Annotated in this window: 53 protein-coding genes and 1 tRNA gene (2 of these 54 running past the window's edge); 28 read left to right on the forward strand and 26 right to left on the reverse strand. The window is 59.2% G+C overall.

Annotated elements, in window-relative coordinates:
• On the forward strand, window positions 1–478 hold the 3' end of the coding sequence (locus ACWKWM_RS00535) for an acetyl-CoA hydrolase/transferase C-terminal domain-containing protein (protein WP_483844251.1). 1,448 nt of this gene lie to the left of the window's left edge; 478 of the gene's 1,926 nt are visible here — the last part of the coding sequence; the start codon falls outside the window, past its left edge; the stop codon is at window positions 476–478.
• A 91-nt stretch (window positions 479–569) separates the two neighbouring features.
• Here ACWKWM_RS00535 and ACWKWM_RS00540 read toward each other — a convergent pair whose 3' ends face one another.
• From ACWKWM_RS00540 to rep, 4 genes are all read right to left on the reverse strand, one after another.
• A complete protein-coding gene (locus ACWKWM_RS00540) occupies window positions 570–1,385 on the reverse strand; it encodes a sulfite exporter TauE/SafE family protein (RefSeq protein ID WP_483844252.1) in 816 nt (271 codons plus the stop codon).
• 12 nt (window positions 1,386–1,397) lie between these two features.
• On the reverse strand, window positions 1,398–2,282 hold the full coding sequence (locus ACWKWM_RS00545) for an MBL fold metallo-hydrolase (protein ID WP_483844253.1): 885 nt from the start codon (window positions 2,280–2,282) through the stop codon (window positions 1,398–1,400).
• Between the two features lie 147 nt (window positions 2,283–2,429).
• Window positions 2,430–3,002, reverse strand: a complete 573-nt coding sequence (locus tag ACWKWM_RS00550) for a xanthine phosphoribosyltransferase (protein WP_483835140.1) — start codon at window positions 3,000–3,002, stop codon at window positions 2,430–2,432.
• Window positions 3,003–3,037: 35 nt separating this feature from the next.
• The gene (rep, locus tag ACWKWM_RS00555) at window positions 3,038–5,047 is read right to left on the reverse strand and encodes a DNA helicase Rep (RefSeq protein ID WP_483844591.1); all 2,010 of its coding nucleotides are present in this window, start codon (window positions 5,045–5,047) and stop codon (window positions 3,038–3,040) included.
• A 199-nt stretch (window positions 5,048–5,246) separates the two neighbouring features.
• Here rep and ACWKWM_RS00560 point away from each other — a divergent pair, with 199 nt between their 5' ends.
• On the forward strand, window positions 5,247–6,917 hold the full coding sequence (locus tag ACWKWM_RS00560) for a putative bifunctional diguanylate cyclase/phosphodiesterase (RefSeq protein ID WP_483844254.1): 1,671 nt from the start codon (window positions 5,247–5,249) through the stop codon (window positions 6,915–6,917).
• A 369-nt stretch (window positions 6,918–7,286) separates the two neighbouring features.
• Here the strand turns inward: ACWKWM_RS00560 and ACWKWM_RS00565 are convergent, their stop codons facing one another.
• Entirely contained in the window at window positions 7,287–8,669 is a 1,383-nt protein-coding gene (locus ACWKWM_RS00565; RefSeq protein ID WP_483844592.1) for a NorM family multidrug efflux MATE transporter, read from the reverse strand.
• A 164-nt stretch (window positions 8,670–8,833) separates the two neighbouring features.
• Between ACWKWM_RS00565 and ACWKWM_RS00570 the strand changes: the two genes are divergently transcribed.
• Complete coding sequence (locus tag ACWKWM_RS00570) at window positions 8,834–9,754, forward strand: LysR substrate-binding domain-containing protein (protein WP_483844255.1); 921 nt, start codon at window positions 8,834–8,836, stop codon at window positions 9,752–9,754.
• 186 nt (window positions 9,755–9,940) lie between these two features.
• Window positions 9,941–11,917 (forward strand): methyl-accepting chemotaxis protein, encoded by a 1,977-nt coding sequence (locus ACWKWM_RS00575; RefSeq protein ID WP_483844256.1) that lies wholly within the window; start codon window positions 9,941–9,943, stop codon window positions 11,915–11,917.
• Between the two features lie 221 nt (window positions 11,918–12,138).
• On the opposite strand, the gene ACWKWM_RS00580 is transcribed toward ACWKWM_RS00575, so the two are convergent.
• The 5 genes from ACWKWM_RS00580 to ACWKWM_RS00600 all read right to left on the reverse strand — a co-directional run bounded on the left by ACWKWM_RS00580 (window position 12,139) and on the right by ACWKWM_RS00600 (window position 15,348).
• Window positions 12,139–12,540 (reverse strand): NUDIX hydrolase, encoded by a 402-nt coding sequence (locus ACWKWM_RS00580; RefSeq protein ID WP_483844257.1) that lies wholly within the window; start codon window positions 12,538–12,540, stop codon window positions 12,139–12,141.
• Window positions 12,541–12,838: 298 nt separating this feature from the next.
• Window positions 12,839–13,027 carry a type II toxin-antitoxin system RelE/ParE family toxin gene (locus ACWKWM_RS00585; RefSeq protein WP_483844258.1) on the reverse strand — a complete coding sequence of 63 codons (189 nt, stop codon included), beginning with the start codon at window positions 13,025–13,027 and terminating at the stop codon, window positions 12,839–12,841.
• On the reverse strand, window positions 13,014–13,313 hold the full coding sequence (locus tag ACWKWM_RS00590) for a type II toxin-antitoxin system RelB/DinJ family antitoxin (protein WP_483844259.1): 300 nt from the start codon (window positions 13,311–13,313) through the stop codon (window positions 13,014–13,016). Before ACWKWM_RS00590 ends, ACWKWM_RS00585 begins: the two co-directional genes overlap by 14 nt.
• A gap of 61 nt (window positions 13,314–13,374) precedes the next feature.
• On the reverse strand, window positions 13,375–14,868 hold the full coding sequence (locus ACWKWM_RS00595) for a YifB family Mg chelatase-like AAA ATPase (RefSeq protein ID WP_483844260.1): 1,494 nt from the start codon (window positions 14,866–14,868) through the stop codon (window positions 13,375–13,377).
• Between the two features lie 219 nt (window positions 14,869–15,087).
• Window positions 15,088–15,348, reverse strand: a complete 261-nt coding sequence (locus tag ACWKWM_RS00600; protein ID WP_483844261.1) for an accessory factor UbiK family protein — start codon at window positions 15,346–15,348, stop codon at window positions 15,088–15,090.
• A gap of 418 nt (window positions 15,349–15,766) precedes the next feature.
• On the opposite strand from ACWKWM_RS00600, the gene glnK reads away from it, so the two are divergent.
• From glnK to ACWKWM_RS00620, 4 genes are all read left to right on the forward strand, one after another.
• Window positions 15,767–16,105 carry a P-II family nitrogen regulator gene (gene glnK / locus ACWKWM_RS00605; RefSeq protein ID WP_002555808.1) on the forward strand — a complete coding sequence of 113 codons (339 nt, stop codon included), beginning with the start codon at window positions 15,767–15,769 and terminating at the stop codon, window positions 16,103–16,105.
• Window positions 16,106–16,138: 33 nt separating this feature from the next.
• Window positions 16,139–17,476: an ammonium transporter gene (locus ACWKWM_RS00610; protein ID WP_483844262.1), complete on the forward strand. Its 1,338-nt coding sequence runs from the start codon at window positions 16,139–16,141 to the stop codon at window positions 17,474–17,476.
• A 240-nt stretch (window positions 17,477–17,716) separates the two neighbouring features.
• On the forward strand, window positions 17,717–18,142 hold the full coding sequence (locus ACWKWM_RS00615; RefSeq protein ID WP_483844263.1) for a secondary thiamine-phosphate synthase enzyme YjbQ: 426 nt from the start codon (window positions 17,717–17,719) through the stop codon (window positions 18,140–18,142).
• Window positions 18,143–18,242: 100 nt separating this feature from the next.
• Window positions 18,243–18,572 carry a transcriptional regulator SutA gene (locus ACWKWM_RS00620; protein WP_483844264.1) on the forward strand — a complete coding sequence of 110 codons (330 nt, stop codon included), beginning with the start codon at window positions 18,243–18,245 and terminating at the stop codon, window positions 18,570–18,572.
• Window positions 18,573–18,746: 174 nt separating this feature from the next.
• On the opposite strand, the gene ACWKWM_RS00625 is transcribed toward ACWKWM_RS00620, so the two are convergent.
• Genes ACWKWM_RS00625 through lptM form a run of 6 tightly spaced genes read right to left on the reverse strand, consistent with a single transcriptional unit; the run spans window position 18,747 to window position 23,348 of the window.
• A complete protein-coding gene (locus ACWKWM_RS00625) occupies window positions 18,747–19,442 on the reverse strand; it encodes an HAD family hydrolase (protein WP_483844265.1) in 696 nt (231 codons plus the stop codon).
• On the reverse strand, window positions 19,432–20,337 hold the full coding sequence (gene xerC, locus ACWKWM_RS00630; protein WP_483844266.1) for a tyrosine recombinase XerC: 906 nt from the start codon (window positions 20,335–20,337) through the stop codon (window positions 19,432–19,434). Before xerC ends, ACWKWM_RS00625 begins: the two co-directional genes overlap by 11 nt.
• A 2-nt stretch (window positions 20,338–20,339) precedes the next feature.
• Window positions 20,340–21,077: a DUF484 family protein gene (locus tag ACWKWM_RS00635; protein WP_483844267.1), complete on the reverse strand. Its 738-nt coding sequence runs from the start codon at window positions 21,075–21,077 to the stop codon at window positions 20,340–20,342.
• A 13-nt stretch (window positions 21,078–21,090) separates the two neighbouring features.
• Window positions 21,091–21,921, reverse strand: coding sequence for a diaminopimelate epimerase (dapF, locus tag ACWKWM_RS00640; protein WP_483844268.1), 831 nt, complete (start codon window positions 21,919–21,921; stop codon window positions 21,091–21,093).
• 5 nt (window positions 21,922–21,926) lie between these two features.
• Complete coding sequence (gene lysA / locus ACWKWM_RS00645) at window positions 21,927–23,174, reverse strand: diaminopimelate decarboxylase (protein WP_483844269.1); 1,248 nt, start codon at window positions 23,172–23,174, stop codon at window positions 21,927–21,929.
• Between the two features lie 9 nt (window positions 23,175–23,183).
• On the reverse strand, window positions 23,184–23,348 hold the full coding sequence (gene lptM / locus ACWKWM_RS00650) for an LPS translocon maturation chaperone LptM (protein ID WP_349797959.1): 165 nt from the start codon (window positions 23,346–23,348) through the stop codon (window positions 23,184–23,186).
• Between the two features lie 238 nt (window positions 23,349–23,586).
• On the opposite strand from lptM, the gene cyaY reads away from it, so the two are divergent.
• Window positions 23,587–23,928 carry an iron donor protein CyaY gene (gene cyaY / locus ACWKWM_RS00655; protein ID WP_483844270.1) on the forward strand — a complete coding sequence of 114 codons (342 nt, stop codon included), beginning with the start codon at window positions 23,587–23,589 and terminating at the stop codon, window positions 23,926–23,928.
• Window positions 23,929–23,930: 2 nt separating this feature from the next.
• Window positions 23,931–24,161, forward strand: coding sequence for a DUF1289 domain-containing protein (locus ACWKWM_RS00660; RefSeq protein WP_483844271.1), 231 nt, complete (start codon window positions 23,931–23,933; stop codon window positions 24,159–24,161).
• 147 nt (window positions 24,162–24,308) lie between these two features.
• On the opposite strand, the gene ACWKWM_RS00665 is transcribed toward ACWKWM_RS00660, so the two are convergent.
• The 4 genes from ACWKWM_RS00665 to argH all read right to left on the reverse strand — a co-directional run bounded on the left by ACWKWM_RS00665 (window position 24,309) and on the right by argH (window position 29,599).
• A complete protein-coding gene (locus tag ACWKWM_RS00665) occupies window positions 24,309–27,158 on the reverse strand; it encodes a class I adenylate cyclase (protein ID WP_483844272.1) in 2,850 nt (949 codons plus the stop codon).
• Between the two features lie 196 nt (window positions 27,159–27,354).
• Complete coding sequence (locus tag ACWKWM_RS00670) at window positions 27,355–27,603, reverse strand: TIGR02647 family protein (RefSeq protein WP_483844273.1); 249 nt, start codon at window positions 27,601–27,603, stop codon at window positions 27,355–27,357.
• A 238-nt stretch (window positions 27,604–27,841) separates the two neighbouring features.
• Window positions 27,842–28,141 (reverse strand): hypothetical protein, encoded by a 300-nt coding sequence (locus ACWKWM_RS00675; RefSeq protein ID WP_483844274.1) that lies wholly within the window; start codon window positions 28,139–28,141, stop codon window positions 27,842–27,844.
• 63 nt (window positions 28,142–28,204) lie between these two features.
• Window positions 28,205–29,599 (reverse strand): argininosuccinate lyase, encoded by a 1,395-nt coding sequence (argH, locus tag ACWKWM_RS00680; protein ID WP_483844275.1) that lies wholly within the window; start codon window positions 29,597–29,599, stop codon window positions 28,205–28,207.
• A 146-nt stretch (window positions 29,600–29,745) separates the two neighbouring features.
• Here argH and ACWKWM_RS00685 point away from each other — a divergent pair, with 146 nt between their 5' ends.
• The 8 genes from ACWKWM_RS00685 (at window position 29,746) to rsd (ending at window position 37,456) form a co-directional block, all read left to right on the forward strand.
• The gene (locus ACWKWM_RS00685; RefSeq protein ID WP_483844276.1) at window positions 29,746–30,828 is read left to right on the forward strand and encodes a sensor histidine kinase; all 1,083 of its coding nucleotides are present in this window, start codon (window positions 29,746–29,748) and stop codon (window positions 30,826–30,828) included.
• Window positions 30,825–31,571, forward strand: a complete 747-nt coding sequence (locus ACWKWM_RS00690) for a LytR/AlgR family response regulator transcription factor (protein ID WP_483844277.1) — start codon at window positions 30,825–30,827, stop codon at window positions 31,569–31,571. Before ACWKWM_RS00685 ends, ACWKWM_RS00690 begins: the two co-directional genes overlap by 4 nt.
• 273 nt (window positions 31,572–31,844) lie before the next feature.
• On the forward strand, window positions 31,845–32,786 hold the full coding sequence (hemC, locus tag ACWKWM_RS00695) for a hydroxymethylbilane synthase (RefSeq protein ID WP_483844278.1): 942 nt from the start codon (window positions 31,845–31,847) through the stop codon (window positions 32,784–32,786).
• On the forward strand, window positions 32,783–33,556 hold the full coding sequence (locus ACWKWM_RS00700; RefSeq protein WP_483844279.1) for a uroporphyrinogen-III synthase: 774 nt from the start codon (window positions 32,783–32,785) through the stop codon (window positions 33,554–33,556). Before hemC ends, ACWKWM_RS00700 begins: the two co-directional genes overlap by 4 nt.
• Before the next feature lie 51 nt (window positions 33,557–33,607).
• Complete coding sequence (locus ACWKWM_RS00705; protein ID WP_483844280.1) at window positions 33,608–34,771, forward strand: uroporphyrinogen-III C-methyltransferase; 1,164 nt, start codon at window positions 33,608–33,610, stop codon at window positions 34,769–34,771.
• Window positions 34,768–36,015, forward strand: a complete 1,248-nt coding sequence (locus ACWKWM_RS00710; RefSeq protein WP_483844281.1) for a heme biosynthesis HemY N-terminal domain-containing protein — start codon at window positions 34,768–34,770, stop codon at window positions 36,013–36,015. Before ACWKWM_RS00705 ends, ACWKWM_RS00710 begins: the two co-directional genes overlap by 4 nt.
• Before the next feature lie 248 nt (window positions 36,016–36,263).
• Window positions 36,264–36,791, forward strand: a complete 528-nt coding sequence (locus tag ACWKWM_RS00715) for a disulfide bond formation protein B (protein ID WP_483844282.1) — start codon at window positions 36,264–36,266, stop codon at window positions 36,789–36,791.
• Between the two features lie 185 nt (window positions 36,792–36,976).
• A complete protein-coding gene (gene rsd, locus ACWKWM_RS00720; RefSeq protein WP_483844283.1) occupies window positions 36,977–37,456 on the forward strand; it encodes a sigma D regulator in 480 nt (159 codons plus the stop codon).
• 90 nt (window positions 37,457–37,546) lie between these two features.
• Here rsd and ACWKWM_RS00725 read toward each other — a convergent pair whose 3' ends face one another.
• The gene (locus tag ACWKWM_RS00725; protein WP_483844284.1) at window positions 37,547–38,224 is read right to left on the reverse strand and encodes an FKBP-type peptidyl-prolyl cis-trans isomerase; all 678 of its coding nucleotides are present in this window, start codon (window positions 38,222–38,224) and stop codon (window positions 37,547–37,549) included.
• A 180-nt stretch (window positions 38,225–38,404) separates the two neighbouring features.
• Between ACWKWM_RS00725 and ACWKWM_RS00730 the strand changes: the two genes are divergently transcribed.
• Window positions 38,405–39,442: an AlgP family protein gene (locus ACWKWM_RS00730; protein ID WP_483844285.1), complete on the forward strand. Its 1,038-nt coding sequence runs from the start codon at window positions 38,405–38,407 to the stop codon at window positions 39,440–39,442.
• On the opposite strand, the gene ACWKWM_RS00735 is transcribed toward ACWKWM_RS00730, so the two are convergent.
• Window positions 39,439–39,903, reverse strand: coding sequence for a TIGR02444 family protein (locus ACWKWM_RS00735; RefSeq protein ID WP_483844286.1), 465 nt, complete (start codon window positions 39,901–39,903; stop codon window positions 39,439–39,441). The two genes, ACWKWM_RS00730 and ACWKWM_RS00735, sit on opposite strands and share 4 nt — an antisense overlap.
• Before the next feature lie 46 nt (window positions 39,904–39,949).
• On the opposite strand from ACWKWM_RS00735, the gene ACWKWM_RS00740 reads away from it, so the two are divergent.
• The 6 genes from ACWKWM_RS00740 (at window position 39,950) to ACWKWM_RS00765 (ending at window position 46,978) form a co-directional block, all read left to right on the forward strand.
• Window positions 39,950–41,860 (forward strand): ATP-binding cassette domain-containing protein, encoded by a 1,911-nt coding sequence (locus ACWKWM_RS00740; RefSeq protein ID WP_483844287.1) that lies wholly within the window; start codon window positions 39,950–39,952, stop codon window positions 41,858–41,860.
• Window positions 41,860–42,459: a mechanosensitive ion channel domain-containing protein gene (locus ACWKWM_RS00745; RefSeq protein ID WP_483844288.1), complete on the forward strand. Its 600-nt coding sequence runs from the start codon at window positions 41,860–41,862 to the stop codon at window positions 42,457–42,459. Before ACWKWM_RS00740 ends, ACWKWM_RS00745 begins: the two co-directional genes overlap by 1 nt.
• A gap of 116 nt (window positions 42,460–42,575) precedes the next feature.
• Window positions 42,576–43,202, forward strand: coding sequence for a LysE family transporter (locus ACWKWM_RS00750; RefSeq protein ID WP_483844289.1), 627 nt, complete (start codon window positions 42,576–42,578; stop codon window positions 43,200–43,202).
• Window positions 43,203–43,465: 263 nt separating this feature from the next.
• Complete coding sequence (locus ACWKWM_RS00755) at window positions 43,466–44,053, forward strand: cysteine hydrolase family protein (protein WP_483844593.1); 588 nt, start codon at window positions 43,466–43,468, stop codon at window positions 44,051–44,053.
• A 46-nt stretch (window positions 44,054–44,099) separates the two neighbouring features.
• Window positions 44,100–45,023, forward strand: a complete 924-nt coding sequence (locus tag ACWKWM_RS00760; RefSeq protein WP_483844290.1) for a LysR family transcriptional regulator — start codon at window positions 44,100–44,102, stop codon at window positions 45,021–45,023.
• 59 nt (window positions 45,024–45,082) lie between these two features.
• A complete protein-coding gene (locus ACWKWM_RS00765; protein ID WP_483844291.1) occupies window positions 45,083–46,978 on the forward strand; it encodes an FTR1 family protein in 1,896 nt (631 codons plus the stop codon).
• Between the two features lie 186 nt (window positions 46,979–47,164).
• On the opposite strand, the gene ACWKWM_RS00770 is transcribed toward ACWKWM_RS00765, so the two are convergent.
• On the reverse strand, window positions 47,165–48,523 hold the full coding sequence (locus ACWKWM_RS00770) for an MFS transporter (protein ID WP_483844292.1): 1,359 nt from the start codon (window positions 48,521–48,523) through the stop codon (window positions 47,165–47,167).
• Between the two features lie 794 nt (window positions 48,524–49,317).
• Window positions 49,318–49,394 (reverse strand) — tRNA-Arg (locus tag ACWKWM_RS00775).
• Between the two features lie 341 nt (window positions 49,395–49,735).
• Between ACWKWM_RS00775 and gabD the strand changes: the two genes are divergently transcribed.
• From gabD to ACWKWM_RS00790, 3 genes are all read left to right on the forward strand, one after another.
• Window positions 49,736–51,178, forward strand: a complete 1,443-nt coding sequence (gene gabD, locus ACWKWM_RS00780) for an NADP-dependent succinate-semialdehyde dehydrogenase (protein WP_483844293.1) — start codon at window positions 49,736–49,738, stop codon at window positions 51,176–51,178.
• A 175-nt stretch (window positions 51,179–51,353) separates the two neighbouring features.
• Window positions 51,354–52,634 (forward strand): 4-aminobutyrate--2-oxoglutarate transaminase, encoded by a 1,281-nt coding sequence (gene gabT, locus ACWKWM_RS00785; RefSeq protein WP_483844294.1) that lies wholly within the window; start codon window positions 51,354–51,356, stop codon window positions 52,632–52,634.
• A 150-nt stretch (window positions 52,635–52,784) separates the two neighbouring features.
• Window positions 52,785–54,011, forward strand: coding sequence for an HDOD domain-containing protein (locus ACWKWM_RS00790; protein WP_483844295.1), 1,227 nt, complete (start codon window positions 52,785–52,787; stop codon window positions 54,009–54,011).
• 167 nt (window positions 54,012–54,178) lie between these two features.
• Here ACWKWM_RS00790 and ACWKWM_RS00795 read toward each other — a convergent pair whose 3' ends face one another.
• The gene (locus ACWKWM_RS00795; protein ID WP_483835098.1) at window positions 54,179–55,156 is read right to left on the reverse strand and encodes a GGDEF domain-containing protein; all 978 of its coding nucleotides are present in this window, start codon (window positions 55,154–55,156) and stop codon (window positions 54,179–54,181) included.
• Between the two features lie 141 nt (window positions 55,157–55,297).
• Window positions 55,298–56,015, reverse strand: the 3' portion of a protein-coding gene (desA, locus tag ACWKWM_RS00800) for a delta-9 fatty acid desaturase DesA (RefSeq protein ID WP_483844296.1). It continues 467 nt past the right edge of the window; only the last 718 of its 1,185 coding nucleotides appear in the window; the start codon falls outside the window, past its right edge; it ends in the stop codon at window positions 55,298–55,300.

The following is a 56,015-nucleotide window of genomic DNA, read 5'->3' on the forward strand; positions in this document are numbered from 1 at the left end:
CCTGCGGGACATCGTTATCACCGAATACGGCATCGCCGATCTGCGCGGCAAGACCGACTCCGCCGTAATCGAGGCACTGCTCAATATCAGCGATTCGCGCTTTCAGCCGGGCTTGATCGATCAGGCGCAGAAGGCGGGCAAGTTGCCAAAGGGCTTCCGGCTCGACCCCTTGTTCACGCAGAACACGCCTGAGCGTTTGCAGACCATTCGGGCGCAATACGCCGCGCTGTTCACCGAATACCCGCTGGGCAGCGATTTCACTTCTGAAGAACGGGACCTGCTGCGTGCGCTGAACTGGCTGAAGAGCAAGTTCAAGCTGCGGGACATCATTGAGCTGGGCAAAGCGACGCTGGAGGCGCCGGAGCCTGAAGCGTATCCCGAGCACCTGGCGCGCATGAAGCTGGATCAGCCACAGGGGTTGCGGGAGGAGTTGTATCAACGGCTTCTGCTGGCCGGTTTACAGGCAACGGTGGGCTAAATCTGTAGGAGCCAACTTGTTGGCGAGGCGTTATAGCTGACGCACCGGATAAATGCCTCGCCAACAAGTTGGCTCCTACAGGCTCGGCGTTTCAGGCGATGGCTTTGTACGCCAACAAACCCGCCGCAATAAACCCGGCCACCGCAAATACCTGCTGCAACCTCGGACCTGCGATGAACCTGGCCGCCTGCAAGCCAGCGATCAACCCCACCACCGCACCCATCGCAAACGGCACCGCGACCGCCCAGTGCATCGCTCCGCTGAGCGTCGCAGTCACTACACTGCCGGTGGACACCAGCGCAATAACGGCCAGTGACGTGGCGACGATGCTCTTGATGTTCAGGTCGGTATAGCGTGTCAGCGCCGGGATGATGACAAAGCCGCCGCCCACCCCGAGCAATCCGGACAGCAATCCGGCCACCATTCCGGTGATCGCCAGTGAACGGGCGCAGGGCAGCGTCCAACGCAGTCGCCCGACGCGAGGGTTCAGCACGCAAGGCAGAAACGCCGCGCGATCGGCCGGCTTTCCGTGCTGCAAGTGGTGAGCGGCTTTGCGGTAAATGCGCGTGCAGACGTACACCAGCACTAGTGCGAAACCTAGCGACAGCGGCCGATTGGGCAATTGATGAGCGAGCCACAGACCCAGCGGCGTCATGGCGATGCCGATAACGGCGATGAACCCGGCGGCGCGATAACGGACGATGCCCTGCCGCAAGCCCAGTAACGCCCCGATCCACGCCGCCAAGCCGACAGCCAGCAAGCCCACGGGCGCAGCTTCCACCATCGTCAAGCCCAAGCCGAACACCAACAGTGGCACGGCAATAATGCCGCCGCCTGCGCCGGTCAACGCGAGAATCGCACCGACAATCGTGCCCAGGCCCGCGCCCAGCAAATCGTGTTCATTCAAGGGAAGAGCTGCTTACAGTGCATTGATCGGGATCTTCAGGTAGCGCACGCCGTTGTCTTCGGGTTCGGGCAAATGGCCGCCGCGCATGTTGATCTGCACCGACGGCAGGATCAGCAAGGGCATGTCCAGTGTGGCGTCGCGCTTTTCGCGCATCTCGACGAAAGCGTCTTCGTCGATCCCTTCATGGATATGGATGTTGTTGGCGCGTTGCTCGGCCACCGTGGTCATGACCATCAACTCCCGGCCGTTGGGCAGGTAGTCGTGGCACATGAACAGGCGGGTATGGGGCGGCAAACTGAGGATCTTGCCGATCGAGCGGAACAGCGTGCGGGCGCTGGCGCCGGGGAAGTCACAGCGTGCCGTGCCGTAGTCGGGCATGAACAAGGTGTCGCCCACGAAGGCGATGGTTTCGTCGCCCGCTTCGATCAGGTACGTCATGCAGGCCGGTGTATGCCCCGGTGTGTGCATGGCGCGGGCTTGCAGCGAGCCAATCTGAAAATGCGCATCGTCTTCGAGCAACTGGTCGAACTGACTGCCGTCACGGGCGAAGTCACCCTGGGCATTGAACAGCGTGCCGAAGACCTTTTGCACGCGGGTGATCTGATTACCGATGGCCACCGTGCCGCCCAGCTTCTCTTTCAGATAAGCCGCAGCTGAGACGTGATCGGCGTGAACGTGGGTTTCCAGAATCCACTCCACCGACACGCCCAGCTCATTCACCTTGGCAATAAGGCGGTCGGCGGACGTGGTGCTGGTATGGCCGGACTTGGGGTCGTAATCCAGCACGCTGTCGATCAACGCCGCTTTGAGGGTGGAGCGGTCGATGACCAGATAACTGATGGTCGATGTCTGCTCGTCGAAGAAGGCTTCGACGCTCATGGTTTCGCCAATGATCATTGCTGCTCTCCGAAAATTAAAACGCCTGGAGCGCTTGGGTCTGTAGGAGCGCGCTTGCCCGCGAAAGCGATATTCCAGTCGCCAGAGGTGCACCGAATGTTACGACGTCTTCGCGGGCAAGCGCGCTCCTACAGTTGTGCACATTGCTTACTCCACGAACGTTACAACGCCATCTTTCAGCGACTTGACCCGCGCCAGCGACTCCACGTGATAGCCCTGAGCATCCAGCTCGGCCCGCCCGCCCTGGAACGACTTTTCGATCACAATGCCCAGACCCGCCACAGTTGCGCCCGCCTGTTTGATGATCGATATCAATGCCTGGGACGCCTTGCCGTTGGCCAGGAAATCATCGATGACCAGCACCCGGTCACTGCTGGTCAGATGGCGGGGGGAAATTGCGACGGTGCTTTCGACCTGCTTGGTAAACGAATACACCGTAGCCGACAGCAGGTTTTCAGTCAGGGTCAGCGATTGATGCTTGCGCGCGAAAATCACTGGCACGCCCAGTTTCAGGCCGGTCATGACTGCCGGGGCGATCCCCGAGGCTTCAATGGTGACAATTTTGGTCACGCCTGAATCAGCAAACAGGCGAGCGAATTCGTCGCCGATCTGCTGCATCAGCACCGGGTCGATCTGATGGTTAAGGAACGCGTCGACCTTCAATACCTGGTCGGAGAGGACGATGCCTTCTTCGCGAATTTTCTTGTGCAGTGCTTCCACGGCGGGGCCTCAGGCGCGCAAATGCGCAGTTAAGATTATCTTTTGAGCATGGCGCGGATGTCCGCCAATGCCGTATTGCCGCGAACGGCTTTCACTTCTGTCGGTGTGTCGTCGTTGCCTTCCCAAGCCAGATCGTCCGGGGGCAGTTCATCGAGAAAACGGCTGGGCGAGCAATCGATGATCTCGCCGTACTGCTTGCGCTTGGCGGCGAAAGTGAAGGCCAGCGTCTGCCGCGCGCGGGTAATACCCACGTACGCCAGGCGGCGTTCTTCCTCAATCGTATCGGCCTCGATACTGGAGCGGTGCGGGAGGATTTCCTCCTCCATGCCCATGATGAACACGTAAGGGAATTCCAGGCCCTTGGACGCGTGCAACGTCATCATCTGCACGCCTTCAGCGCCGTCTTCTTCCTCCTGCTGACGCTCGAGCATGTCGCGCAGGACCAGTTTTCCGATGGCTTCCTCGATGGTCATGCCGCCTTCTTCGTCCTTTTCCAGCGTGTTCTTCAACGCCTCGATAAGGAACCAGACGTTGCCCATGCGGTAGTCCGCTGCCTTATCGCTAGAGCTGTTCTGACGAATCCAGTTTTCGTAATCGATGTCCATGACCATGCTGCGCAGGGCGGCAATCGGGTCATTTTGCGCGCATTGCTGACGCACGCCGTCCATCCAGTGCTTGAAGCGCTTCAGGCGGTCGGTAAAACGACCGTCCAGATGCTCGCCCAAACCGATTTCATCGGTGGCGGCGTACATCGAAACTTTGCGCTCAGTGGCGTAGTTGCCTAGCTTTTCCAGGGTCGTGGAGCCGATTTCCCGGCGCGGCACGTTGATCACGCGCAAGAATGCGTTGTCGTCGTCCGGATTGACCAGCAGGCGAAAGTAGGCCATCAGGTCTTTGACTTCCTGACGTCCGAAGAAGCTGTTACCACCGGACAGGCGATAGGGCACCTGATGGTGCTGCAGCTTGAGTTCGATCAGCTTGGCCTGATAGTTACCGCGATACAAAATCGCGAAATCGCTGTATGGCCGGTCGGTGCGCAGGTGCAGGCTGAGGATTTCGACGGCGACGCGCTCGGCTTCGGCGTCTTCGTTGCGACAACGGATCACGCGGATCTCGTCGCCGTGGCCCATCTCGCTCCACAGCTGCTTTTCGAACGCATGGGGGTTATTGGAAATCAGCACGTTGGCGCAGCGGAGAATCCGGCTGGTGGAGCGGTAGTTCTGCTCCAGCATGACCACTTTGAGCGACGGATAATCGTCCTTGAGTAACATCAGGTTTTCAGGGCGGGCGCCGCGCCAGGCGTAGATCGACTGATCGTCGTCCCCGACCACGGTGAACTGGCATCGGGTGCCGATCAGCAGCTTCACCATCAAATACTGGCTGGCGTTGGTGTCTTGATACTCGTCCACCAGCAGGTAGCGGACCTTGTTCTGCCACTTTTCCAGGATGTCCGGATTGTCTTCGAACAGCTTCACCGGCAGCAGGATCAGGTCGTCGAAATCCACTGCGTTGTACGCCTTGAGGGTACGCTGGTAGTGGGTGTAGACGATGGCAGCGGTCTGTTCTTTCGGATTGCGCGAGTTGGCCAGCGCTTCGGGCGGCAGGATCAGGTCGTTTTTCCAGGAGCCGATCATGTTCTTGATCTCGTCGACGCCGTCTTCGCCCGAATATTCCTTCTGCATGATGTCGGTCATCAGCGCTTTGACGTCAGTCTCGTCAAAGATCGAAAACCCCGGTTTGTAGCCAAGCCGTACATGTTCCCTGCGGATGATGTTCAGGCCTAGATTGTGGAACGTCGATACGGTCAAACCGCGACCTTCGCCGCCCTTGAGCAGCGTGCCGACCCGTTCTTTCATCTCCCGCGCGGCCTTATTGGTAAAGGTCATGGCGACGATGTATTGGGCACGAATTCCGCAGTTCTGCACCAGATGGGCGATTTTGCGCGTGATCACGCTGGTCTTGCCGGAACCCGCACCGGCGAGCACCAAAAGAGGGCCGCCGACGTAGTTCACGGCTTCTTGTTGCCGAGGATTGAGTCGGGACATGACGAAAAGGGAGTCGCTGGCGAAATGGGCGGGCATTTTAACAGGCTGGACGGTTTGTGCAGCGACCGTCTGACCTGTGATGCACCGCGCTATCTATATTTCGCCGTTTTGTTACATTTGCGCATCACGCGGAAAATTCCCGCGATTGACGACCCTCGTTTGAGGGGGGCAACGTATTTTGTTTGTGTGGGGAGCTAGCTTGTCTACGCCTGTCGAAACCTTGCGTGTGCTGCTACTGGCCGAGACGCCAGAATGGTCAGTGTTGGTGCGCGAGTGCCTGGCTCCGCTCGGAGAAACCACTGTCCTGGTGTGTGTATCGGGTTGGGACGCTGTCGGCGATCCTTCAGGCATTCCCCACAACACTGTCATCTTCACCACCCCCGCACTTCAACCACCGGCCGGCCAATGCAAATTCCCTGTGGTGCTGCTGCTCGATGCCGAGCCTGAACACGAGCCCAGCGGCGTTGCCGACTGGCTGGTGCGTGACTCCTTGGACGCTCACAGCCTGCGCCGCTGCCTGCGTCATGTGCGCGAACGTGGGTTGCTCGAAAGCACCCTGCAGCGTTTGGCCGAACAGGATCCCCTGACCGGCATCGCTAATCGTCAGGGCTTTCAGACCCTACTCGCTGCGCGTCTGGCTGAATACGACGGTCGCGGGCTGGCGCTTGGGCATCTGGATCTGGATAACTTTCGTCGCGCCAATGACGCATTGGGGCACCAGGCTGGCGATCGCCTGATTCTGCAAGTGGTTGCGCGCATGAAGGGCCAGCTCGAAGCCTGCGATCAGTTGGCCCGCTTGGGCAGCGACGAATTTGCGTTGTTGATCGATACTCGCCGCGCGCCCAATCGTGCGGAGTGGATGGCCGAGCGCATCACCGAAGCGTTGTCGGAGCCCTATTGGGTTGATGGCGAAAGTTTGTTGATCGGTTGCAGCCTCGGGATTGCTCACGCCCGCGCGCAGAACGGCGCCGATCCGCTGATGTGGCATGCCCACATCGCCATGCAGCAGGCTAAAGGGACGCAGGGCTGCACTTTTCATGTCTTCAATGAGCGTATCAATCGCAACGCACGTAGCCTGGCGGACCTTGAAAGCGAGCTGCGCCGGGCGTTGCGTCGCGACGAACTGGAGCTGCACTACCAGCCGCGTTTGTGTCTGAACAGCGGCAAGATTCTCGGTCTGGAGGCATTGGTGCGCTGGCGGCATGCCGAGCGTGGTTTGCTTCCCCCTAGCGAGTTCGTGCCGCTCGCCGAACAAAGCGGCCTGATCGTGCCGCTGGGTTACTGGGTGATCTCCCGTGCCCTGCGCGATATGCAGACCTTGCGCGAGCAAGGGATACCGCCGCTGCACATGGCGATCAATCTGTCGTTTCGCCAGTTTCAGGATAATCAGCTGCTGGCCACGCTCAGCCGTTTGATCGCTGAGCGAGGCATCGACGCGCAATGGCTGGAATTCGAGCTGACGGAAACCGCAGTAATGCGTCGCAGCGATCTGGTCAAGCAGACCATGGACGCGCTGGGCCGCCTGGGCATCAGGTTTTCGCTGGATGATTTCGGCACCGGCTTTTCGTCCTTCGTGCACCTCAACAGCCTGCCGATCACGTTGCTGAAGATCGATAAAAGCTTCGTCGGCGAAATGGAACAGCGCGAGGAAAACCGCAAGCTGGTCCACGCGATGATCAACCTGGCACATAACCTCAACCTGGAGGTCGTCGCCGAAGGCGTCGAAACCGCAGAACAGCTGGCGTTGCTGCGCAGTTTCAAATGCGATCAGGTGCAGGGCTTCCTAATCAGCCATCCGCTGGCGTTGCCGGAATTGATGGGGTATTTGATGTTCGGGCAAGGCAAGGCGCAAGCCGGCCAGACCCTCTAGGCGCGATCGCCAAGCCGAGCAAACCCTGTAGGAGCGAACTTGTTCGCGAGTGCTGTTGATTCTGGTCGCAGCCCGTAGGATCCCTGCTTGCAGGCGATCTGCCGGGCCCCGGCAGCAAAATCGGTGGATGCGGTTGTCAGGTTGAGCCGAATTTTGAATGGGGGCCGCTACGCAACCCATCGTCGGCAAGCCGGACTCCTACGCCCTCCGGCAGAAGCAAATCGCGACACCATCACACGATCAAACGCGCAAGCGACACAAATCCTGTAGGAGCGAACTTGTTCGCGAAGCGTCGTATCCATCAGCGACGATAAAACAGGGAGATCGCAATCGCGGGCAAGCGCGCTCCTACAAATGACCTCTCGGGGTCTAGCCCATCACCGGCACGCCCGACGCTTCCTTGCGAAGCAACTGCCCGGCTTTGCGCTCGAACGCGTAGGTCAGCGCAATCGCTGAACACAGCAGCCCCAGCGCCAGCCCCCACCAGACGCCGACCGCGCCTTGATTGGCGATGAAGCCAAAACCCCATGCGGCTGGCGCGCCGACGATCCAGTAGCTCGCGAACCCGATCAGGAACGTGGTCTTGGCATCCTTGAAGCCGCGAATCGCGCCCATTGCAATGGTCTGCGTGCCATCGAGCAATTCAAACCATGCCGCGATGGCCAGCAGTTTGACCGCCAGCTCGACAGTGTCCTGGTACTGCGGATTGTCGATGTCCAGAAACAGGCCAATCACCGCGTGTGGCGCGAGCCAGAACAGAAACGCAAAAGCCAGCATCACCAGACCGCCAAAAGCGATGCCCATGCGCCCGGCCGTCCGCGCCAGCAGCAAGTTGCCCGCACCGTAGTGCAAGCCGATGCGCATGGTCACCGCGTAGGAAATGCCTACCGGAATCATGAATGCCATCGACACCGACTGCAGCGAGATCTGATGCGCGGCCATCTGAGAGCTGCCCATGGCGCCCATGCAGAACGCTGCGAAGGTGAAAAGGCCCACTTCTACGGCGTACGTCCCACCAATTGGCAAACCCAGACGCCAGAGCTCTTTCAGACAAGTGCGCGACAGGTTCATCAAGCCGACGTGAATCGGATACGCCGCATACGCCCGGTGATAGCGAATGTGCAGCGCCAGGATGATCGCCATGGCGTTAGTGACGATGGCGGTCACCAGCCCGATGCCCATCAAACCCCAGTGCGGCAAACCGAACAGGCCATGAATGAACGCGTAGTTGAGGGCAAAGTTTGCGGCCGCGCCCCCCAGGCTGATGGCCATGACAGGACCTGCGCGACCCAGTGCGCTGGTGAAGCCGCGCAGCGCCATGAAGCTCAACAGGCCCGGGAGGGCGAGGGGGAGGGTGATGAGAAACTGACTGGCCATGTGCACGTTGGCTTCGACCTGGCCGAACTTGAGCAGCAGTGGCTCAAGATTCCAAAGGATCAACGCGGCGATCAGCGCCATGCCCCACGCCAGCCAGAGCCCCGCTTGAGCGAGTTTGGTGGCCCCAGCTGCGTCATTGGCGCCATGGCGAATGGCGACCAGCGTGCCGACTGCTGCCATCACGCCAACGCAAAAGAAAGAAATGAAGTTGTAACTGGCCGCGCCCAAACCGCCGCCGGCCAAGGCTTCCGGGCCCAGTTGGCCCATCATCACCGTGTCGGTGAAGACCATCAGCATGTGCGCCATCTGGGACGCAATCAGCGGTCCGGCAAGGCGCAGGATGATCCAGAGTTCTTTGAAGGCGTGCTGATGCATGGTCGTGGCGCTCGGATTTGCGGGCATCTAAGAGCCGCACATTCTGGTGGCTAAGGCGAATTCGCACAAAGGGATAAATCCGATCCTGAGCATGAGTAAAACTCATGCGAGCTTTGAGCTACAGTTGGCGCCCAGTGCTGTAGCGATGGAATGAGGAAGCCCTGATGTCCCGAAGTCTTGCGCCGTTGTATGCGCTCCGAGCATTTGAAGCCGCGGCCCGGCATGCTTCATTCACGCGCGCCGCCGAAGAACTGTCGATCACCCAAAGCGCTGTGAGTCGGCACATCCGCACCCTTGAGGATCACTTTGCCTGCCGCTTGTTTCAGCGCAACGGTCGCAATCTGCAATTGACCGAAGCGGCGCGCACCTTGCTGCCGGGCATACGTGAGGGGTTTTCTGCGCTGGAGCGGGCGTGCAGCACGCTCTTCGCCGAAGAGGGCATCCTGCGCATGAAGGCGCCGTCGACGCTGACCATGCGCTGGCTGCTGGCGCGCCTGAGCCGTTTTCGTCATCTGCAGGTGGGCAACGAAGTGCAACTGACCAGCGCCTGGATGGACATCGACAACGTAGATTTCACCCAGGAGCCTTTTGATTGCGCGGTACTGCTCAGCCGAGGCCATTTCCCGCCCGAATGGGAAGCGACCTACCTATTTCCCGAACTGCTGATTCCGGTTGGGGCGCCGACGTTGCTAGAGGACCGACCATGGGATGTCGAGCGGTTGGCCAGCGCCGAGCTGCTGCACCCCACGCCGGACCGTCGTGACTGGCGCAGTTGGCTTGAGCGGATGGGTTTGTCCGATCAGGTTTCGCTCAAGGGCGGCCAGGTGTTCGATACCCTGGAGCTCGGCATGATTGCCGCCGCGCGCGGGTATGGCGTCTCCATGGGCGATTTGCTGATGGTCGCTGAAGACGTTGCGCAGGGACGTTTGAGCCTGCCTTGGCGAACGGCGGTGGTCAGTGGCGAGAATTACTATCTGGTCTGGCCGAAGACGCGGGCGGGCGGTGATCGTCTGCGCCGGCTCAGTGACTTCCTGCAAGCGGAGGTGCAGGCCATGGAGATGCCGGAGGTCACTATTCTGAAATAACCCGTAACCTTGATCGCCGTGCCGGAGTTCGTTATCCGGGCGTGGGACTCAAGTATTTTTGCTGTCAGCCGAATCCGTAATACAAGAGCCTTTTGTTCAAAGCGGCTCACGAAAAAACCTTCATTAAATTAGTCCGAACGTGCAGTCGGGATCAGGATGATCCGGTCGTTCGGTCAGGGAGTCTCCATGTCTCAACCTCGTGCCCGAATTGCATCCCAGCTGGGAATTGCTCTGGCAGTGATTCTCGCGATAGTGATCAGTGGCAGTACGCTGTTTGCTTTGCGCTCACTGGACACCGCTAACCTTGCGATTCGTGAAGAACATATGGGCAGCGAGGCGAGATTGCTGGCTGATCAACTTAATACGTTCCACAGCACGTTGCGTGACAGCACCCAGCGCCTGAGCGGTCTGTTTGAAAAACGCTTCAGCAGCGGGCTCACGCTGCAGACTGATCAGCAGATCAGCGTTGCAGCAGTGCAAACGCCTGCGTTGATTCTGGATGGCAACCCGCTTAACAACAATTTCGACCAGGTCGATGACTTCCGCAAAATGACTGCCGGCGTGGCCACTGTTTTTGTGCGCAGCGGCGAAGATTTCGTGCGCATCAGCACGTCGCTGACCAAGCAGGACGGCTCGCGGGCAATCGGCACGCTGCTTGATCACAAACACCCTGCTTACGAGCGCCTGTTGGCGGGGCAGGAATATGTCGGCCGCGCGCTGTTGTTTGATCGCTCATACATGACTCAATACACCCCTGTACGTGATGCGGCGGGCAAGGTTATCGCCGTACTGTTCGTAGGATTCGATTACACCGATGCGCAGAAAGCGCAGTTCGAAAACCTGAAAAACTTCCGAATCGGTTCGACCGGGTCCTTGGCGCTGCTTGACGAGCAAGACCGTTGGTTGGTACCTCCCGCGGGTGTGGCCGACCTGGATCAGGCAAGCAAAACCTTGGCGAGCTTCGTCAAACAGCCGGGCAAAGGCCAGATCTGGCAGGACGGTAGTAACGAGATCTACACCGTAGCCGCACCGTTTTCCGGTGGCCCGTGGGCCGTGCTGGCCAACATGCCGGAAGAGGAAATCAGCGCAGTCACTTGGAGTGTCGGCACTCAACTCGCCATCGGCAGCCTGCTGTCGATGCTGATCGCGGTCGGTGCGGCGATCTGGTTGCTGCGCAGCAAGCTCAAGCCGTTGTCCGATCTGGTCAATCAGGCCGAGGCTCTGGGCGCAGGTGATCTGAGCGTGCGCTCGAACGTGACCAGCCACGATGAAATCGGTCAGTTGGCTGGCAGCTTCAACAAGATGGGCGAAGCGCTGTCGACCATGGTGTCGCACATCCGCATCGCCGCGCAGGAAGTCAGCAGTCGGGCGCACGCGTTGTCTGGCCTGTCGGGCGGCGCTTATGAAGGCATGGAGCAGCAATCGGGCGAGATCACCAGCATGGCGGGGGCGGTCGAGGAGTTCAGCGCCACGGCCTTGAACATTGCCGACAACATGGGTCATACCGAGCGCCTGGCTCAGGGCAACGCGCAACAAACCCGCATTGGCCGCGCTTCGATGCATGAGGCTTCGGCGTCGCTGGAGCAGATCGCTGGCTCGCTCAGCAGCACGGCTACCGTGATCGACACCCTCGGTCAGCGCTCGCAGGAAATCGGCGGCATTGTCAGCGTCATCACCTCGATCGCCGAGCAAACCAACCTGCTGGCGCTTAACGCTGCAATTGAAGCGGCGCGTGCCGGTGAGCAAGGGCGCGGCTTTGCTGTGGTAGCCGACGAGGTGCGAAATCTCGCATCGCGCACACGTCAGGCGACCGACGAGATTTCCGGCATGATCACCAGCATCCAGCAGGAAACCGGCAACGCCATCAGCACCATGGAGCAGGGCAACACGTTGATGCAGGAAGGGTTGTCGCGCAACGCCAAGGTCGCGGCGGCCCTGGCTCAGATTGACGAGCAAAGCCGCTCAGCAGGCGAGCAATTTGCCGCCATCACCACCGCCACCCAGGAACAAAGCAACACTGCGACCTTGCTCAGCAGCAACCTGCAAAGCATTGCGCTGGCTAACAGCGAGCAACGTGAAGTGGTGTCAAACCTGGCTGTTACCGCGCAAGAGCTGAACGCATTGGCGGCGGATTTGCGGCGCGAGGTTGATCGGTTTCGGTAAAACCTGCGGTTTAGATTCGTAGGGGCGCGCTTGCCCGCGATTGCGTTTTGGCGGCAAATACCTGTTCGCCAAACTGGCTTCTTCGCGGACAGGTCCGCTCCCACAATGGATATGCTGTCCTCGGACAGCTTAGTTCAACGCTCACCCCGTTGGGGCGAGGCTTGCCCGCGAAGCTGATCACTGCCCCGAACCTGCGCGCTGGGCCTGATTCCACCGGCTGCTTAACAGATGTCCAGATAGATAGGCATGACACTATTGAGGGTCAATGGCGCCAACTGCATCTGTTGGTAACTATGCCGATCGACCCACACCGCTTCTTCGATTTCAGCAGCGGCATGAACTGGAACGTTGATGACAACCTTGAAAAGCTCGCAATGCACATCAAAGCCCGGCTCGTTCGCTGCCTGAGCACTGTACGTACCTAAGAAATGCGCTTGAGCTGGATCCATCCGTATTCCTAGCTCCTCTTTTAGCTCGCGAGCCAAAGCATCCACTGGCTGCTCGCCGGGTTCGATCTTACCGCCCGGTTGCATAAACGAATGTGTACCGCGCTTGCGTACCAATAGGGTCTTTCCGTCAGAACCGATCAGTAGGGCGGCAGCAATGCGAATTGATTCAGTCACGATGAGCCCTTAATTCAAAAGGCCTAGTGTAAGAACTTTGACCAGGCTGCGCTTGCTGGTGAGCAAGAGCGAGGGTGTACGGAGCTGTGGGGGGAGTTATGCAATCTGGCATTGCGGCCCTTTGAGGCGACCGATTAGATGTCGTGCATGATCACCTGCGTCCAGCAGGGGACCGGCAACGCGAATCGCACCATGGATTAGTGACCATTGCTTGCAGGCCATTGGCGTGCGGCGTACAGAATTCGTAATATCAAGATCGCGGTAGGACTCTCGCAGTAGATCACCAGATAGTTTGGCTTCACGACCATTCGCGTGTGCCCTCCACCCGGCCAGATTTATACAGTCGCGGGTGTTGAAGTAATTGCGCTATCCGTGTCTGGATTTCATCTTTCAAGCATTGCGCAGCCTGGGGATTTACGTCCGAGATGTAATCGATGATTGCCAGAAAATCTTTTCTGGCAGGTCCGCTCCATTCAATTTTCGGCACGACGCTTCCTGTCTATCAACGCTTGAGCATCGGCCATCACCTGTTCGTGTGACATAGCCGGCGCAGCATCTTCCATGGCTTCACGCACTTTGGCGCGAAACCAGGTGTCGTAGGCATCTGAATCGCTGGTAAAGCCCGGCGGGAGGGCCCCCTCTTTCGCCACGCGGGTCAATAAAATTCTGACGGCATCAGATACCGTAAGTCCAAATTTTGCCAGGTTCGCCGCCGCCTGAACCTTGAGTTCGTCATCTATTCGCACGTGCAGCATTGAGGTGTGGGTCGCCATTTCCATCTCTCCTGAAAAGGCTGACTATGTATCTCATTCGAGATACAGGCAATGTCGTTCATCAGTTACTCGACGGCCGATACTGCAACGCCTCGGCGATATGGCGGCGGGCGATGGCATCGACGCGCTCAAGGTCGGCCAGGGTTCGGGCGACTTTGAGCAATCGGTGAGCGGCTCGCAGCGATAAGGTGAGCCGCTCGCAGGCGGTTTCAAGCCAGGCTTCGTCTTCGGCGGTCAGTGCGCAGTGTTGGCGCAACGCGGGGAGGTCGAGGAACGCGTTGGCGCATCCCTGGCGTTTTTGCTGGCGTTCCCGCGCTTCTGCGACGAGCAGCGATGCGCTGGCGCTATCGTCCCCTTTTTGGGGCGTCGGCGTGAGTGAAGTGGTTTCCCGGGCGACGGTCAGGTGCAGGTCAATGCGGTCCAGCAGCGGCCCGGACAGTTTGTTTCGATAGCGCTGGATTTGATCCGTCGAACAGCGGCAGCGTCCCGTTGGCTCACCCAGATAGCCACACGGGCAGGGGTTCATGGCGGCGACCAACTGAAAACGCGCCGGGAATCGCACCCGATCCCTAGCCCGGGAAATCACGATATGGCCGGACTCCAGAGGCTCCCTCAAGACCTCGAGCACGCGCCTGTCGAACTCGGGTAATTCGTCCAGAAACAGCACTCCGTGATGCGCCAATGTAATCTCGCCGGGTTGTGGACGACTACCGCCACCGACCAGCGCCGGACCGGAAGCCGAGTGATGGGGTTGGCGGAACGGGCGCTGTGGCCAACTGGTCAGCGGCGTATGGCTGGCCACCGATTGGATGGCCGCAACTTCCAGCGCTTCGTATTCATCGAGCGGCGGCAACAGCCCCGGCAAGCGACTGGCAAGCAAGGTTTTGCCGGTGCCGGGCGGGCCGCTGAACAGCAGGTTATGGGCGCCCGCCGCGGCCACCAGCAAGGCGCGCTTTGCAGCGGCCTGGCCTTGCACTTCGCTGAGATCAGGATAGGGCCGGGTTTGCAGGATCAACCCTTTGGACTGATAGGGCGCGATAGGGCTGCGGCCGTTCAGGTGCGCAACCAGTTCAAGCAAGTGATTGACTGCGATAACGCGCAGGCCCGATGCCAGACAGGCCTCTTCGGCGTTGACTGCCGGGACGATCAGCGTGTGCCCGGCCTCGCGCGCAGCCAGCGCGGCTGGCAACACTCCCTGCACCGGTCGAATCGCCCCCGACAGCGCCAACTCACCCAAGCATTCTACGGCTTGCAGCGCGAGTGCCGGGACTTGCGCGCTGGCTGCCAGCAGTCCCAATGCAATCGCCAGATCGAATCGTCCGCCGTCTTTGGGCAGATCCGCAGGTGCCAGATTGAGGGTGATGCGCCGTGCTGGAAACTCCAGTCCGCAATTGAGAATGGCGCTGCGCACCCGGTCCTTGCTCTCCTTCACCGCGCCTTCGGGTAACCCCACCAGCGTCAGTGTTGGCAGGCCGTTCGCCAGATGGCATTCAACAGTCACGGCGGGCGCTTCAACGCCGACCTGAGCGCGGCTGTGGACGATAGCGAGGGACATAGACATTCCTTGATGGAGACAGACCGCGTCCTGCGGTGTGGCAAAGGATAGTCATCAAGGAGGGGAACAGCTGGAGCGAAAAGGTTCAGGGTGTTTCGTGGCGACGGGCACCCGCCTTTAGGGGAGAATTCATTCGGAATGCATTTCAAGGCAATGCAGATGTATCGCCTGAACTGAAGTCTCGCGAAGGAATTCGCTCGTACAGAGTCAGCGCGTTAATCAATCCGCCGGCGGCGCGAGCTTAGCTTCCATCTCGGCCATTTTGGCTTCCAGCGCTTCGAGGCGGGCGCGGGTGCGGGCGAGGACGATCATCTGGCTGTCAAATTCTTCCCGGCTGACCAAATCCAGTTTGCTGAAGCCACTTTGCAGGAGGGCTTTGAACTGGGTCTCGAATTCATTGCGGGGTAGTTGAGTGTCGCTACTCAGCAGACGGGAAGCGTGGCCACTGACGGCATCGAGAAAGGCTTTTGGGGCGAGCATGATGGTTTTCCGTAAATCAGATGCGCAGCAGTGTAGCACGCAGCGTCTATAGTCATTTTGGGGTAGCGAGTGCACGTTTATCGAGCATGCGTCCGGGCACTGGCGCACTGTTGTTGTGCGTGTCCCTTGGATGATGGCTACCTGCACTGCTCAGATGACGATGGATTAGCTGTATTCAGTGGAATTCAATGAAATGGCAAGCTTTCTGCTTAGTGGCTTATGACCCATGCACTGATGCAGTCGCTGTGACGAATCCAGTGCGACAGGCGGAGCGGGGAAGTGTTTCGTCAGGAGCGGTTTTCTGGCGTTGATCTGGTCTGTTTCAGGCCATCGACGCGTTACAAAGCCAGACACTGCGCTTAGACTTGAGTCGGGTTTGTTTTCCTGGGGCAAGTCCACCAATTCGGGAGAAAGTTTCATGAAGCTAGTCACTGCCATCATCAAGCCGTTCAAGTTGGATGACGTACGCGAGTCGTTATCCGAAATCGGCGTGCAGGGCATCACGGTAACTGAAGTCAAAGGCTTCGGACGTCAGAAAGGCCACACCGAGCTGTATCGCGGTGCGGAATATGTAGTCGACTTCCTTCCCAAGGTGAAGATCGATGTTGCGATCGACGACAAGGATCTGGATCGGGTTATCGAAGCGATAACCAAAGCAGCCAACACTGGCAAGATCGGTGACGGCAAGATCTTCGTGGTTAATCTGGAACAGGCCATTCGCATCCGTACCGGCGAAACCGATACCGACGCAATCTAAGCCGCCAACCCCAACGCCCCAGGAGAAAACAATATGACTCTGCGTCAATTCGCAGGGCTAGGAGCCCTGTTGTCCCTCGTAACCCCTGGCTTGGCCATGGCGGCAGACGAAGTGGCAGCCCCAGTCCTCAACTCAGGCGACACCGCCTGGATGCTGACTTCGACCGCTTTGGTGCTGTTCATGACCATTCCCGGTCTGGCACTGTTCTACGGCGGCATGGTTCGCTCGAAAAACATTCTTTCCGTGATGATGCAGTGCTTTGCCATTACCGGCCTGATCAGCATCCTGTGGGTCATTTACGGCTACAGCATTGCGTTCGACACCACCGGTATGGAAGCAGGCGTCGTCAATTTCAACTCCTTCTTCGGCGGCATGGGCAAGGCGTTCCTGGCGGGTATTACCCCAGCCAGCATCACTGGCCCGGCTGCGCTGTTCCCTGAAGCGGTGTTCGTCACCTTCCAGATGACCTTCGCCATCATCACTCCCGCTTTGATCGTCGGTGCTTTCGCAGAACGTATGAAGTTCTCCGCGATGCTGATCTTCATGGCCATCTGGTTCACTCTGGTCTACGCGCCAATTGCGCACATGGTCTGGAGCGGCGTCGGTGGTCTGTTGTGGGACTGGGGCGTACTCGACTTCGCAGGCGGCACGGTTGTTCACATCAACGCCGGTGTTGCAGGTCTGGTGGCTTGCCTGGTGCTGGGCAAACGTAAAGGTTTCCCGACCACCCCGATGGCTCCACATAACCTGGGTTACACCCTGGTTGGCGCGGCAATGCTCTGGGTCGGCTGGTTCGGCTTCAACGCAGGCTCCGCTGCTGCAGCCAACGGCACTGCCGGTATGGCGATGCTGGTTACCCAAATCGCGACCGCCGCTGCAGCACTGGGCTGGATGTTCGCTGAATGGCTGACCCACGGTAAGCCAAGCGCACTGGGTATCGCATCGGGTGTGGTTGCAGGTCTGGTGGCAATCACCCCAGCGGCCGGTACTGTTGGCCCAATGGGCGGTCTGATTATTGGTCTGGCGGCAGGCATTGTGTGCTTCTTCTGCGCAACTACCCTCAAGCGCAAAATGGGCTACGACGACTCCCTGGATGCCTTCGGCGTTCACGGTATCGGCGGTATCCTCGGCGCGATCCTGACCGGTGTGTTCGCAGCCCCTTCGCTGGGCGGCTTCGGCACCGTGACTGACATCGCTGCACAAGTCTGGATTCAGTGCAAAGGCGTAGGCTTCACGGTTGTCTACACCGGCATCGTGACCTTCATCATCCTCAAGGTTCTGGACGCCGTCATGGGTCTGCGTGTAACCGAAGAAGAAGAAGCGGTCGGCCTCGATCTGGCGCAACACAACGAACGTGGCTACAACTTGTAATCACGCTTGAAAAAAATGCCCGGGCGACCGGGCATTTTTTTGTCTGGCGTTTGTCGATAGCGTGTTCGTCAACGCTTTCGCACACAGCCGCTGCGGTTTCAGCGGTAGTTTGCAGGCGGCGGCGAGGTTATCGCGAAGTCATATCAGCGTTGGCGAGAGGCTTACAAACAAGGTCGCTCATTAGGCGCTTTGTTTTTTTTTCCAGCGCGTTAGAATGCGCGCCGACAGGCGGAGAACTGTATGTGGCAACAGACCAGAATCACCCTGCGGGCAAGGCCCCGTGGATTTCATCTGGTGACCGACGAGCTCATCGCAGGGCTTCCCCAACTGCGTGAATGCCGTGTCGGACTGTTGCATCTGTGGCTGCAGCATACCTCGGCGTCGTTGACCATCAACGAAAACGCCGACCCGGCAGTGCGACGTGATTTCGAGCGTTTCTTCAACCGTCTGGTGCCTCAAAGCGTGGACGGATATGAGCATGACGACGAAGGTCCCGACGACCTGCCTGCGCACTTCAAAGCCAGTTTGCTAGGCTGCCAGCTTGTTCTGCCAATAACGGCTGGGCGGCTCGCGTTAGGGATCTGGCAGGGTGTTTATTTAGGTGAGCATCGCGATGCAGGCGGTGCGCGTAACGTCCTTGCCACCCTTCAGGGTGAAAGGGCATGACCGCTGGTTAACAGCGGGTGTTGAATTTTTTCCGCCTGTCTTAGAAATTATGCACAGCTGGGCTATAACTAATCTGCTTTCGCAAGTCATGAGGTAGAACATGAGCGACGACGACATCGATAACGAAGGTCTGGAAGACGATCTGGAAGGCGAAGATGGTGTGGAGCTTGCCGCTCCTCCCGAAGAGGATGGCTCGGAAGTTGATGATGGCGCCGAAGTCTCCGTAACTCCTGCCAAAGGCAAGGCTAAGGCCGCTGTATCGGTTGATGAACTGCCGAGCGTAGAGGCAAAAAACAAAGACCGTGATGCCCTGGCTCGCGCGATGGAAGAGTTCATCTCGCGTGGCGGCAAGGTGCAGGAAGTGGAGGCCAACGTGGTCGCCGATCCGCCCAAGAAGCCTGACAACAAGTACGGTAGCCGCCCTATCTAAAGGGTGTCAGATGCCGTGCTGGAAAAAGCCCGCTGTCGCTGCGGGCTTTTTTGTGTGTGGGATTTGCGGCCGACGCGACCCATTTGTAGGAGCTGCCGAAGGCTGCGATGCAATTTGTCTGACACTCCGCTATCGCAGCCTTCGGCGGCTCGGCAACTCCTACAGGTCAGACGTTTAACTCCAGCGGGCCAGGACGTCTGGCAACTGCGTCAGGCTGCTGATCTCGGCGTCAGGCGCTTTTTCTGCTTCCCACAGCTTACCGCTCGGGTTGTACCAGATCGCCCGCATGCCGGCCTGTTGAGCGCCAGCGATGTCGTCGCCTGGGTGGTCGCCGACATGCACAGCGTGCTGAGCGTCTGCGTTGCCACGCTTAAGGGCTTCGACGAAGGGAGCGGGATCGGGTTTGCCGATGCCCAGGTCTTCAGCGCACAGGGCGAAGGAAAAGTAATCCGCCAACCCCAACCGACGCACGTCGGCGTTGCCGTTGGTCACGACCCCCAGTGTGTAGGTCTTGGTCAGAATCTCCAGCGTTGGCACCACTTCCGGGAAGATATCCAGTTGATGGCGGCCGTGCAAAAACACTTCAAAACCCTGATCGGCCAGATCTTGCGCCTGCGCATGAGCGTAGCCGGCATCTTCGAGCGCATGAAACAACACGCGCCTTCGCAGCGCACTGATGCGGTGCTTGTAGCCTGGATCTGCCTCGACCAGCCGCGCACGGATTTCCCACAAGTGCTCGACCGGAACCGGGCCCAGTTTTGGGGCGTGCACCGCCAGCCAGTCTCGCAAAGAGGCTTCTGCACCGACAATCGCCGGTGCGGTTTCCCACAGCGTGTCGTCCAGATCAAACGTGATCAGCTTAATGCTCATGGTCGGAAGAACCCTTGCGTTTGGCCCTCGGGTGGGCGCTGTCGTACACCGTCGCCAGATGCTGGAAGTCTAGGTGGGTATAGATTTGAGTGGTGGAGATGTCTGAGTGACCGAGCAATTCCTGCACCGCGCGCAGATCCTGAGAGGACTCCAGCAAATGGCTGGCGAAGGAGTGACGCAGCATGTGCGGGTGCAAGTTCTGCCCCAGCTCGCGCTCACCCGCTGCTTTAACCCGCAGCTGAATGGCCCGTGGTCCCAAGCGTCGACCCTGCTGGCTGACGAACACGGCGTCGTCCTGAGGATTCGCTAGCAAGCGCAGCTTGAGCCACTCGGTCAGTGCCTCGCGGGCTTTGCTACCAACGGGAAGCACGCGGGTCTTGCTGCCCTTGCCCAGTACCTGAACCAGCCCGTCGGCGATATCCAACTGCTCGCAGTTCAGGCCGGTAAGCTCGGATAAACGCAGTCCCGAAGAATAAAAGAGCTCCAGAATCGCCTGATCGCGGCGGGCCAGGAAATCATCCTCGACGCCGCCTTCGAGCAATTGCAGTGTGCGGTCGGCATCCAGGGTTTTCGGCAGGCGCTTCTCACCCTTTGGGGGCGATAGACCGGTGGCCGGATCGTGTTCGCAAATACCTTCGCGATTGAGGTATTGGTAGAAACCGCGCACGGCGGACAGCAGCCTGGCGAGACTGCGGGACGACTGGCCTAGGTGATGCAGGCGTGCGACCAGACTGCGCAAGGATTGAACGTCCAGCGCGGTCCAGCTCGTGATTTGTTGTTTCTCGCAGTAGGCGAGCACTTTGTTCAGGTCGCGCCGATAAGCATCCAGCGTGTGCGGCGACACTTGGCGCTCACTGCGCAGGTGAGTGCAGTAAGCGTCCAGGTGCGTTTGCATGGCTAGCGAACCGAGCGCAAAGCGCTGGTGTGGCGAGGCAGCAAGCGCGCGAGCACGTCGGCGATGTACGTCAGAAATAACGTGCCAACCGAGCTTTTATAGTGCTGCGGATCACGGCTGCCAATGGCGAGCAGGCCGTGCAAGCCTTGATGGTTCAACGCAACGATGGCGGTTGAACCAACCTCCTTGCTCTGCTCGGCACCAAACAGAAACTCCAGCTCATGCTCGCGCAGTGCGCCGCAGATGGTCTTGTCGCCAGAAATCAGGCCGCCCACGGCTTTCTGCGCCTGTTCGCTGCTGACCCAGCGCCCGACCGGCATCGGGTTTTCGCTGAACAGAATCAGGCCGACAAAAGGCACCTGAAAATCCTGACGCAGGCTGTCTTCCACCGCGATGACGATTTCTTCCAGGCTGGTCGCATCCATCAGGTTTAGGATCAGGCGGCGAGTTTTATCGAACAGGCGGTCATTGTCGCGGGCCACGTCCATCAATTGCGAAAGCCTGTGACGCATCTCTATGTTGCGTTCGCGCAGCAGCTTGAGTTGGCGCTCCACCAGCGACACGGTGTCGCCGCGCTGATGCGGAATGCGCATCGCCGTCAGCAGCTCATCGTGTTCGGCGAAGAATTCCGGGTGTTGCTGCAAGTAGGCTGCGACCGCCTCGGCTTCAAGGGTTGGCGCTGCGCTATCGGCAGGCGATTCGCTGGGCGTGTCGGTTGAAGCCTGAGGCTGGTCGGTCATTGGATAATCTCGCTCATAGACGTACTTGGCCTTCGAAGACCCTAACCGCCGGGCCAGTCATCAGCACCGGATGGCCGGGGCCCGCCCATTCGAGGGACAGGCGTCCGCCGGGCAGGTCGATCAGCAACGGCGAGTCCATCCAGCCTTGGCTGATGGCGGCCACTGCTGCGGCGCAGGCGCCGGTACCGCAGGCTTGGGTTTCCCCGACGCCGCGTTCCCAGACGCGCAATTGTGCGCGCTGACGATCGACTACGTGCAAAAAGCCGACGTTTGCCCGGGCCGGGAAGCGCGGGTGATGTTCCAGTTTCGGACCCAGCGTGTGGACGGGCGCATTGTTTATGTCGTAGACACGCAGCACCGCATGGGGATTGCCCATTGACACTGCGGCAAGCTCAAAACTCTGGCCGTCGACTTCAACGCTGTAGCTTTCGGCCTGGGCGGGCGCATCGAACGGGATATCAGCGGGCACCAGACGAGGCGCGCCCATGTCGACGCTGATCTGTCCGTCGTTGCGAATATCCAGCTCGATGATGCCGCTCTTGGTCTCGACGCGGATCTGCTTCTTGGCGGTCAGACGCTTGTCCAGAACGAAGCGGGCAAAGCAGCGTGCACCGTTGCCGCACTGCTCGACTTCGGAACCGTCGGAATTAAAAATACGATAGCGAAAGTCCACATCCGGGTTGCTCGGCGCCTCGACCAGCAGCAGCTGATCGAAACCGATACCGGTGTGGCGGTCGCCCCATTGCTTGGCGTGCTTGGGCAAAATGTGCGCGTGCTGGCTGACGAGGTCCAGCACCATGAAGTCGTTGCCCAGGCCATGCATCTTGGTAAAACGCAGCAGCATGGGAATTACTCCGGCAACAGGCTTTCGCCGGCAAACAACTCGGCCACGGTTTCACGGCGACGGACTTCGAACGCATCGCCGCCATCTACCAGCACTTCGGCGGTACGGCCGCGGGTGTTGTAGTTGGAACTCATGACGAAGCCATAGGCGCCAGCGGAATGCACGGCCAGCAGGTCGCCTTCGGCCAGCGCCAATTCGCGCTCCTTGGCCAGGAAATCACCGGTTTCGCAGATCGGGCCGACGATGTCGTACGTGCGCGTTGCAGTGTCACGCGGCTGCACAGCGGTCACGTCCATCCAGGCCTGGTATAGCGCCGGGCGGATCAGGTCGTTCATCGCCGCATCGACGATGGCGAAATCCTTGTGCTCGGTGTGCTTGAGGTATTCGACGCGGGTCAGCAGTACACCGGCGTTGGCCACGATGAAGCGACCGGGCTCGAACATCAGCGCCAGATCACGGCCTTCAAGGCGCTCGCGCACGGCTTTAATGTATTCGCTGGCCAGCGGTGGCTCTTCGTCGCGATAACGCACGCCCAGACCGCCGCCCAAATCGATGTGGTTCAGCAGAACGCCGCAGTCGGCGAGGCGATCAACCAGCGCGAGCAGGCGATCAAGCGCATCGACGAAGGGTTCCAGGGTGGTCAGCTGTGAGCCGATGTGGCAATCCACGCCGATCACTTCAAGGTTCGGCAATTGCGCAGCGCGGATATACACGTCTTCGGCGTCAGCGATGGCGATGCCGAATTTGTTTTCTTTAAGACCGGTGGAGATGTACGGATGGGTGCCGGCGTCTACGTCCGGGTTGACCCGTAGCGAAACCGGGGCGCGAACGCCCAGCTCAGCGGCTACCGTTTGCAGGCGCTCCAGCTCGTCGGTGGATTCGACGTTAAAGCAATGGACGCCGACTTCAAGCGCTCGGCGCATGTCTTCGCGGGTCTTGCCGACGCCGGAGAACACAATCTTGTCGGCCTGGCCGCCAGCGACCAGTACACGCTCCAGTTCGCCCCGGGACACGATGTCGAAACCGGCGCCCATGCGCGCCAGGACATTGAGTACGCCCAGGTTGGAGTTGGCTTTTACAGCGAAGCACACCAGGTGCGGCATGCCGCTCAGGGCATCGGCATAAGCGCGATATTGGGCTTCGATGTGGGCGCGGGAGTAAACGTAGGTTGGCGTACCAAAGCGCTCGGCGATGGCTGACAACGCAACTCCCTCCGCGAATAGCTCACCGTCGCGGTAGTTGAAGGCGTCCATGAATATTCCCTAGTTGGTCGTGTGCTTGTGCGGGGCAGGGTGGGTCTTGGCTTCAGGGCTGCTGGCGTTGGACGCATCGTCATCCGGCAGATACAGCGGGCCTTTTTGACCGCAGGCAGTAACAAGACACGCAACCGCTAGGAGCGCAGCTAGGGAAGAGATCAGGCGCTTCATGGCGAAATCCTTTGTATAAGCATTAATTGCGCCCGAGTATACCGACCACCCGACAGATTGCCTATGCGCCGAACTTCCCGTCTGGCGGGGCTTTGACGCGATGGCGGCGAATCGTGCAGTGATCGTGCGGATTTTTGGCGCCCCGACCCGCAATTGGGCGGGTATGCTTTGCAATTGCTGCAGAGCGACCGTATCTTGCGTCGCTGCGCCATCAGTAGACACTTTCGAGGTTCCCGCAATGAGTTTGACCGAAGCCCGCTTTCACGACCTGATCGATGCCACCCAAGAGAAACTTGAGGATATCTTCGACGAGGCCGATCCGGACCTGGACCTTGAGAGTTCGGCCGGTGTGCTGACGGTTAAATTCGAAAACGGCACGCAGTTCATTTTCAGTCGTCAGGAGCCCCTGCGTCAGCTGTGGCTTGCTGCGCCGGCCGGTGGTTTTCACTTCGACTATGACGAAGAAGGAAAGCGCTGGGTGTGCGACAAGAGCGATGAATTGCTGGGCGAAATGCTTCAGCGCCTGGCCAAGAGCCAAGCTGGCGCCGAGATCGATTTTGAGCCCATCGACGGAAATTGATCGTGACCGCCACTGCTGCTGCCAACCCGCCCCGCGCTCCCAAGCCCCTGTTCAGCAACGTCAGCCCGGCGGTGAAATCGCCCTGCATCAGCGTATGCCGGCTCGATGAAGCCAAGGTTTGTACCGGCTGCTATCGCCACGTCGAAGACATCCGCGAATGGCGCGCCGCGACCGACGAGCGTCGACGGGTGATCGTGGCCGAGTCCGAGGTTCGGCGGGCAAACGCGGTCTGACAACCGTTTTGATTCTTGCGTCAAACGCTTGCTTTTGTAGGAGCTGACGAGCCGAGCGAGGCTGCGATGCGGTACTCCTGACACACCGGGATCGCAGCCTCGCGCTGCTCGGCAGCTCCTACAGGACGTGTGAACCCCAATCCGGGCTCAAGCCTGATCCATCGCCTCGTTCAACGACTTCTCCAGTTGCGCTTTGTAGCGCAGGAACAGGATCGTTTGCCCGCGTTGATCGCTCAGTACGCCTGACAGGTCCAGGTCCGTGATGTAGCAGCGATAGCGTTCAGGCTCGCTACGCCGGTCGAGAATCTCCCGCACCACCACGGCAAACAGTTGCTCACCAAATTCCAGCTCGGAAAATTCTTTGCTGTTGCAGTACAGCGTCACGCTCACCAAACCGGGCGAGGCTTGCTCAACAATCGCCTGAACGTCATAGAAAGCTCTGTCTGCGGTCACGGCGGGTGCCTGACGCTGTTCAATCCGCCGCCCACGCCCCGAGCCGTCCGGCAAAACCCGGTAATACAAGGTTTCCAGGGATGGCGGATCAAGCGGATTTTCCAGCGGCAACGTTGTCCCGCGCCGGTACATTAGCGAGCTCAGAAAGCGCTGCAAGGGCAGCAACAGGCTCGACTCGTCGTAAAATGGCAAGCGCTGATGCCACACAGCGTTGTATTCATCGAGCACGTACAGGTCGGCATGCGCCTCACTGGTGCGATAGAACACCTGCACGCATTCCGGCTGCCCGTGGGGAATGATCAGCGACAGATCGCTGTCATCCAGCGCATGAGGGTCAAGGTGCAGCGGACTGTACGCCGGCAGCTCTTCGCTCAGGTAATCCAGCAGGGCGGGCAGGCTGTTGAGCGCAACGTGACTGACCTGCCCCGGAATGATTTCCAGCACGTGATAGTGCTGCTCGACCTGAATCAGAAAGCGGTGATTGAGCCCTCGCTTGAGCAGCAGTTGCGCGGTGTTGATCAACTCCTCGACCCGTTGGGCGATCGCCGGCGCCCGGTTGTGGCAAAAGCAACGCACGCGCACCGAGGGCGCTGGCCGGTTGGACGGAAAACTGTTGAGCAGCTCGGCCATGCAATCGAGCAGCGCGTGCGGGCCGTCGAAGCGATTGACCAACACCTCATTCCAGCTGTTGAGCGTGACCTGATCGAACGTCAGTACCAGGTTCTCCTTGACCCCGGCATAGCTCAGCGAGTCCGTGCGCTCGGTGGTCATCAGGATGTTCAGGTCCTTGTGATGCTTGAGCGGATCGACGCCGACGTTCACCAGCAGCAGGATTTCGCTCGGTATGCCTGGGCTCAACAATGCCGCTTCGCTGGCGGGCTGCAGCGGAAGGACGATGCTCTGCTGCAATGCGCCCTGCAAATGGAACAGCTCGAATTCGGTCAGATCGCTGGTGCCGGGGTGCAGCGCCAGGCGCGTGGTGCTGTCGATCACATTGTTGCGATGGCACCAAGTGAGCAGTTCCACCAACGCACGGCTGCGCTTGATCGGTGTGAAATTCTCCCACTCGTGGACGCCGAGATTACCGTTGTACAAGCCCCATTGGTATTTGCCGGGTTCGCGCTTGTTGGGCGACTGCACCAAGGTCAGTGTGTCCTCTGCCAGATCCGGTGCGATGCCCGGATTGACGAATTCCACCTTGCCGGCCTTGCGCTCGAAGGTCGCATACAGGCGGCGACCGAGCACGTTCAGGTCGCGTTTGGTGATCGAGCTGATCGCGTTTTGTGTGCGCGCAAACTGAGTAAGAAAGCGGTAGCTGAAATTGAGCTCAGTGACCAACGCCCGGCGCTCGCTGGACACTTGCCTCACTTTCCACTGGCTGCGGCTGTCGAGCAGCGCCAATTGACGCTCGTCCCAATTCCACTCCTTCGTCAGTCGTTCGAGCAAGTCGCGCTGCCAACTGTGATTGCGTGTGCGGGAAGGTCCGGTGAGCTTCTTGTTGATCTTCAAATACAGGCTGCGGCGCACCAGTTCCAGGCGCTCGGTCTCGCCGCGTGCGCGCAGATATTCCTCGATCCGGCGATAAACCATCATGTAGGGATCAAGTTCGTCGAGATTGGCGTGATTGGCGAACACCGCTTGCTTGAAACGCATGCTCAGGCACTGCACCTGAGGGTGTTCGCTGGCATAAACCTCGGTCAGCAATAGCTTGAGCACCGACTTGTAGGGCGCCTCGATGCCTTTGAAAAGCTGCCAGAGCCCGGCCCCGATGAATTCGCCGGGCGGGATGTGCGCCATGTTCCCCAGGTCAAGGATTTCGTCGGCGCGGATGAATCGCTTGGACAGCAACGTGTGCGCGTACTCGCTGTAACGCGCTTCCTCATACACCGGCACCAGCCACCACAGTGGTGTGCGCCCGGCCAGCCAGATGGCCGTGCGATAAAACTCATCGAGCAGCAGGTAATGCTGGGTAGTGCCGCAGTCTTCTCCACTCAGTTGCGCGTCGCGCTCGCCCAGGACAAACCGTTCAGGATTGATCAAAAAGAAATGCGCTTCTGCGCCCATCGTCGCCGCCCACATCTCTAGCGCGTGGCTTTTCTTGCGCAGGTCCTGCAGCGCCTCTGGCGAGAGCGTCGAGTCGTGGCAGATCCACACGTCCATGTCGCTTTGATCGGCCTGAGCCAGGGTGCCGAGGCTGCCCATCAGAAAGATGCCGTGAATCGGGTCTGGTGCAGTGCCGCGACGGGGCTTGTAGGAAAACGAGCGAGTCAGCCGTTGGGCTTCGGTAAGCGCCTGGGGATCTGGCTCGTAGCTGGAAACACCAGCGGGTGTGCTACCCGACACATAGCCCGGCAACAGCGGGTGATTGACATGAAAGAACAGCGGCAACAGGGTCAGCACTGATTGCTGACGTGACGACAGCCCTTCGTTGGCGCGGGCCAGTCGCCCTTCGTTAAGGGCCAGGAAGCGGGCACGCAGCTGGGTCAACACCTTTCGGTCGATGCCTTCGTCCAGATCCGGTCGAATTTCGAAATTTCGCTTCATCGCGACTCAGGCCGGCGAGCGGCAATGCAAGGGGGCGAGTTGAGCGACGAGCAAGAGGTGCAGCGCTGGAATGTTGTTCAGCGGCTGATGGTTCTTGGATGGCGCCAACCTGTATCGGCGCAGCTCCCTGAAAATGAAGGGGTCGCGAAACCTTTATTTCACGCGTCCGGGCGAAGGTTTCGCGAGACCGGTTGGATCAGGCGGCTTCTTGGGAAACGACCAAAATCGTCAGCAGTGACTGTGCATGCTCGGCGGCCTCCAGCCCCAGGCTGGTCAAGTAACCGCCATCGACCTGAGTCGTCAGGCCTTTGTCGTGAAGTCTTTTTGCAGCAGCAATCGCCGAAGGCGCGGCGACGTGATGGACTTTTAGTCCCTCCTGGACGTTGGCCAGGTTGAACAGTGACAGGATTTCCAGTTCGGCAACCAATTCAGGGGTAAACGACATAGGTGCTCCAGACTTTTTTAGTTGATACGGGCGATGGTAATCGCAGGCGACACAGCCCCGTGGGTCAAGCGGCAGCGGGACGTTTGCAAGTGTAGTTGCGTCTGGAGGATTTGCCGGGGGAATGTTGCGAGGTGATGAAACGACCTGTACGAGCGAACTTGTTCGCGAGGCGACATGGCTGAGACTCCGCATCGAGCCGTCTCGCCAACAAGTTGGCTCCTACAGTTTTTTGCTTCTCTTACTCGTCGGCGATTTTCACGCCTGGCGGCATGTCCGGCATGTCCGGCAGGGCGCGCAGCGCTGTTTCATACCATTGGGTGTCGAACGGGCGGTCGTCCTTGAGGATGCCGTCAATCTCTACCGCAAGCACGTGAGCCATCATTTGAAGGATGTCATCACGCTCGTAACCCACAAGGGTCAGCTTGTTGAAGGTCGCTTTGGCGGCAGGCGGATTATCACTTCCGATCTGATTTTCGATGGCTTCGGTCAGCGTCGCTTCGGCAAAGTCTTCTTCTTCGTTGTCGATTGTGTCGCTCATGAGGGTCTCGATGTCTTGTCAGAGAGCCGCGCCACCTGCGGGCGGCGCAGTTGAAGGGAATATTCAGCGAGCGGCGAGCAGCGCCTGACCCCGCACTACAGCAGCCTTGACCTGATTCGGTGCGGTGCCGCCAATGTGGTCTCGGGCATTGACCGAACCTTCCAGCGTCAGCACGGCGAACACGTCCTGTTCGATCTGATCGCTGAAGCGACGCAGTTCTTCCAGCGACATTTCAGCCAGATCCTTACCGCTGTCCACACCGTATTTAACGGCATGGCCGACGATTTCATGGCAGTCACGGAACGGCAGGCCACGGCGGACCAGATAATCGGCGAGATCGGTCGCAGTAGAAAAACCACGCAGTGCCGCTTCACGCATGATCGCGTGCTTGGGCTTGATCGCCGGAATCATGTCAGCGAAGGCACGTAAGGAGTCACGCAGCGTGTCGGCGGCGTCGAACAGAGGCTCTTTGTCTTCCTGATTGTCCTTGTTGTAGGCCAAAGGCTGGCCCTTCATCAAGGTCAGCAGGCCCATCAGCGCGCCGAACACCCGGCCACTCTTGCCGCGAACGAGTTCTGGCACATCAGGGTTTTTCTTTTGCGGCATGATCGAGCTGCCGGTGCAGAAGCGGTCAGGCAGATCGATGAACTGGAATTGCGCGCTGGTCCACAGCACCAGCTCTTCGGAGAAACGCGACAGGTGCATCATCGCAATGCTGGCGGCCGAGCAGAATTCGATGGCGAAGTCGCGATCCGAAACGCTGTCCAGCGAGTTGCCGCCGACGGCTTCGAAACCCAGCAGTTGGCAGGTCAGCTCGCGGTCGATCGGGTAGGTGGTGCCGGCCAGCGCAGCGCTGCCCAACGGCATGCGGTTGGTGCGCTTTCGGCAGTCGATCAGGCGCTCGTAATCGCGGCTGAGCATTTCGAACCACGCCAGCATGTGGTGCCCGAAAGTCACTGGTTGCGCGGTCTGCAGGTGAGTGAAGCCCGGCATGATGGATCCAGCTTCGCGCTCGGCCAGGCCCAGCAGGCCCTGTTGCAGGCGGGTGATCTCGGCGAGGATCAGGTCGATCTCATCGCGCAGCCACAAGCGGATATCGGTAGCGACCTGGTCATTACGGCTGCGGCCGGTGTGCAGCTTTTTACCGGTGACACCGATACGGTCAGTCAGACGCGCTTCGATGTTCATGTGTACGTCTTCCAGGTCCACACGCCAGTCGAATTGGCCGGCTTCGATCTCGCCTTGAATGGTCTTCAACCCATCAATGATGGTGTCGCGTTCGGCATCAGTCAGCACGCCGACTTTGGCCAGCATGGTGGCGTGGGCAACGGAACCCATGATGTCGTGGCGGTAAAGGCGCTGGTCGAAGGTGACGGAGGCGGTGAAGCGCGCGACGAAGGCGTCGACGGGTTCACTGAAGCGGCCGCCCCAGGACTGATTGGTCTTGTCGGTGCTCATGGATTCGCTCGCTGCTCTGCTGGTTGCTGTACTGAAAAAATGACGAAAGCCGATTTTGAAAAAGGCGCTGGCGATAATAACAGCATTGCTGTTTTTTTATCCCCGACAGCTTGCCGTTTGGGGGTGCGAGCGCAGAGACTGAAGCGATGCGAACACAGCGAAACAACCCGGTCCAGAGCGGCTTGCCCGGCAAAGAGTTTTTCCTACCAGAACTGTGCTTGCCCCAGGCATTGCTGGTGCTCGTCGTGCTGGCGCAGTTGCTGGTTCTGGTGCTTGTGCTGGTCGAACCCATGCGGCCGGGTTTCGATTGGGTGCGCATGGCGTTGATCTCGCTGTTCGTGCAGTGGATCGTGTTGTTGTCGGCTGCGCTGTTGTGCGGATTGCGTCCCTGGCTTGCGCGTTTGCATTCCGGTGTTGCCGGCGCTGTGGGTTGCATGCTCGTGGTGGGGGTGACGCTGGCGTGTACCGCCGTTGCCGATTACTGCCAGTTGAGCGGTGATTTGGCGGTGGATGGCATGATCGAGCGCTATGTGCGTTATTCGTTGATTGCCGTGATCATGTCGGCGCTGATGCTGCGCTACTTTTATCTGCAGAGTCAGTGGCGCAAACAGCAGCAAGCGGAATTGCGCGCACGGATCGAGTCGCTTCAGGCAAGGATTCGGCCGCACTTTCTGTTCAACACGCTGAACAGCATCGCGAGCCTGGTCAGGAGTGACCCGATCAAGGCCGAGCAGGCGGTGCTGGATTTGTCCGACCTGTTTCGCGCCAGCCTGGGTAAGCCTGGAAGCCTGACCACATGGCGCGAAGAGCTTGAATTGGCGAAACGTTATTTATCGATTGAGCAATATCGACTTGGCGAGCGTCTACAGTTGGACTGGGACGTCAGTGCAATTCCCGACGACTTGCCGATTCCCCAGCTAACCTTGCAGCCATTACTGGAAAACGCGTTGATCTACGGCATTGCGCCTCGAGTCGAGGGGGGAGTCGTCAGGGTCGAAGCGGATTATGAAAGGGGGGTATTCATATTGCGTGTCAGTAATCCCTACGACGAAGTGGCCGGGCGGCATACTTCAAACGGTACCCAGCAGGCCCTGGCAAACATCGGAGCTCGAATCACGGCACTTTTTGGCCCTCTCGCCAGTCTGAGCGTGGAGCGCCGAGACGGTCGTCACTTCACCTGTCTACGCTATCCTTGTGCGAGACTCACGCAGGAAGCCAGAGCAATATGAATGTCCTGATCGTTGATGACGAACCCCTTGCCCGCGAGCGACTGAGTCGCATGATCGGCGAGCTTGAGGGCTATAGGGTATTGGAACCCAGCGCTACCAATGGCGAAGAAGCGTTGGCTTTGATCGACAGCCTAAAGCCTGACGTAGTGTTACTGGATATCCGCATGCCGGGCCTGGATGGCCTTCAGGTGGCGGCAAAATTGTGCGAGCGCGATACCCCGCCTGCTGTGGTGTTTTGCACCGCGCACGATGAGTTTGCGCTGGAAGCCTTTCAAGTCAGCGCGGTGGGTTATCTGGTCAAACCCGTGCGGCCCGAAAGCTTGTTGGATGCATTGCGTAAAGCCGAGCGACCCAATCGCGTGCAGCTGGCCGCAATGACTCGCCCGGCAGCCGAGAGCGGCAGTGGCCCGCGCAGTCACATCAGCGCCCGCACCCGTAAGGGCATTGAGCTGATACCGCTGAGCCATGTCATCTATTTCATCGCTGACCACAAGTACGTGACCTTGCGTCACGAGGGTGGCGAGGTCTTGCTGGACGAGCCGTTGAAAGCGCTGGAGGACGAATTCGGAGACCGATTCGTGCGTATCCACCGCAACGCGCTAGTGGCTCGCGAGCGCATCGAGCGTCTGCAACGTACGCCGCTGGGGCATTTTCAGTTGTTCCTCAAAGGCCTCAACGGCGATGCACTGATCGTCAGCCGCCGGCATGTGGCGGGTGTGCGCAAGATGATGCAGCAGCTCTGAAGTTCTGATTGTTTATCGGGCATTCGGCTATCCATGTGGGAGGGAGCTTACTCGCGAAGCTTTTTCCGACCACTTGAAATCGCATTGAATGCATCGGCATTTCGCGAGCAAGCTCCCTCCCACAAGAGCTACGCTACTTGATGAAGGCGACACGGTGCCGCATGGCGCCAGCCATTCAATTGAGATGATGATGCGCGCAGATTCAAGACGGCAGTGAGGCCCTGCGGGGCCGAGCTGCTATCATCCGCCGCATTACTCAGTACGGATTGATTCATGTCCTCTCGCGAAATCCGAATCGCTACTCGCAAAAGCGCGCTGGCCCTCTGGCAGGCCGAATACGTCAAATCTCGTCTGGAAGAGGCTCATCCGGGGTTGCGGGTGACGCTGGTGCCCATGGTCAGTCGGGGCGACAAATTATTGGATTCCCCGCTGTCCAAAATCGGCGGCAAGGGCCTGTTCGTCAAAGAGCTGGAAACCGCGCTGTTAGAGCACGAAGCCGATATCGCCGTGCACTCCATGAAAGACGTGCCCATGGATTTCCCTCAAGGGTTGGGTCTGTTCTGCATCTGCGAGCGCGAAGACCCCCGCGATGCATTCGTTTCCAACGCCTACCCGAGCCTTGAGGCTTTGCCTGCCGGCAGTATCGTCGGCACTTCAAGCCTGCGCCGTCAGGCGCAATTGTTGGCGCGGCGTCCTGATCTGACCATCCATTTCCTGCGTGGCAACGTCAACACTCGGCTGGCCAAGCTCGATGCGGGTGAGTACGACGCGATCATTTTGGCGGCCGCCGGGTTGATTCGTCTTGGCTTTGAAGACCGCATTACTGCTCCCATTAGCGTGCAGGACAGTCTGCCAGCGGGCGGGCAAGGTGCAGTGGGCATCGAGTGCCGCAGCATCGATACCGAGTTGCATGCTTTGCTGGCCCCGCTGCATCACGACGACACGGCCGTCCGCGTGACAGCCGAGCGCGCGCTGAACAAGCATCTCAACGGCGGCTGTCAGGTGCCGATTGCGTGCTATGCCGTGCTTGAAGGCGAGCAGCTCTGGCTTCGTGGCTTGGTGGGCGACCCGTCTGGGGCCATTTTGCTGCACGCCGATGCGCGCGCGCCGCAGGTCGATGCCCAAGCGTTAGGCGTCCAGGTAGCCGAAGCACTGTTGGCCCAAGGCGCCGCTAAGATTCTCAAAGCGGTGTATGGCGAGGCGGACGAGGAGTGAGTAATTGGCGCTTGCTGCTGACTCGTCCGAAGGATGAATGCCAGGCGCTTGCTCAGGTGCTGGCCGACGCCGGAGTGTTCAGCTCAAGCCTGCCGCTGCTAGAAATTGAGCCGTTGCCGGTGACTCCCGAAATCCAGTCAATCATCTACAAGCTGCACCAATATTGCGCCGTTATCGTGGTCAGCAAACCGGCTGCACGTCTGGGCTTGGAGATGCTTGACGAGATCTGGCCCCAGCCGCCGATCCAGCAATGGTTCACGGTTGGCGCAGGTACTGCGAAGCTGCTTGATGATTACGGCTTGAGCGTGAGTTTTCCGCAGGAGGGTGACGACAGTGAAGCGCTGCTCCAGTTGCCTAGGTTTCAGCAGGCCATCGCCGGTCACGATCCCAAGGTGTTGATCATGCGTGGAGAGGGCGGGCGCGAGTTGTTGGCTCAGCGCTTGCGCGAGCAGGGTGTTAGTGTCGATTATCTGCCGCTTTACCGTCGCAACCTGCCGCAATACGCGGCATTAGCGCTGCCCGAGCGTGTTCGGGCGGAACGCTTGAACGGGCTGGTGGTCAGCAGTGGACAAGGTTTTGAGCACTTGCGTCAGTTAGCGGGCGATTTTTGGCCGCAGCTTTCGCAATTGCCTTTATTCGTGCCAAGCCCCCGGGTCGCTGAGTCAGCGCGTGCCGAAGGGGCCAGTAATGTAGTGGATTGCCGTGGCGCGAATGCCGCGGCCTTGCTGGCGGCGCTGGGGGAACAACCCGAGCCCGCCTCCCAGGCGTAAAAATCGACGAGTCGTACGACGCGATGGCGCCCAAATGCAAAGGATGGATACGTGAGCGAGACACTCTTGCCTAAAGATGACGTTGAACCGGTACTTACCCACAATCCAGAGGTGGTCCCGGATCCAGCGTACAGAGAGCCTTCGGGTAAACGCAGCAATGGATTAGTGATTCTGGCGTTGTTGCTGGGTGCAGCGGGTGTCGCAGTCGGCGGCTGGAGTGTCTGGCAGTTACGGGCGATCCAGAATGGCAATCAGCAACAGTCCGGTCAGTTGCAGGATGTGGGTTCGCAAACCCAGGTCCTTAAACAGGACCAGCAAGCCCTCAAGCAGGACCAGCAGGCTTTCAGTGCGCGTCTGGCGCAGTTGCCTGCCGCAGATGAGCTCGAAGAGCGCCGCCGTCTGGTCACCCAGCTTCAGGGCGATCAGCAGCGCTTGAGCCAGCGAGTTGAAACCGTGTTGGGCGCTAGCCGCAAAGACTGGCGCCTGGCCGAAGCCGAGCACTTGCTTCGTTTGGCCAGCCTGCGGCTGTCTGCGCTGCAAGACATTAACAGCGCTCACGCACTGGTTGAAGGTGCCGACGAGATTCTCCGTGAGCAAGACGACCCCGGCGCTTATGCCGCCCGCGAACAGCTAGCCAAAAGCCTTGCCGCTTTGCGCAGCGTCGATCAGCCGGATCGTACCGGCTTGTTTCTACAACTGGCCGCTGTGCGCGAGCAGGCTATCGCCCTCAATGCGCTGGCGCCTGAGTACAAGGACGACGGTCAATCACTGTTCGGCCTTACCGATGGCAGCGAAGATACCTACTGGGCAAAGTGGTGGGATCAGATTTCCCGTTTCATTCGTATCGATTTCAACGCCGATAAAAGCGTAAGACCACTGCTGGCCGGGCAAAGCCTGACCCAAGTGCGACTGGCGCTGAGTCTTGCGCTGGAGCAGGCGCAGTGGGCGGCGCTTAACGGCGAGGCGCCGGTCTATGCCAAAGCAATGGCTGAAGCCAAGAGCGTATTGGACAGCAACTTCAATCAGGACAATCCGCAGAGCAAAGCCATTGGTACGCAGATCGAGGCGCTGTCCAAACAGCCTGTCGCCGTCGTGACGCCGGATCTGGCGCCGAGTCTGAGCGCAGTGCAGGCCTATCTTGAGCAACGTCACACTCCCGTCGGCGGCGCATTGGACAAACAGGGCAATGAGGCGCAGCAGGAGACTCGCCAATGAAGCGCGCCTATCTAATTGTGTTCGCGGTCATTGTCGTCGCCGCGCTGGTCGGTCTCGCCATTTCCGAGCACGCGGGTTATGTGCTGATTTCTTATGACAGCTTCCGCTACGAGTCCAGTCTCTGGGCCATGCTGGCATTGCTGGTGGCTGTCTGGTTAGTGGTGTGGCTGGTCCGCGCATTGCTTGGGCTGGTCATGGCGTCCAGCGGGGTAGTCAATCCGTGGTCCAATCGCAATCGCAGCCGTCGTGTTCAAACGGCGATTGAGCAGGGTCAGCTGGATTTGGCAGAAGGTCGCTGGGCCAGTGCGCAACGCCATCTGCATCGCGCTGCCGAAGCTGAGCGTCAACCGCTGCTTTACTACCTGGGCGCTGCCCGTGCCGCCAACGAGCAAGGTCGTTACGAGGACAGTGACGCGCTGCTTGAGCGCGCGCTTGAGCGTCAGCCGCAGGCTGAATTGGCCATCGCTTTGAACCACGCACAACTGCAAGTGGACCGCGGCGACAGCGATGGCGCCCTTGTTACATTGCAGGACATGCAGCAACGTCATCCCCACAACGCGCAAGTGTTGAGGCAGTTGCAGCGCCTGTATCGACAGCGCGGCGAATGGTCAGAGGTTATTCGCCTGATGCCCGAACTGCGCAAAGACAAGGTGCTGCCTGCGCAGGAATTGGCCGAACTTGAACGGCGAGCATGGGGTGAGAATCTGTCCCTTGCTGCTTACCGCGAGCAGACTGGGGAGGCAGACCTTACCGGGCTGCCAGCGCTGGATATGGCCTGGCAGCAACTGAGCTCAGCTCAGCGTCAGGAGCCCGCGTTGGTTTTGGCTTATGCCGAGCAGTTGCGTCGACTGGGCGCTGATGCGCAAGCCGAAGAGGCACTGCGCGCGTGCATGAAGCGCGATTACAACACCCACCTCGCACGCCTTTACGGCTTGGTGCGTGGCAGCGATCCTGCGAGGCAGCTGCAGACGGCAGAAGGTTGGCTCAAAAATCATCCTGATGATCCGGGGCTGCTATTGACCCTGGGTCGGCTGTGCTTGCAAAGCAGTCTATGGGGCAAGGCGCGTGACTATCTGGAAGCAAGCTTGCGTGTTCAACGCAATCCGGAAGCGTGTGCGGAGCTTGCCAGGCTGCTGGCGCAGCTGGGGGAGACAGACCGCAGCAATCAGCTGTTCCAAGAAGGTCTGGGGCTGCTCGACGAGCGCTTGCTGGCGCGACCACTGCCCATGTTGAGCAGTGTCTGAGTCTGTTAAACCGTTGTTGAAAAAAGACCTTTCTGGGGTCTTTTTTCGTTTTCGCCTCGCATAGGGGTAGGAGCTTTCCCTGATTGTCGAACTCCTGCGGATCTGTCTTAAACAGGTTTGTATAAATTCGGTTGTCAGGGGTCGGTAAGTCCTTACTTAAACAGGGAAATATCCGTGGTCCGCCGCCTTGAAACGAATGTGCGCTTTCCTCTACCGTAACTGCCCACGTCCTTTGTCACGGATTTTCCATGCACTTGGCTCGGCTTCGCATCTCATTCCTTCTGGTGTTTATTGCCTGCTCATCTTTCTTGGGTACGGCTGTCTATCTTGAGTATCAACTCGGACCCTCGTTAAGTCCGCTGTGCCTGGTGCAGCGCTCTCTCTATGCCGTTTATGGCCTGATCTGCCTGCTCGCGGTTTTGCACTGTCCGGGCAAGCAGGGCTGGCGGGTGTATTCGGCGTTTATGCTGCTGGTTTCGGCTTGTGGGGCGGCGGTTGCAGCCAGACAAGTGTTTCTCCAAGCCTCGCCCCCCGAAGACATGGCGTCCTGCCTGGCTAATCTGCAATATCTACTCGATACCCAGCCTTACCTGAAGGTGCTGAGCCTGGTGTTGTACGGCCATGCGGGCTGCTCTGAAATCACTTGGTCATTTGTTGGCCTTAGCATTCCGGAGTGGAGCCTACTGGCGTTCGCGGGCTTGAGCGTGTTTGCACTGCGTTACCTTTTCATCGAATTTCGGCGCTTTGGATCAATGGCGCCGGGTCCCGGGGATTAAACGCTTGTATGAACTTTATCTCCTGCGTACCTTGAAGGCCCAGTCGTGCGGGCATAATCTGACCCGCACGCGTTATTGGAATATTGCTGCTGTCGACGTGTTTTGGATCCGGTTTTTCTGCGCTTGCAGGCCGCATCGTCAATTCGATTACAGGCAGCATGCCCCTGAAGGGAAGAGAGAACATCATGCTGGAAAGTTGTCAGAATGCTCAGGAACGCTGGGGTGGGGTTCACAAGCTGATCGATCGTTGGTTGCTGGAACGCAGCGAGCTGATCCGGTCCTACGATGCACTTGGCGATACGCCTGAAGCCTTGGCGGCCGATCGAAAGGGATTGCAGACATTTTGCGAATTGCTGGTCGACTACGTCTCCGCCGGGCACTTCGAAATTTACGAGCAACTGAACAGTGAAGCCAAAGCGTTCAATGACGAACGCAGTCTGGAATGGGCGGACACAACCATTTACCCACGGCTGAACGCTATTACCGCTACAGCGTTGGCGTTCAATGATCGGTGCGACAAGGGCGATGTCTCTGATTGTTCATCGGTCGCGGCAGAGTTCAACGCTCTGGGCGGGTTGCTGCACGAGCGTTTCGAGCTCGAAGATTGCCTGATCGAAGTGCTGCACAACGCACATAAAGAACAGGATGCTGCTGTTCAGGCGTGATCGCCTAACGTGTTTCAGTGCAATAAAAGGGTGCCTCAAGGCACCCTTTTTTTGTGGCTGATCTTCAGGAATCTGCGGCCCACGTCGACCTCATTGAGAAACCGAAATCAGCTCGATATCGAATACCAGCGGTGTGTAGGGATCGATCAAATCGCCGGCCCCTTCTGCGCCGTAAGCCTGCGCCGATGGGATCACCAGATGCCATTTCGCGCCGACGGGCATTTCCTGCAAAGCTGTAGTCCAACCCGCGATAACGCTGTCGAGGCGAAACCATACAGGGGTTGCGCTCTGATCGAAGACAGTACCGTCAGGCAAACGGCCGACATACTTGACCTGCGCCCGGCCGTTGATGTCTGGTTTGGGTCCGGTGCCCGGTGTCAGCTCAGTCATCAGAACGCCGTCTGCCAAAACACGTACGCCCGGCTTGGCTTTCTGGATATCCATGAAATGGCGTTCTTCTTTCAGCGCTGCCTCAGTCTGTGGTTCGGACTGACCTGAGGTTTCTGCCTGGGCGACTGCCGCATCGTGATCGCTGAGGATTTGCTCGATGCGCTCCTGCTTGATCGCCAACGGTTTGTTTTGATACGCCTGCTGCAGGCCATCGATCAGCGCGGGGAGTTGAAGATCTGGCGCCTCCTGACGCAGACGCTCACCCAGGCTTGCTCCCAAGCTGTACGCCAGGTCGTGGGCGTTGTCAGTGGTGGGAGCATCGGCTGCGTGCGCGAGGGGTAGCAAGAATAACAACGACGTTAACAGGTAGCGCGACATGAATGCTCTCCGGCCTGGGAAGTGGGGATTATGCCAGCGCCGCGTAGCGAATGTGATGGGGATATGCAGGGATTTTCGGCGATGTGCAACAGACTGGGGTTTGCAGTGTCAAGATGCCCTAGCGGCGGTGCGGGCAGAGGTCTAGTATGAGCCGCATTCAAATCAGCCAGGAGGTAAGTCATGTCGGCCAAAAAGAAGCCAGTAAATACCCCGTTGCATTTGCTCCAACAACTGTCCAGCAGTTTGCTCGAACACCTTGAAAATGCCTGCTCTCAAGCTTTGGCTGACGCCGAGAAATTGCTCGCCAAGCTTGAAAAACAACGCGGCAAGGCACAGGAAAAATTGCACAAGTCGCGCACCAAGCTGCAAGCCGCTGCGACCGCAGGAAAAGCCAAGGCACAGTCCAAGGCCAAAGACGGTGTTGCCGAGCTCGAAGCGCTGCTCGATGCCCTGAAAGATCGTCAGACCGAAACCCGTTCTTACATCCTTAATCTCAAGCGTGATGCCCAGGAAAGCCTGAAGTTGGCGCAGGGCGTAGGTCGTGTTAAGGAAGCCGTTGGCAAAGCGCTGAGTGATCGCGCTGCAAAACCTGCCGCTGTGAAAGCGACTCCTGCTAAAGCGATCGCCAAGCCTGCCGCCAAAGCCCCTGCGAAAGCACCAGCCAAAACCGCCGCCACCAAAGCCGCAGCCAAGCCTGTCGCCAAAGCTGCTGCGAAACCCGCAGCCGCCAAAGCGCAAATGGCCAAAGCTGCCAGCAAGCCCGCTGCAAAACCGGCTGCTAAAGCGCCGGTTGCTGCCAAAGTGCCTGCGACGGCAAAGTCGCCAGCCAAGCCTGCGGCCAAAGTGGCACCCGCCCCAAAAGCCGCTGCAAAACCTGCGGCTAAATCGCCAGCCGCCAGCGCCGCTACCAAGCCTCCTGTTAAAGCCCCGGTTAAAGCAGCTGCCAAACCAGCCGCTAAACCAGCCGCTACAAAACCTGCAGCCGCCAAACCAGCAGCTGCCAAGCCTATTGCAGCTAAACCTGCTGCCAAGCCAGCGGCCGCCAAAGCGCCAGCCAAGCCAGCCGCCAAGCCTGTAGCAAAACCTGCTGCACCGGCCGCCACTGCAGCAAAACCTGCGACCGCACCGGCTTCAGCTACTACGTCAGCAACACCTGCAGCGTCGCCAGCCAACGCTGCAACACCTGCAACCGGTTCCACATCGGGCAGCGCTTCCTAAGCGCAGCTAGCCACGGCGCGCAGCGTTCGCAGCGCGTCGTGGTTGTCACCGGCGGCATCCCCCGCCAGCCCCAAGAGCCATGCATCAGTGTCCAACGCCTGCTGTTTCGGCCAGTCTTGCGCCAAAGCTTCCAGCCTGAGCAACAGCTCGCGCTCTGCATCCAGTTCAAGCCCTTTGAGCTGCTCGCGTAATACCCTCCATTGTTCGTCGCCCACCGACTTCGCCTTCCAGCGCGTACGTAATTCGCGCAGCGGTCGTACGACGTCTTCCTGCCATGGCGCCGCCAATTGTCTGATTTCCTCCTGCCGCTGCCTGGTGAAGGCAACGCCCTCTAGACCCAGCCACACCCCGCACAACACTGCACACACGTTGGTGCCGCTTGTTTGTAGCGTCATACACGCCTGCTCGACACCCGGTCGGGCATAGAAATTCTGGGTAAAACTCCAGAGTTGTGACGCCATAGTCATCTACCTGTTCAGGACGAAGCTGGTAGACTCCGCCGCCATTATGATCCGAATCCAAAGCCTTACCTTACAGCGTGGTCCGCAACGTCTGCTAGAAGACGCCGAGCTGACCCTGCACGCCGGCCAGAAAGCCGGTCTGATCGGTGCCAACGGCGCCGGTAAATCCAGCCTCTTCGCATTGCTTCTGGGTGAACTGACCCCGGATTCCGGCGATTGCCTGCTGCCTGCCGATTGGCGTATTGCCCACATGCGCCAGGAGATCGATACACTCGATCGCCAAGCGGTCGACTACGTGCTTGATGGCGATATCCGTCTGCGTCAGGTCCAGCGTGATCTGGCGCTGGCGGAAGAAACCCAGGACGGCGCTGCGCAGGCACGTATGCATTCGGAGCTCGACAGCGCCGACGGCTACACCGCAGACGCCCGCGCTCGCAAACTGCTGGCGGGTTTGGGGTTCACCAACGAGCAAATGGAACGGCCGGTCAGTGACTTCTCCGGCGGCTGGCGGATGCGTTTGAATCTGGCGCAGGCGTTGATGTGCCCTTCGGACCTGCTGCTGCTCGATGAGCCGACCAACCACTTGGACCTCGATGCCATTCTCTGGCTCGAAGACTGGCTCAAGAGCTATCCCGGCACGTTGCTGCTCATCTCCCACGACCGTGATTTTCTCGACGCGGTGGTTGATCACGTCGCCCACGTCGAGCAGAAAAAAATCACCCTCTATCGCGGCGGCTACAGCGCCTTCGAGCGCGCCCGTGCCGAACGTCTGGCGCAGCAACAACAGGCCTACGACAAGCAGCAGGCGCAGCGCGCGCACATGGAGAAATTCATCGCGCGCTTCAAGGCTCAAGCCACCAAGGCCAAGCAAGCCCAGAGCCGGATCAAGGCCTTGGAACGCATGGAAGAGCTGTCAGCGGCGCACGTCGATTCGCCGTTCGATTTCACCTTCCGTGAATCCAGCAAGATTTCCAGCCCGCTGCTGGATTTGTCCGACGCGCGCCTGGGTTACGGCGACGTGACGATCCTGCAGAAGGTCAAGCTTCAGCTTACGCCGGGCGCTCGCATTGGCCTTTTGGGGCCGAACGGCGCGGGCAAGTCCACATTGATCAAAAACCTCGCCGGTGAGCTTGAGCCGTTAAGTGGGCGCATGGTGCGTGGCGAAAATACCGTCGTCGGTTACTTCGCTCAGCATCAGCTCGACTCTCTCGATTCCAAGGCCAGCCCGTTGCTGCACTTGCAGCGCATCGCGCCCATCGAACGCGAACAAACCCTGCGCGATTTCCTCGGCGGTTTTGATTTCCGCGGTGCGCGACTGGACGAGCCGGTGCTGAATTTCTCCGGTGGTGAAAAGGCGCGTCTGGCATTGGCGCTGATCGCATGGGACAAACCCAACCTGCTGCTGCTCGACGAACCCACCAACCACCTTGATCTCGAGATGCGTCTGGCGCTGACCATGGCGCTTCAGGAATTCAGTGGCGCGGTGCTGGTGGTTTCTCACGATCGTCATTTGCTCAAGAGCACCACCGATGACTTCCTGCTGGTGGCCGATGGCGTGGTGCAGGAATTCGACGGCGACCTGGACGACTACGCGCGCTGGCTGGTGGATTACCGGCTGCGCAATGCACCGGTCAGCAACACCCCGGTGAACGTCGACAAGACCGACAAGAAAGCCCAGCGTCAGCAGGCCGCCGCGTTGCGTCAACAACTGGCACCGCACAAGCGTGAAGCCGACAAACTGGAAAAAGACCTGGGCACGCTGCACGAGAAGCTTGCGAAAATCGAGACTGCGCTGGGTGACAGTGACATTTACGAAGCAGCCAACAAAGACAAGCTGCGCGACACGCTGGCTGAACAAGCCAAGCTGAAGGTCCGCGAAGGCGAACTCGAAGACGCCTGGATGGCTGCACTGGAATTGCTGGAATCGATGCAGGCCGAGCTGGAAGCGTTGTCCTGATGGAGTCGTTGGCACTGCCGGTCCCGGCTTACTGGGTGGAGCCCATTTTGCTTGGGCTGCAGATCCTGCTGATCCTGTTGGCAGGCTACGTATCGCAGCGTCTTGTAGGGCGCTTCCTCACGCGACTCGGCGAGCGTTATCCATTTCCCCCTGAGCTATTGGTGTTGCTGCGTGGCGGCTTGCGCTGGTTGATCATGGGCAGCGCGTTCGTGGCTGTGCTGGGGCGTCTGGGGGTTTCAGCTGCTGTGCTGTGGGCTGCACTGTCCGGATTCGTTGCAGTGGCGGCGGTGGCTTTTTTCGCCATGTGGAGCGTGCTGTCGAACCTATTGTGCGCGGTGTTCATCTTCACCATCGGGCCGTTTCGCATCGGTGACGTAGTCGAGCTGGTCGACACTACCGACAAGCCCGGCATCAAGGGCCGGGTTACGGCGATCAACCTGATGTTCACGACCCTTATCGAGCCTGCGGAATTGGGCGGCGCACTGGTTCAAGTGCCCAACAGCCAGTTCTTTCAGAAATCGATTCGCCGCTGGCGAGGTAGCGACGCGCTGCCCTTTGTCACGGGCGAGAAGCGCGTTCTTGATCAGCCTCAGCGTTGATTTGCGCCTTGGCACACAGTTTCAGCCCATATCACCGCAACAGTTAGAAATCATTGGTTTTCGGTCAACGGAAATACTAGGTTAGGTGCCTGTTTTTTCGCTGCCTGAGGTGTGTGATGTCGCTCGAAACGTGGCTGGCTTTTTTCGCGGCGTGCTGGATCATCAGTATTTCGCCGGGCGCGGGTGCAATCGCATCGATGTCCAGTGGCCTGCAGTACGGTTTCTGGCGTGGCTATTGGAATGCGATTGGCCTGCAGCTCGCGCTTATCGTTCAGATCGCAGTAGTTGCCGCAGGTCTCGGCGCAGTGTTGGCAACCTCGGCGTTGGCCTTCACCCTGATCAAATGGTTCGGTGTGGCTTATCTGGTTTATCTGGGCATCAAGCAGTGGCGCGCGTTACCGAGCGACATGGCCGATGACGCTACCATCCGCCCGATCGGCAAGCCGCTGGCGCTGATAGCGCGCGGTTTTCTGGTGAACATCAGCAACCCCAAGGCGCTGGTGTTCATGCTGGCGATCCTCCCGCAGTTCATTGACACCCACCTGCCGCTGGTGCCGCAGTACGCAATCATCATGGCGACCATGGTCAGCGTTGACCTTATTGTCATGGCCGGCTACACGGGGCTGGCGTCTAAAGTACTGCGTGCTCTGAAAACACCCAAGCAGCAACGCCGGATGAATCGCACGTTTGCCGGGTTGTTCGTCAGCGCAGCGGCGTTTTTGGCGACATTGCACCGCGCGTGAGCCGGTCATGATTGTGCGGTATCTGCACAGAAGTTGTGCCGGCAGGTGCGTTGTTGCGACAGGTTGGTCTTCCTAGACTGGTCACTCATCCTGACTATTACCTGGAAGGTTTCCCTGTGTTTTCACTCGCAACGTACAGCGCGCCTCGCGTTCGTCCTCTCTCCTGGTTACTCAAGGCCATTGTCGCCAGCGTCGGCCTGACCAGCGCGCAGCTGTCGCTGGGTACAGAAGCCACCCTTGAGGCTCATCCGACCATTCGCGCCATGTCCGGCGCCACACCCATCACACGTTTCGACCCGGCCAGTACCGCATTACTGGTGATCGACTTCCAGAACGAGTATTTCAGCGGACGCATGCCCATCGACGACGGGATGCAGGCATTGAAAAATACCCGGCGACTGATTGAGTTCGCCGACCACAGCAGGATCGCTGTCTATCATGTGCAGCATGTGGCGCCAGCTGGGTCCGCAGTATTTGCTCTGGGGGGAGAGGGCGTGAAGTTTCACCCGCTGATGCAGCCTCGAGCGGGGGACGTGGTGGTTCAGAAAAGCAATGTCAGCGCCTTTGTGGGGACCGATCTGGACGCCCGTCTGAAGAAGGCCAAGGTCAAAACGTTGATCATTTCCGGGCTTATGACCCACGCCTGTGTCGCCGGCGCGGCACGGGACGCAGCGCCGGCTGGGTACAACGTCGTGGTAGCATCCGACGCCGCCGCGACGCGTGCGATCACTCGTGTCGGCGGCCAGACCGTGAGCAAGGATGAGCTCCATCGTGCCGCTCTCGCCGAAATCGAAGACACGTTCGGTGACGTGCTGACGACCGACCAGATCATCGCACTGCCCACGCGCTGATCATTAATCGGCCTGCTGCAGGGCAGGCTACTTGGGTCAAGAGTTGATGAACCAGTTTTGCGCCATGCGCGCGTTCCGCTGCATCGTCGAAGCCAAGGGCTTTTCGGCGGCAGCAGAGCGCTTGAGCACGACCCATTCGACGATCTCCCGCCAGTTGCAACAGCTTGAGGTCGAGCTTGGCGTGCAGTTGATCAATCGCAACACCCGGCGTTTGAGCCTGACCCATGCAGGTGAGCAGTATTACACCGCCTGCGTGGACATTCTGGACCGGGTTGAAGCGGCGGCGCAGGCTATGGCCGAGCAACACAATCGTCCGGCAGGGCTGCTGCGCGTCAGTGTGCCGCTGGTCATCGGAACTCAAGACCTTGGGCAGTGGCTGCCGGATTTCCAGCGACGTTATCCGGGTATCCAACTGGAATTATCATGCGAAGACCGCTTTGTTGATCTGGTAGCCGACGGCTTTGACCTGGCTTTGCGCATTTCAGGTCCTTTGGATGACAGCACCCTGATGGCGCGCACGTTGACCGTTTCGCCGATGATGTTGGTGGCGTCGCCCGCTTATATTCGAGAGCGGGGTTTGCCCCGCATAGCAGAAGATTTAATCCAGCACCGGTTGTTGGCCTTTACCGGCAGCTCAGTCGGGCACTGGCAACTCAGCCCGACCCTGGGCGGGGAAAAGATCAGGGTACCGCTGGCAGGTCAGATGAGTTGCGATGCAATCAGCGCCCTACATGCTGCCGCTCTGGCCGGCTGCGGCATTGCAGCTTTTACCCGAGTGACAGTACAGCGCGACATAGCGCAAGGCCGTCTTGTGCATGTGCTGCCCAATTACACCTTGGGCGAGCGGCGCTACTACGCCCTTTATCCTCAGAGCAAACACTTGGCGCCCAAGGTGCGTGCGCTTGTGGATTTTCTCGTTGAATTCTACCGAGCGGATCATCCGCGGCTTTTATCTCGTCGGGACGCTTGAGTGCGTCGCGCGAGACGTGAACAATGACAACCCTTCGCATTCCTATTTGAGACTCACTCATGTTTTCCCCATCCAGACTCCTGCGCTGCGTTGGCCTGTCTTTGTTGGCGTTTTGCAGCTTCTCAGCGTCGGCGGATTCGGTTGATGGCGCGGCCCAGGCGCTGCATTTGCTCGATTACATCGGCGCCGATTACCCCTCGACCGTCACCGGAGGCAAGGTTGTGGATGAGTCGGAATACCGCGAGCAGGTCGAATTTCTGGCTGTGTTGCAAAGCCTGATCGTCGCCTTGCCCGCGCGACCGGAACGGGCCGAATTGGAGCGCGGCGTCGATGACTTACAAAAGGCCGTCGAGCAACGCGTGGACGGCGCACTGGTCGCGCGTCAGGCCCGGCAGCTGGGCGCGAAGTTGGCAGTCACCTATGAAGTCAGCCAAGCGCCGATCATCACGCCCGACCCCACCCGAGGCGCTCCGTTGTATGCGCAGCACTGCGCGGTGTGTCACGGCGATGCAGGGGCGGGGGATGGCCCGGCGGGGATTGGACTTACGCCTCCGCCGGCCAATTTGCGCGACGCTGCGCGCCTCGATCGGCTGAGTTTGTATGACGTTTACAACACGCTCGGACTGGGGATTGAAGGCACCGACATGCCGGCGTTCGCCGATCAACTGGACGACCGTCAACGTTGGGATGTTGCCACCTACATCGCAGGCTTCAGCGCTGATGCATCTGCAGCCAAGGGCAAGGCTTTCAACCTGGCCGACCTGGCCCGTCAGACGCCTGCTGAAGTGAGTGCTGCCGAAGGCCCACAAGTGGCGGCGACTTTCCGGGCGCAGCGCGCACAGCCACCGCAGGTTCAACGCGGCCCGGCGCAATTGCTCGATTACACCAGCACCACGCTGGACAAGAGTCTTGCGGCATATCAAGCGGGTGACCGCGAGCAGGCTTACGACCTGTCGGTGGCGGCGTATCTGGAAGGCTTCGAGCTGGTCGAAAGCTCGCTCGATAACGTCGACGCAACTGTGCGCAAGGACACCGAAAAAGCGCTGATGGCTTATCGGCAGTCATTGCAGGACGGACTATCGATCCCGCAGGTTGTGCAAAAGCTGGAAGCGGCTAAAGCCAAGCTCAAGGCGTCGGCCGGCTTGCTTGGCGGCGACAGTTTGAGCACTTCGTTGAGCTTCATTTCCGGGCTGCTGATTTTGCTGCGCGAGGGGCTGGAAGCCATTCTGGTGCTGGCGGCGATTCTGGCCTTTCTGCGCAACACTGGGCAGCAATCGGCGGTGCGCAGCGTCAACATCGGTTGGGGTCTGGCGTTGGTGGCGGGCTTGGCTACCTGGGCGCTCGCGGCCTATGTGATCGACGTCAGCGGCGCACAGCGCGAATTGCTCGAAGGTGCGACCGCATTGTTCGCCAGTGTCATGGTGCTGTGGCTTGGCGTCTGGATGCACGACCGTCGGCACGCTGCGGCCTGGCAGGATTACATCAAGAGCAGTCTGGTGGGTGGAGGGGGGCGTTTCGGGTTTGCAATTCTGGCGTTCTTCTCGGTCTATCGAGAGCTTTTCGAAGTGATCCTGTTTTACGAAACCCTGTGGCTGCAAGCCGGGCCTGCGGGGCACAACGCAGTCTTGGCGGGCGGCGCCACGGCGTTGGTGCTGCTAATTGGTCTGGCGTGGGTGATCCTGCGCGGCTCGGCGAAACTGCCGCTGGCGTTGTTCTTCGGCATCAACGCCGCGTTGCTTTGCGCACTGTCGGTGGTGTTTGCCGGGCATGGCGTGAAGGCGCTGCAAGAGGCGGGGATATTCGGGACTCGGCCGGTGCCGTTCTTCGAGTTCGATTGGTTGGGTATTCATGCTGACGCGTACTCGTTGAGCGCTCAAGCGGTGGCAATCGTTGCGATTGCGCTGCTGTATGGCCGTAGCTGGCTGGCCGAGAAGCGGCGGGTCCAGGCGGCCTGACTTGGAAGATGCTTCGTGGTAAAGCCGCGGTGCTGTGGCGAAGCAAAGGTGGGGTTGTGGGAGGGAACTTGCTCGCGATTGGAAAATCGGTACCCCGAATATGCTGCGAGTGTACCGGCCTCATCGCGAGCAAGCTCCCTCCCACGATCGGTAACCAGCCCGATGTTGGATGGGAGCCTGCTTGATTCAGCTTACGTCTTTGTTCGGGTCTTCCGCATGCGCCCAACGGAAATCGATTCGTGGCGCGTAGACTTTGATCCGGCGTTTGATCTTGATCAGGATAGGGTCGTGCACCGGTTCCGGGTCTTTCAGGAATGCAGTCAGCACAGCGCTGAGTGCGTACAGCCCACTGAACGCCCAGACCACGCCTTCAATACCGAAACGCTCGTTGAAGATCGCGACAACTGCCGGCCCGACCCACGTCGAAGCGCCAGCGCCCAAGCTCAATACTGACAGCGCAGCGGCTTTGTTTTGCGGCGCCAATGCCGGTGCGAGCGCTGACAGCGGTACGAAGCACGCCAGCGTCAGGCCGTAAAAGGCACCGAACACCGAGGCAATCAGGAAGTCGTGCGGGAACGCTTGTGGCATGAAGAAGAACAGTGGCGTGCTGATCGTGCTGCCCACTGCGCCGAACCACAGGATCGTGTTACGGAATCCGATCTTGGTGCTGATCACGCTGGAGCTGAGATTGCCGATGATGTTGAACACAAAGACGATGGTCAGCAGACGCAGCCATTCTTCCAGTGTGAACCCAACGGTGTGCATAAAGAAGCCAGGCATCACCACCAGAAAGCCGAACATTGAAGAGGTGTTGATCACCCGGACCAGCCCGGCCAGTGACACTTTCGGGCGCGTCCACATGATGGTGATGTTCTTGGCCATCGACACCATCGGACGTTCACCTTCGGGCGCCAATCGACGCATGCCATGAGCTTCGCGCATCCCGACCAGACCCACCACGCCGCCAACGACCACCAGGCCAAAGGACAGCCAGAACGTTTGCAACGCGCCAATCAGCGGAATGGCGACGCTTGCCACCAGCGAACCCAGCATCGGCAGGCCTGCGGCGTAAGCCACCCAGAACCAACCCACAGCCATACCCATTTTGCGGGACGGTGTGGCCGCCGCAATCCAGACCAGAAAGCCATAAGCGAACAGCGGATAACCAAAGCCGCGCAAGCCATAGGTCAGCAGAATCATGGAGTAGCTCAGTTCCTGCAGGCCATAAATCAGGAACAGCACTTCGAACACGCTCCAGATGATCAGGCCCAGAAACATCACTCTCTTGGGTCCCCAGATATTGGAGAGCGCGCCGGCAAGCCACGAGGAGATCCCGACCGTGACGCCGTAGATGGTGAAGATCATGGCGATTTCATCGCCGGGCATGCCACGTTCACTGAGGAAGGGCGAGAGGTAGCCGAGTTCGACGCCGTCTCCGATCATGAAGATCAGCAGGCCTACAAAGCCCCAGAACAGCGGATAGGGAATGCCGACTTTGTCGCAAAATCTGGCAAGTGGAGAGTTCGGAGTGGATTGATCGCTCAATGTCCGGTCCTTTTTTGATGCACGACGTTTGGGCGCGCCGTATGAATGGCCTCGATGAGGTTGAAAAGGCAGGCTGGATAGCACAGGTATCCGCTACGGGAAGCGGGCAACGACTGGCGTGTTTGGTCATGCGCGGGGTCGAACATTCGAGCAGCTATCGTCGACCCATTAATCTATGTTTTTCTAGATTTTCGAGCCCGTAGCCAGCCTTTTATGACAGATGAAACGTTTCAGTACAACCGCATGGCATTCGTTTGGGTGCGACAACGTGCCCGGTTGTATCGTCTGAAGGGTACGGGTCATGGGCGCTGACGTGTGTCGATTTGTGTCGAAAATAAAAGTGAGAAAAATGTCTAAAGGCCATCTTTTTGCGCGGGTAATCGGCAAAGCCAGCTCGCAATTGAAACCGTGGGAGCGGACCTGTCCGCGAAAGGGTCATAACTGCCGACGCTTGTTTAGTGCCTGACGCTTGGTCTTCGCGGACAGGTCCGCTCCCACAGGTTTCATGCCCAGATTTAATCGCGTACGGATGGGATGTTTTTGATTCTGGCCGAAGGCCGTAGGAGTTGGCTTGCCGACGATCTGCCGGGAACCGGCAGCAAACCAGTGCATGCGCCGTGTCTGATATACCAAGGCGTCTGGTTTCAGGGCCGCTTCGCGCCCCATCGCCTGCAAGCAGGGCTCCTACCCCCTTTGGGCAGAAGAGAATCTCAAAACAAAAAAAGCCCGCACATCGGCGGGCTTCTTTATAAACGGTGACTTTCAGAACGCGTCGCGCGACCTGAAATCAAAAATGGTGCACCAGACGGGATTCGAACCCATGACCCCTGCCTTCGGAGGGCAGTACTCTATCCAGCTGAGCTACTGGTGCGACGCGGGCGCCATAATACTCATCTGGCCCGCATGCGTCCATGCTGGCGATTGACTGTTGTTGATTTCACACGGTTTTCACCAATCGGCGGGGCGTTGATCAGATTTACGGGTCAATCTGCAATCAGCCGTTCTTTTTTTCGAACAGGCTATTGTCCTTTAACCCTGTAGTCCCTAGGATTCGTTTGAGATTTCAAACGCACTTGTCCGGTCTCCCGCACCTTTTGCAAGCTGTGCATTCAGGGTCCCGGCGATGTTTTCCTGACGGCAGCCTCGTCCGAGGCGCCTTTGAACAATCAATAAAACGCTGCGCCCTCGCGCGGTGCTGTTTAGGAGACCGACATGCAGCTCAAAGACTCCACGTTGTTCCGCCAACAGGCCTATATCAATGGCGCCTGGGCAGATGCCGATGGCGGCCAGACGATCAAGGTCAACAACCCGGCAAACAACGAGATTCTGGGCACCGTGCCCAAGATGGGCGCTGCTGAAACCCGCCGCGCCATCGAAGCGGCAGACAAGGCTTTGCCGGCCTGGCGTGCACTGACCGCCAAAGAGCGCTCCAACAAACTGCGTCGCTGGTTCGAGCTGATGATCGAGAATCAGGACGACCTGGGCCGCCTGATGACTCTGGAGCAAGGCAAGCCACTGGCCGAAGCGAAAGGCGAAATCACTTACGCCGCTTCCTTTATTGAGTGGTTCGCGGAAGAAGCCAAGCGCGTCTACGGCGACGTGATCCCGGGTCACCAACCGGACAAGCGCCTGATCGTGCTCAAGCAGCCAATCGGCGTGACTGCGGCGATCACCCCCTGGAACTTCCCGGCCGCAATGATCACCCGCAAAGCCGGTCCGGCCCTGGCCGCTGGCTGCACCATGGTCCTCAAGCCTGCATCGCAAACCCCTTACTCTGCACTTGCACTGGCCGAACTGGCTGAGCGCGCTGGCATCCCCGCTGGCGTGTTCAACGTTGTGACCGGCAGCGCGGGCGACATCGGCGGCGAGCTGACCAGCAACCCCATCGTGCGCAAATTGTCGTTCACCGGCTCGACTGAAATCGGTCGCCAGTTGATGGCTGAATGCGCCCACGATATCAAAAAGGTTTCGCTGGAATTGGGCGGCAACGCGCCCTTCATCGTGTTCGACGATGCGGACCTGGATAAGGCCGTCGAAGGCGCGATCATCTCCAAGTACCGCAATAACGGTCAGACTTGCGTTTGCGCCAACCGCATCTATGTTCAGGACTCGGTGTACAACGCGTTCGCGGACAAGCTGAAGGTCGCGGTGGCCAAGCTCAAAGTCGGCAACGGCCTGGAAGAAGGCACCACCACCGGCCCTCTGATTGACGAGAAGGCCGTGGCCAAAGTCAAAGAGCACATCGCTGATGCCCTGAGCAAAGGCGCGAAAGTGCTGAGCGGTGGCAACAGCCTGGAAGGCAACTTCTTTGAGCCGACCATTCTGGTCAATGTCTCCAAGGATGCCGCCGTGGCCAAGGAAGAAACCTTCGGCCCGCTGGCGCCGCTGTTCCACTTCAAGGACGAAGACGAAGTGATCGCCATGGCAAACGACACCGAGTTCGGTCTGGCGTCCTACTTCTACGCACAGAACATGAGCCGCGTGTTCCGCGTTGCCGAGGCGCTGGAGTACGGCATGGTGGGTATCAACACCGGCCTGATCTCCAACGAAGTCGCGCCGTTTGGCGGGATCAAAGCTTCGGGCCTGGGCCGCGAAGGCTCCAAGTACGGAATCGAAGATTATCTGGAAATCAAATACCTCTGCCTCTCGGTCTGAGGCGCAGGTATCACAGCCTATGGGGCGCGAGAGCGACGCTTCACAGGCTTTTGTAGTACCGAAACTATTTGGTGGCCGGGAGGCCGCGACAGTCGATCATCGTATGCTGTCGTCGTTGACCCCCGCTGCTTCATCCTTGAACCACGCCGCCCGATGAGCGGCGAATGAGGAAATCATGAGCAAAACAAACGCATCCTTGATGAAACGCCGCGAAGCCGCTGTCCCGCGTGGCGTTGGTCAGATTCACCCAATCTTCGCTGATCATGCGAAGAACGCTACCGTCACTGACGTTGAAGGTCGTGAGTTCATCGACTTCGCGGGCGGCATTGCGGTACTCAACACCGGCCACGTGCACCCGAAAATCATCGCCGCCGTGACCGAGCAGCTGAACAAGCTGACTCACACCTGCTTTCAGGTGCTGGCGTATGAGCCGTACGTTGAGCTGTGTGAAAAAATCAACGCCAAGGTCCCAGGTGATTTCGCCAAGAAAACCCTGCTGGTGACCACCGGCTCCGAAGCTGTAGAAAACGCTGTCAAGATTGCTCGCGCTGCCACTGGCCGTGCTGGCGTGATCGCGTTCACCGGCGCATACCACGGTCGCACCATGATGACCCTGGGCCTGACCGGCAAAGTCGTACCTTACTCGGCCGGCATGGGCCTGATGCCAGGCGGCATCTTTCGCGCCATCTACCCGAACGAGCTGCACGGCGTAAGCGTTGACGACTCCATCGCCAGCATCGAGCGCATCTTCAAGAACGACGCCGAGCCCAAAGACATCGCCGCGATCATCATCGAGCCGGTTCAGGGCGAAGGCGGTTTCTACGTCGCGCCGAAGGCTTTCATGATTCGTCTGCGCGAACTGTGCGACAAACACGGCATCCTGCTGATCGCTGACGAAGTACAGACCGGCGCAGGCCGCACCGGTACTTTCTTTGCCATGGAGCAGATGGGCGTTTCGGCTGATCTGACCACCTTCGCTAAATCCATCGCTGGCGGCTTCCCGCTCGCCGGTGTCTGCGGCAAGGCCGAGTACATGGATGCCATCGCGCCGGGCGGCTTGGGCGGTACGTACGCCGGTAGCCCGATCGCTTGTGCGGCTGCTTTGGCGGTCATGGAAGTCTTCGAAGAAGAGCATTTGCTGGATCGCTGCAAAGCCGTCGGCGAGCGTCTGGTAACAGGCCTGCGCGCTATTCAGGCCAAGTACCCGGTGATCGGTGAAGTGCGTGCCCTCGGCGCGATGATTGCGCTTGAGTGCTTCGAAAACGGCGACACCCACAAGCCGAACGCGGCCGCTGTGGCGCAGGTTGTGGCCAAGGCGCGTGACAAGGGTTTGATCCTGCTGTCCTGCGGCACCTACGGCAACGTACTGCGCGTGTTGGTCCCGTTGACCTCGCCGGACGAGCAGCTGGATGCAGGCCTGAAAATCATCGAAGAATGCTTTGCTGAAATCGCCTGAAGCCATTAGGTCGCAGGTGATTAAATTGTGACCAAATGGAAAAAAACCCGCTTAGGCGGGTTTTTTCGTCTTATGGCGTCAGAAATATCGCTTTTGTTTGTTTCTGTGCGTTCTCTTTGACTAAGGTACGGGGAGTGATGCCGGAGAGTCATGATGACCGTTGTGAAGGCCCCCGATATAACCCGTGTATTGATTGCCGAATCCGATCCATGGATTCGCGAGATGCTCAGTGAAATGGTGTTGAGTGTGCGTTGCGATGCGCACCTACAAGTGTGTGCTGACGGCAGTCAGGCGTTGCAGTGGCTTAAGGGCGCGGTGCCTGACCTTGTGATCGCCTCGCGCGAGCTTGCTGGCATCGATGGCCTCAGCCTGCTGCGCAGCGTGCGTCTTGTGCGCAAGCAGCCGACAGTTCCCTTTATTCTCCTGAGCAACCGCAATGACGGTGCGAGCGTGCGCGAAGCTGTGCAGCTGGCGCCCACAGCCTATCTCACCAAACCACTGAACATGGACGGCCTGCGCTTGCGTCTGGAAGGGTTGCTGCTGGACAGCGGCGCTCAGGTCGCGTGTGAAGTCCCAAGCCTTGCGCCCGGTCTGACGCTGACCGACTTTCTGGAGAAGCGTCGTGAAGTGGCCGATGGCGCGCCGTTGTTTGTCGACGTGCAGCAGGCGATCACGCTCAGCCAAGGACCTTCCGGGCTCGACATCAAGCTGCTTGAACAAGCGCTGATGCCTGATCCGCAACTGGTGGCCGGGCTGATCGCGGCGGCCAACAGTGCGGCTCAGCATTTGGGCAAGCCGATTCAGACATTGCATCAGGCGCTGGCAACCTTGGGAGGTACGCAAAGCGCGAACTTGATCTCAGGCATGGCCATGAAGCGCGGCGCGGTGTTAACCGATGATGCGCTGATTGTACGGGCCAATGAGTGTTGGGGTTTGTCTCAACGCACCGCCAATTACGCCCGCACTCTGGCGCGGATGCTGGAGCTTGACCAGGAGCGCTGTCACTGCGCGGGCTTGCTGCGCAATCTTGGGGATCTGGCCGTACTGCGTTGTCTGCAGGAGTGGTCGCTGGCGGGTGGCGTGCTCAGTGATGAGGTGATCACCCGTGCTCTGAATCAATATTCTGCAGCGTTTGGCTCAGCACTACGCACCCGTTGGCGTCTGCCTTTGGAGCTGCGCGAGCTCATTGCGGCGGTTTACCAGTACAACACCGGCGTATTCACGCGCGAGGTGCTGGCGATGAATGTGGCAGGAGAGATGGGTCGGCTGGGCGACGAGGAAAGCGCGTTGCAGGCCTTGGCCAAATCCAAGCCGGCGCGGTTGTTGAAAATCGATGCGTCGGATCTGGAGCGGTTGCGCAAGAAAGTAGAGGGGTAGAGTTTAGTGTTGTAGGAGATTACCCGTCGTCGAGACGCCGCACCGTCACACAGTAGACACTGATCCTGTTGGAGCTAGGCTTGCCCGCGAAGCCAGCGACGCAGGGCGTCAGATAAACCGAGGCGTAAACTTCGCGGGCAAGCCTCGCTCCAACAATTAGCGCCGTGTCAGACCAGCACGATCTGATTCTTGCCCTGACGCTTAGCTTGATACATCGCCGCATCAGCTCTGGCAAACAGCGCTTCCAGGCTTTGATCATCCGGACCGAGATTGGTCAGGCCTTGGCTTGCGGTAATGCCGAATGATTTGTCGTCGCGCTGAAAGCTCAGGCGCTGAATTTCACGTTGCAGGCGCTCGGCGATCTGTTTGGCCATCTCTGGCGCGCAACCGGGAAACACCGCCGCAAATTCTTCCCCGCCGATGCGCCCGAACAGGTCGCCTCGGCGCAGCGTCGTTCGTCCGCTTTCGGCGATGCGCTGTAGCACGATGTCACCTTCCTGGTGACCGTAGGTGTCGTTGACCAGCTTGAAGTCATCCACGTCCAGCAACAGGAACGCCATCGGCGTGCCTTGCAGCCGCGCCTGTTCGAACTCGCGCTGGGCGCATTCGAAGAAATGACGACGGTTGCTACTCTGCGTGAGCACATCGGTGGTGGCGAGCCGCTGCAACTCGTCCTCCAGGTGTTTCTTTTCGGTGATGTCTTCGGCGATGCCGACAACGATCAGGCGCTGGCCTTGCTCGGCCTGATGGCTGATGAAGCATTTGTCGCTAAGCCAGCGAACCTGGCCGTCAGCGCGGATGATGCGATATTCGCGATCCTCGACCGAGCCCTTCTCGAGCACTTCGCTCAGGCTGCGTTCGGCGTAATCGAGGTCGTCGGGATAAATGCTGTCGCGCCATTCGCCGAAGTCCGCCAGTAGCAGGCCCGCCGAGCGACCAAAAATGCGTTCATAGGCGGGGCTGACGTAGATCATGCGTTGGGTTTGCCAATCAAACGCCCAAAGTACCGCGTTCACGCTGACCAGCAGTGAGCTGAACAGCTGCTCGCGCTCGCTTAGCCGTGCCACTTCTGCCTGGGCATGCATCAGCGCCAGCAACGTCTCAGCTGCAGCGGGTACTTCAACAATGGGCGTTTGGTTGTCCATGAGCACTGCATCTCAGTCATAAGGTGCGGCGCACAGCCACAACATGCACACAGGATAGTGTGAGAGTGGAGTTCTGATCGGACGGCTGGCGCGAAGTTCCGATCGGCGCCCACTGGGATCAGTGCGCGCCGATCAACGGCATCAGGTGTGAGAAGGGCGCAGCGAGTAGGTTTTCAGCTGATCGGCGAATTCGCGAAGCGACTGAATTCCGCTGGCTTCGGCCTCATGCACCCAGTCCTTGATCGCCGCGAGCATGTCGTGGCCGTTAGTGCTGGTCTTGAGCCAGATCTGCTGCAATGCCAGGCGTTTTTCGTAGATCACGGTCAACGCCTGACTGTGCGCCAGCATGCTTTGAATGCGCAGTTGGTGCTTGTCGTCCAGCAGGCTGGTTTCCCGAGACAGCAGGCGCTTGGCGCGATGGAACTGGTGCCGCACCGACGCATCGGCCTTGGCCAGTTCTTGTGCAACCAAGGGTGCAATCACCAACTTGCGGTACTGGGCCATGATCTGGAAGCGGTTGTTGAGAATCGCCATCGCGGTGTCCATATCCAAGTGGCCCTTGCCCTCCACGCGATGAGCGATCGGCGCTACGCGCTGGACCTTGGCCAGACGCAGGAAGCTGAACAACTTGATCCACGCCCAACCCATGTCAAATTCCCATTTCTTGACCGACAACTTGGCCGAGTTCGGGTAGGTATGGTGGTTGTTATGCAACTCTTCGCCGCCAATGATGATGCCCCAAGGCACCAGATTGGTGGCTGCGTCGCGACACTCGAAGTTGCGATAGCCGACCGCATGACCCAGGCCGTTGACCACGCCGGCGGCCCAAAAAGGAATCCACATCATCTGGATCGCCCAG

It is taken from the genome of Pseudomonas rosaeacicularis, assembly GCF_057128745.1.

Excerpts from the sequence above, each read along its gene's own strand:
- ACWKWM_RS00625 (WP_483844265.1), bottom strand. The coding sequence starts at position 19,442 with ATGAGCATTAAGCTGATCACGTTTGATCTGGACGACACGCTGTGGGAA.
- ACWKWM_RS00670 (WP_483844273.1), bottom strand. The coding sequence starts at position 27,603 with ATGTCGTTTACCCCTGAATTGGTTGCCGAACTGGAAATCCTGTCACTG.
- lysA (WP_483844269.1), bottom strand. The coding sequence starts at position 23,174 with ATGGACGCCTTCAACTACCGCGACGGTGAGCTATTCGCGGAGGGAGTT.
- gabT (WP_483844294.1), top strand. The coding sequence starts at position 51,354 with ATGAGCAAAACAAACGCATCCTTGATGAAACGCCGCGAAGCCGCTGTC.
- ACWKWM_RS00635 (WP_483844267.1), bottom strand. The coding sequence starts at position 21,077 with ATGACCGACCAGCCTCAGGCTTCAACCGACACGCCCAGCGAATCGCCT.
- ACWKWM_RS00725 (WP_483844284.1), bottom strand. The coding sequence starts at position 38,224 with ATGTCGCGCTACCTGTTAACGTCGTTGTTATTCTTGCTACCCCTCGCG.
- ACWKWM_RS00575 (WP_483844256.1), top strand. The coding sequence starts at position 9,941 with ATGTCTCAACCTCGTGCCCGAATTGCATCCCAGCTGGGAATTGCTCTG.
- rep (WP_483844591.1), bottom strand. The coding sequence starts at position 5,047 with ATGTCCCGACTCAATCCTCGGCAACAAGAAGCCGTGAACTACGTCGGC.
- ACWKWM_RS00610 (WP_483844262.1), top strand. The coding sequence starts at position 16,139 with ATGACTCTGCGTCAATTCGCAGGGCTAGGAGCCCTGTTGTCCCTCGTA.
- argH (WP_483844275.1), bottom strand. The coding sequence starts at position 29,599 with ATGAGCACCGACAAGACCAATCAGTCCTGGGGCGGCCGCTTCAGTGAA.
- ACWKWM_RS00690 (WP_483844277.1), top strand. The coding sequence starts at position 30,825 with ATGAATGTCCTGATCGTTGATGACGAACCCCTTGCCCGCGAGCGACTG.
- ACWKWM_RS00710 (WP_483844281.1), top strand. The coding sequence starts at position 34,768 with ATGAAGCGCGCCTATCTAATTGTGTTCGCGGTCATTGTCGTCGCCGCG.
- ACWKWM_RS00715 (WP_483844282.1), top strand. The coding sequence starts at position 36,264 with ATGCACTTGGCTCGGCTTCGCATCTCATTCCTTCTGGTGTTTATTGCC.
- ACWKWM_RS00685 (WP_483844276.1), top strand. The coding sequence starts at position 29,746 with ATGCGAACACAGCGAAACAACCCGGTCCAGAGCGGCTTGCCCGGCAAA.
- ACWKWM_RS00565 (WP_483844592.1), bottom strand. The coding sequence starts at position 8,669 with ATGCATCAGCACGCCTTCAAAGAACTCTGGATCATCCTGCGCCTTGCC.
- ACWKWM_RS00615 (WP_483844263.1), top strand. The coding sequence starts at position 17,717 with ATGTGGCAACAGACCAGAATCACCCTGCGGGCAAGGCCCCGTGGATTT.
- ACWKWM_RS00730 (WP_483844285.1), top strand. The coding sequence starts at position 38,405 with ATGTCGGCCAAAAAGAAGCCAGTAAATACCCCGTTGCATTTGCTCCAA.
- ACWKWM_RS00795 (WP_483835098.1), bottom strand. The coding sequence starts at position 55,156 with ATGGACAACCAAACGCCCATTGTTGAAGTACCCGCTGCAGCTGAGACG.
- cyaY (WP_483844270.1), top strand. The coding sequence starts at position 23,587 with ATGAGTTTGACCGAAGCCCGCTTTCACGACCTGATCGATGCCACCCAA.
- lptM (WP_349797959.1), bottom strand. The coding sequence starts at position 23,348 with ATGAAGCGCCTGATCTCTTCCCTAGCTGCGCTCCTAGCGGTTGCGTGT.
- ACWKWM_RS00620 (WP_483844264.1), top strand. The coding sequence starts at position 18,243 with ATGAGCGACGACGACATCGATAACGAAGGTCTGGAAGACGATCTGGAA.
- ACWKWM_RS00745 (WP_483844288.1), top strand. The coding sequence starts at position 41,860 with ATGGAGTCGTTGGCACTGCCGGTCCCGGCTTACTGGGTGGAGCCCATT.
- gabD (WP_483844293.1), top strand. The coding sequence starts at position 49,736 with ATGCAGCTCAAAGACTCCACGTTGTTCCGCCAACAGGCCTATATCAAT.
- ACWKWM_RS00595 (WP_483844260.1), bottom strand. The coding sequence starts at position 14,868 with ATGTCCCTCGCTATCGTCCACAGCCGCGCTCAGGTCGGCGTTGAAGCG.
- ACWKWM_RS00675 (WP_483844274.1), bottom strand. The coding sequence starts at position 28,141 with ATGAGCGACACAATCGACAACGAAGAAGAAGACTTTGCCGAAGCGACG.
- hemC (WP_483844278.1), top strand. The coding sequence starts at position 31,845 with ATGTCCTCTCGCGAAATCCGAATCGCTACTCGCAAAAGCGCGCTGGCC.
- ACWKWM_RS00740 (WP_483844287.1), top strand. The coding sequence starts at position 39,950 with ATGATCCGAATCCAAAGCCTTACCTTACAGCGTGGTCCGCAACGTCTG.
- ACWKWM_RS00755 (WP_483844593.1), top strand. The coding sequence starts at position 43,466 with ATGTCCGGCGCCACACCCATCACACGTTTCGACCCGGCCAGTACCGCA.
- ACWKWM_RS00545 (WP_483844253.1), bottom strand. The coding sequence starts at position 2,282 with ATGATCATTGGCGAAACCATGAGCGTCGAAGCCTTCTTCGACGAGCAG.
- ACWKWM_RS00765 (WP_483844291.1), top strand. The coding sequence starts at position 45,083 with ATGTTTTCCCCATCCAGACTCCTGCGCTGCGTTGGCCTGTCTTTGTTG.
- ACWKWM_RS00600 (WP_483844261.1), bottom strand. The coding sequence starts at position 15,348 with ATGCTCGCCCCAAAAGCCTTTCTCGATGCCGTCAGTGGCCACGCTTCC.
- ACWKWM_RS00750 (WP_483844289.1), top strand. The coding sequence starts at position 42,576 with ATGTCGCTCGAAACGTGGCTGGCTTTTTTCGCGGCGTGCTGGATCATC.
- glnK (WP_002555808.1), top strand. The coding sequence starts at position 15,767 with ATGAAGCTAGTCACTGCCATCATCAAGCCGTTCAAGTTGGATGACGTA.
- ACWKWM_RS00790 (WP_483844295.1), top strand. The coding sequence starts at position 52,785 with ATGATGACCGTTGTGAAGGCCCCCGATATAACCCGTGTATTGATTGCC.
- ACWKWM_RS00665 (WP_483844272.1), bottom strand. The coding sequence starts at position 27,158 with ATGAAGCGAAATTTCGAAATTCGACCGGATCTGGACGAAGGCATCGAC.
- rsd (WP_483844283.1), top strand. The coding sequence starts at position 36,977 with ATGCTGGAAAGTTGTCAGAATGCTCAGGAACGCTGGGGTGGGGTTCAC.
- ACWKWM_RS00570 (WP_483844255.1), top strand. The coding sequence starts at position 8,834 with ATGTCCCGAAGTCTTGCGCCGTTGTATGCGCTCCGAGCATTTGAAGCC.
- dapF (WP_483844268.1), bottom strand. The coding sequence starts at position 21,921 with ATGCTGCTGCGTTTTACCAAGATGCATGGCCTGGGCAACGACTTCATG.
- ACWKWM_RS00760 (WP_483844290.1), top strand. The coding sequence starts at position 44,100 with ATGAACCAGTTTTGCGCCATGCGCGCGTTCCGCTGCATCGTCGAAGCC.
- ACWKWM_RS00735 (WP_483844286.1), bottom strand. The coding sequence starts at position 39,903 with ATGGCGTCACAACTCTGGAGTTTTACCCAGAATTTCTATGCCCGACCG.
- xerC (WP_483844266.1), bottom strand. The coding sequence starts at position 20,337 with ATGCAAACGCACCTGGACGCTTACTGCACTCACCTGCGCAGTGAGCGC.
- ACWKWM_RS00590 (WP_483844259.1), bottom strand. The coding sequence starts at position 13,313 with ATGGCGACCCACACCTCAATGCTGCACGTGCGAATAGATGACGAACTC.